At 70.8% G+C, this 47,047-nt stretch carries 43 protein-coding genes and 1 riboswitch; of the genes, 26 read left to right on the top strand and 17 right to left on the bottom strand.

Annotated elements, in window-relative coordinates:
* Positions 1-161: 161 nt before the first annotated feature.
* A riboswitch (cobalamin riboswitch) is annotated at positions 162-304 on the top strand.
* A 99-nt stretch (positions 305-403) separates the two neighbouring features.
* From ACIBJH_RS45520 to cobI, 7 genes are read left to right on the top strand one after another with little or no spacing between them, the layout of a single operon-like run.
* Positions 404-1,345 carry a cobalamin biosynthesis protein gene (locus ACIBJH_RS45520; RefSeq protein WP_399122897.1) on the top strand — a complete coding sequence of 314 codons (942 nt, stop codon included), beginning with the start codon at positions 404-406 and terminating at the stop codon, positions 1,343-1,345.
* On the top strand, positions 1,342-2,853 hold the full coding sequence (locus ACIBJH_RS45515; RefSeq protein WP_399122896.1) for a cobyric acid synthase: 1,512 nt from the start codon (positions 1,342-1,344) through the stop codon (positions 2,851-2,853). The genes ACIBJH_RS45520 and ACIBJH_RS45515 overlap by 4 nt, the downstream gene beginning before the upstream one ends.
* The gene (cobN, locus tag ACIBJH_RS45510; RefSeq protein ID WP_399122895.1) at positions 2,850-6,503 is read left to right on the top strand and encodes a cobaltochelatase subunit CobN; all 3,654 of its coding nucleotides are present in this window, start codon (positions 2,850-2,852) and stop codon (positions 6,501-6,503) included. Before ACIBJH_RS45515 ends, cobN begins: the two co-directional genes overlap by 4 nt.
* The gene (locus ACIBJH_RS45505) at positions 6,500-8,506 is read left to right on the top strand and encodes a putative cobaltochelatase (RefSeq protein WP_399122894.1); all 2,007 of its coding nucleotides are present in this window, start codon (positions 6,500-6,502) and stop codon (positions 8,504-8,506) included. Before cobN ends, ACIBJH_RS45505 begins: the two co-directional genes overlap by 4 nt.
* A complete protein-coding gene (gene cobO / locus ACIBJH_RS45500; protein WP_399122893.1) occupies positions 8,506-9,105 on the top strand; it encodes a cob(I)yrinic acid a,c-diamide adenosyltransferase in 600 nt (199 codons plus the stop codon). The genes ACIBJH_RS45505 and cobO overlap by 1 nt, the downstream gene beginning before the upstream one ends.
* A complete protein-coding gene (locus ACIBJH_RS45495) occupies positions 9,105-10,562 on the top strand; it encodes a cobyrinate a,c-diamide synthase (RefSeq protein ID WP_399122892.1) in 1,458 nt (485 codons plus the stop codon). The genes cobO and ACIBJH_RS45495 overlap by 1 nt, the downstream gene beginning before the upstream one ends.
* On the top strand, positions 10,547-11,293 hold the full coding sequence (gene cobI / locus ACIBJH_RS45490) for a precorrin-2 C(20)-methyltransferase (protein ID WP_399122890.1): 747 nt from the start codon (positions 10,547-10,549) through the stop codon (positions 11,291-11,293). Before ACIBJH_RS45495 ends, cobI begins: the two co-directional genes overlap by 16 nt.
* An 11-nt stretch (positions 11,294-11,304) precedes the next feature.
* On the opposite strand, the gene ACIBJH_RS45485 is transcribed toward cobI, so the two are convergent.
* Entirely contained in the window at positions 11,305-12,033 is a 729-nt protein-coding gene (locus ACIBJH_RS45485; RefSeq protein WP_399122888.1) for a ZIP family metal transporter, read from the bottom strand.
* 128 nt (positions 12,034-12,161) lie between these two features.
* Here ACIBJH_RS45485 and cobM point away from each other — a divergent pair, with 128 nt between their 5' ends.
* The 6 genes from cobM to cobC are packed head-to-tail and all read left to right on the top strand — an operon-like array spanning position 12,162 to position 18,515.
* Entirely contained in the window at positions 12,162-12,986 is an 825-nt protein-coding gene (cobM, locus tag ACIBJH_RS45480; RefSeq protein WP_399122887.1) for a precorrin-4 C(11)-methyltransferase, read from the top strand.
* Positions 12,983-14,221: a precorrin-6y C5,15-methyltransferase (decarboxylating) subunit CbiE gene (cbiE, locus tag ACIBJH_RS45475; protein WP_399122886.1), complete on the top strand. Its 1,239-nt coding sequence runs from the start codon at positions 12,983-12,985 to the stop codon at positions 14,219-14,221. Before cobM ends, cbiE begins: the two co-directional genes overlap by 4 nt.
* Positions 14,218-15,909, top strand: coding sequence for a precorrin-3B C(17)-methyltransferase (gene cobJ / locus ACIBJH_RS45470; protein WP_399122885.1), 1,692 nt, complete (start codon positions 14,218-14,220; stop codon positions 15,907-15,909). The genes cbiE and cobJ overlap by 4 nt, the downstream gene beginning before the upstream one ends.
* Positions 15,910-15,914: 5 nt before the next feature.
* A complete protein-coding gene (locus ACIBJH_RS45465; RefSeq protein ID WP_399122966.1) occupies positions 15,915-16,505 on the top strand; it encodes a precorrin-8X methylmutase in 591 nt (196 codons plus the stop codon).
* Complete coding sequence (locus tag ACIBJH_RS45460; RefSeq protein WP_399122884.1) at positions 16,502-17,440, top strand: sirohydrochlorin chelatase; 939 nt, start codon at positions 16,502-16,504, stop codon at positions 17,438-17,440. The genes ACIBJH_RS45465 and ACIBJH_RS45460 overlap by 4 nt, the downstream gene beginning before the upstream one ends.
* A complete protein-coding gene (gene cobC, locus ACIBJH_RS45455) occupies positions 17,430-18,515 on the top strand; it encodes an Rv2231c family pyridoxal phosphate-dependent protein CobC (RefSeq protein WP_399122883.1) in 1,086 nt (361 codons plus the stop codon). Before ACIBJH_RS45460 ends, cobC begins: the two co-directional genes overlap by 11 nt.
* 231 nt (positions 18,516-18,746) lie before the next feature.
* Here the strand turns inward: cobC and ACIBJH_RS45450 are convergent, their stop codons facing one another.
* The 5 genes from ACIBJH_RS45450 to ACIBJH_RS45430 all read right to left on the bottom strand — a co-directional run bounded on the left by ACIBJH_RS45450 (position 18,747) and on the right by ACIBJH_RS45430 (position 23,380).
* Complete coding sequence (locus ACIBJH_RS45450) at positions 18,747-19,628, bottom strand: SCO1860 family LAETG-anchored protein (RefSeq protein ID WP_399122881.1); 882 nt, start codon at positions 19,626-19,628, stop codon at positions 18,747-18,749.
* 131 nt (positions 19,629-19,759) lie between these two features.
* Positions 19,760-20,851, bottom strand: a complete 1,092-nt coding sequence (locus tag ACIBJH_RS45445) for an amidohydrolase family protein (protein ID WP_399122880.1) — start codon at positions 20,849-20,851, stop codon at positions 19,760-19,762.
* Positions 20,852-20,916: 65 nt separating this feature from the next.
* Positions 20,917-21,708, bottom strand: a complete 792-nt coding sequence (locus tag ACIBJH_RS45440) for an amino acid ABC transporter ATP-binding protein (RefSeq protein WP_399122878.1) — start codon at positions 21,706-21,708, stop codon at positions 20,917-20,919.
* Complete coding sequence (locus ACIBJH_RS45435) at positions 21,705-22,532, bottom strand: amino acid ABC transporter permease (protein ID WP_399122965.1); 828 nt, start codon at positions 22,530-22,532, stop codon at positions 21,705-21,707. The genes ACIBJH_RS45440 and ACIBJH_RS45435 overlap by 4 nt, the downstream gene beginning before the upstream one ends.
* On the bottom strand, positions 22,529-23,380 hold the full coding sequence (locus ACIBJH_RS45430; protein ID WP_399122877.1) for a transporter substrate-binding domain-containing protein: 852 nt from the start codon (positions 23,378-23,380) through the stop codon (positions 22,529-22,531). The genes ACIBJH_RS45435 and ACIBJH_RS45430 overlap by 4 nt, the downstream gene beginning before the upstream one ends.
* Before the next feature lie 176 nt (positions 23,381-23,556).
* On the opposite strand from ACIBJH_RS45430, the gene ACIBJH_RS45425 reads away from it, so the two are divergent.
* The 6 genes from ACIBJH_RS45425 to thpD all read left to right on the top strand — a co-directional run bounded on the left by ACIBJH_RS45425 (position 23,557) and on the right by thpD (position 28,635).
* The gene (locus tag ACIBJH_RS45425) at positions 23,557-24,657 is read left to right on the top strand and encodes a pyridoxal-phosphate-dependent aminotransferase family protein (RefSeq protein ID WP_399122876.1); all 1,101 of its coding nucleotides are present in this window, start codon (positions 23,557-23,559) and stop codon (positions 24,655-24,657) included.
* 39 nt (positions 24,658-24,696) lie between these two features.
* Positions 24,697-25,209 (top strand): DinB family protein, encoded by a 513-nt coding sequence (locus ACIBJH_RS45420; protein ID WP_399122875.1) that lies wholly within the window; start codon positions 24,697-24,699, stop codon positions 25,207-25,209.
* Between the two features lie 266 nt (positions 25,210-25,475).
* Positions 25,476-25,982: a diaminobutyrate acetyltransferase gene (ectA, locus tag ACIBJH_RS45415; protein ID WP_399122874.1), complete on the top strand. Its 507-nt coding sequence runs from the start codon at positions 25,476-25,478 to the stop codon at positions 25,980-25,982.
* 46 nt (positions 25,983-26,028) lie between these two features.
* Positions 26,029-27,300, top strand: coding sequence for a diaminobutyrate--2-oxoglutarate transaminase (ectB, locus tag ACIBJH_RS45410; RefSeq protein ID WP_399122873.1), 1,272 nt, complete (start codon positions 26,029-26,031; stop codon positions 27,298-27,300).
* A gap of 28 nt (positions 27,301-27,328) precedes the next feature.
* Positions 27,329-27,733 (top strand): ectoine synthase, encoded by a 405-nt coding sequence (locus tag ACIBJH_RS45405; RefSeq protein ID WP_399122872.1) that lies wholly within the window; start codon positions 27,329-27,331, stop codon positions 27,731-27,733.
* A gap of 5 nt (positions 27,734-27,738) precedes the next feature.
* Complete coding sequence (gene thpD / locus ACIBJH_RS45400; RefSeq protein WP_399122871.1) at positions 27,739-28,635, top strand: ectoine hydroxylase; 897 nt, start codon at positions 27,739-27,741, stop codon at positions 28,633-28,635.
* Positions 28,636-28,644: 9 nt separating this feature from the next.
* Here the strand turns inward: thpD and ACIBJH_RS45395 are convergent, their stop codons facing one another.
* From ACIBJH_RS45395 to ACIBJH_RS45370, 6 genes are all read right to left on the bottom strand, one after another.
* Complete coding sequence (locus ACIBJH_RS45395; protein WP_399122870.1) at positions 28,645-29,643, bottom strand: maleylpyruvate isomerase family mycothiol-dependent enzyme; 999 nt, start codon at positions 29,641-29,643, stop codon at positions 28,645-28,647.
* A 25-nt stretch (positions 29,644-29,668) separates the two neighbouring features.
* Positions 29,669-30,286: an RNA polymerase sigma factor gene (locus ACIBJH_RS45390; protein WP_399122869.1), complete on the bottom strand. Its 618-nt coding sequence runs from the start codon at positions 30,284-30,286 to the stop codon at positions 29,669-29,671.
* Positions 30,287-30,307: 21 nt separating this feature from the next.
* Positions 30,308-31,357, bottom strand: coding sequence for an aminotransferase class V-fold PLP-dependent enzyme (locus ACIBJH_RS45385; protein WP_399122868.1), 1,050 nt, complete (start codon positions 31,355-31,357; stop codon positions 30,308-30,310).
* A 96-nt stretch (positions 31,358-31,453) separates the two neighbouring features.
* Positions 31,454-32,167 (bottom strand): DsbA family oxidoreductase, encoded by a 714-nt coding sequence (locus tag ACIBJH_RS45380; RefSeq protein WP_399122867.1) that lies wholly within the window; start codon positions 32,165-32,167, stop codon positions 31,454-31,456.
* Positions 32,168-32,244: 77 nt separating this feature from the next.
* The gene (locus tag ACIBJH_RS45375) at positions 32,245-32,736 is read right to left on the bottom strand and encodes a GNAT family N-acetyltransferase (RefSeq protein ID WP_399122866.1); all 492 of its coding nucleotides are present in this window, start codon (positions 32,734-32,736) and stop codon (positions 32,245-32,247) included.
* On the bottom strand, positions 32,733-33,728 hold the full coding sequence (locus tag ACIBJH_RS45370; RefSeq protein ID WP_399122964.1) for a GlxA family transcriptional regulator: 996 nt from the start codon (positions 33,726-33,728) through the stop codon (positions 32,733-32,735). Before ACIBJH_RS45370 ends, ACIBJH_RS45375 begins: the two co-directional genes overlap by 4 nt.
* 82 nt (positions 33,729-33,810) lie before the next feature.
* Here ACIBJH_RS45370 and ACIBJH_RS45365 point away from each other — a divergent pair, with 82 nt between their 5' ends.
* Positions 33,811-35,181, top strand: a complete 1,371-nt coding sequence (locus ACIBJH_RS45365) for an MFS transporter (RefSeq protein ID WP_399122865.1) — start codon at positions 33,811-33,813, stop codon at positions 35,179-35,181.
* Here the strand turns inward: ACIBJH_RS45365 and ACIBJH_RS45360 are convergent.
* Together ACIBJH_RS45360 and ACIBJH_RS45355 are read right to left on the bottom strand one after the other, a co-directional pair.
* A complete protein-coding gene (locus ACIBJH_RS45360) occupies positions 35,141-35,749 on the bottom strand; it encodes a DUF1349 domain-containing protein (RefSeq protein ID WP_399122864.1) in 609 nt (202 codons plus the stop codon). The two genes, ACIBJH_RS45365 and ACIBJH_RS45360, sit on opposite strands and share 41 nt — an antisense overlap.
* A 129-nt stretch (positions 35,750-35,878) precedes the next feature.
* Positions 35,879-37,408 (bottom strand): aldehyde dehydrogenase (NADP(+)), encoded by a 1,530-nt coding sequence (locus tag ACIBJH_RS45355; protein WP_399122863.1) that lies wholly within the window; start codon positions 37,406-37,408, stop codon positions 35,879-35,881.
* A gap of 140 nt (positions 37,409-37,548) precedes the next feature.
* Here ACIBJH_RS45355 and ACIBJH_RS45350 point away from each other — a divergent pair, with 140 nt between their 5' ends.
* From ACIBJH_RS45350 to ACIBJH_RS45340, 3 genes are all read left to right on the top strand, one after another.
* A complete protein-coding gene (locus tag ACIBJH_RS45350; RefSeq protein WP_033283195.1) occupies positions 37,549-38,322 on the top strand; it encodes an IclR family transcriptional regulator in 774 nt (257 codons plus the stop codon).
* Positions 38,323-38,325: 3 nt separating this feature from the next.
* Complete coding sequence (locus ACIBJH_RS45345) at positions 38,326-38,799, top strand: GNAT family N-acetyltransferase (RefSeq protein WP_399122862.1); 474 nt, start codon at positions 38,326-38,328, stop codon at positions 38,797-38,799.
* A gap of 64 nt (positions 38,800-38,863) precedes the next feature.
* A complete protein-coding gene (locus tag ACIBJH_RS45340; protein WP_399122861.1) occupies positions 38,864-40,324 on the top strand; it encodes a peptidoglycan D,D-transpeptidase FtsI family protein in 1,461 nt (486 codons plus the stop codon).
* 34 nt (positions 40,325-40,358) lie between these two features.
* On the opposite strand, the gene ACIBJH_RS45335 is transcribed toward ACIBJH_RS45340, so the two are convergent.
* Positions 40,359-41,810 carry an NCS2 family permease gene (locus ACIBJH_RS45335; RefSeq protein WP_399122860.1) on the bottom strand — a complete coding sequence of 484 codons (1,452 nt, stop codon included), beginning with the start codon at positions 41,808-41,810 and terminating at the stop codon, positions 40,359-40,361.
* 244 nt (positions 41,811-42,054) lie between these two features.
* Here ACIBJH_RS45335 and ACIBJH_RS45330 point away from each other — a divergent pair, with 244 nt between their 5' ends.
* From ACIBJH_RS45330 to ACIBJH_RS45320, 3 genes are all read left to right on the top strand, one after another.
* Entirely contained in the window at positions 42,055-42,621 is a 567-nt protein-coding gene (locus tag ACIBJH_RS45330; protein WP_399122858.1) for a SigE family RNA polymerase sigma factor, read from the top strand.
* The gene (locus ACIBJH_RS45325; RefSeq protein WP_399122857.1) at positions 42,618-43,478 is read left to right on the top strand and encodes a hypothetical protein; all 861 of its coding nucleotides are present in this window, start codon (positions 42,618-42,620) and stop codon (positions 43,476-43,478) included. The genes ACIBJH_RS45330 and ACIBJH_RS45325 overlap by 4 nt, the downstream gene beginning before the upstream one ends.
* A gap of 108 nt (positions 43,479-43,586) precedes the next feature.
* Positions 43,587-45,272, top strand: coding sequence for a rhamnogalacturonan lyase B N-terminal domain-containing protein (locus ACIBJH_RS45320; protein WP_399122856.1), 1,686 nt, complete (start codon positions 43,587-43,589; stop codon positions 45,270-45,272).
* A gap of 74 nt (positions 45,273-45,346) precedes the next feature.
* Here ACIBJH_RS45320 and ACIBJH_RS45315 read toward each other — a convergent pair whose 3' ends face one another.
* Complete coding sequence (locus tag ACIBJH_RS45315; RefSeq protein WP_399122855.1) at positions 45,347-45,916, bottom strand: GNAT family N-acetyltransferase; 570 nt, start codon at positions 45,914-45,916, stop codon at positions 45,347-45,349.
* Between the two features lie 54 nt (positions 45,917-45,970).
* Positions 45,971-46,915 (bottom strand): MerR family transcriptional regulator, encoded by a 945-nt coding sequence (locus ACIBJH_RS45310; protein WP_399122854.1) that lies wholly within the window; start codon positions 46,913-46,915, stop codon positions 45,971-45,973.
* Positions 46,916-47,047 lie beyond the last annotated feature (132 nt).

Genomic DNA, 47,047 nt, shown 5'->3' with positions numbered 1-47,047 from the left:
TTTCATCCCCCGCCCGCCCGCCCGTCCGCGCCCGCGCGCGCCCCGGCGGGGGCCCCCCCCCCCCCCCCCCCCCCCCCCCCCCCACGTCTTCGTGCCCCCTCCGGCCACCCGCGTGTGGGCATCAGCACACTCCTCCCCCGCAGGTCAACAGCAAGTTGACGCCCCTTCCAACACCGTGGTGGACTGCCGGAGCCATGTACGGCGGCAGGAGAGGAAGCCGGTGCGAATCCGGCGCGGTCCCGCCACTGTCACCGGGGTAGAGAACCCCGGGAGCCAGGAACTCTCACCGCCGGTCTCGTCGAACCAGGGCGTGGACACCCTGAGTGAGGACATATCGCCATGCTCGGCTGTCGTTCGAGGTCCCGTACCAGCGCAGTGTCCGACTCAGCGACCGGCTGAGCCGATGCGTGCCGATCGCGTCTTCGCGTACGGCGCCGCCGCCGGCCTTCTCGGTGACCACCTGCTCGGCGATCCCCGTCGCGGGCATCCGGTCGCCGCGTTCGGCCGCGCCGCCGGTGCCGTGGAACAGCTGTTGTGGCGCGACCACCGAGGCTGGGGCGCCCTGCACACCGCCGTGTGCGTGGGCGGCACCGTCTCCCTGGCCGCCGTGGCGACTTCGGCCCTACGACCGTCCCGTACGGCCTCTGCCGCCCTCACCGCCGCCGCCACCTGGGCGGTCGTCGGCGGGACCTCTCTCGCGCGCGAGGCCGGGGTCGTCGCGCGTGCGCTGGAGGCCGGTGACATCGAGGCCGCGCGGGCACGGCTCCCGCACCTCTGCGGGCGGGACCCACAAACTCTCGACGCCGACGGCATCGCGCGGGCCGTCGTCGAGTCCGTCGCCGAGAACACCTCCGACGCGGTGGTGGGCGCCCTGGTGTGGGGCGGCATCGCCGGTGTCCCGGGCCTGCTGGGCTTCCGGGCGGTGAACACCCTGGACGCCATGGTCGGCCACAAGTCGGCCAAGTACCGCCGCTACGGCTGGGCTTCGGCCCGTCTCGACGACGTGGCAGGCTGGCCGGGCGCCCGCCTCACCGCCGTCCTCGCGACCGTCGCGGGCGGCGACCCGCGCGGAGCGGTGCGCGCCTGGCGCACCGACGCCCCCAAGCACCCGAGCCCCAACGCCGGTCCCGTGGAGGCCTCCTTCGCGGGCGCCCTCGGCGTGCGACTCGGCGGCACCCTCTCCTACGGCGGCCGGGTCGAGCACCGGCCCGTGCTCAACGGCGCCGGACGCGCCGTCGCCGTACCGGACATCGACCGTGCCGTACGGCTGTCCCGGCGGGTCGGCTGGCTCGCGCTCGGGGTCAGTGTGGCCGGGCGGCTGCTGCTGAAGGGACGGAAGTCATGAGCGGCGGCGGGCTGTTGGTCGCGGGCACCACCTCGGACGCCGGGAAGAGTGTCGTGACCGCCGGGATCTGCCGGTGGCTGGTGCGGCAGGGCGTGAAGGTCGCGCCGTTCAAGGCCCAGAACATGTCCCTGAATTCCTTCGTGACGCGCGAGGGCGCCGAGATCGGCCGGGCGCAGGCCATGCAGGCGCAGGCCTGCCGGATCGAGCCGACCGCGCTGATGAATCCCGTTCTGCTGAAACCCGGCGGCGACCGGACCAGTCAGGTCGTCCTCATGGGCAAGCCCGTCGGCGAGATGAGCGCGCGCGGCTATCACGGGGGACGGCAGGAGGCGCTGCTCGGCACGGTATTGGACTGTCTCGCCGAGTTGCGGGGCACGTATGACGCGGTGATCTGCGAGGGGGCCGGTTCGCCCGCCGAGATCAATCTGCGGCGGACCGACATCGTGAACATGGGCATCGCGCGCAATGCCGGGCTGCCCGTGCTCGTGGTCGGCGACATCGACCGCGGGGGCGTCTTCGCCTCCTTCTTCGGGACGGTGGCGCTGCTCAGTCCTGAGGATCAGGCCCTCGTCGCCGGGTTCCTCGTGAACAAGTTCCGGGGCGATGTGTCGCTCCTGGAGCCGGGGTTGGAGATGCTGCACGGCCTCACCGGGCGGCGGACGTACGGCGTGCTGCCGTTCCAACACGGGCTCGGGATCGACGAGGAGGACGGGCTGCGCATCTCGCTGCGCGGGACCGTCCGTGAGTCGAACACCGCGCCGCCGGTCGGAGAGGACGTGTTGCGGGTCGCCGTCTGCGCGATCCCGCTCATGTCCAACTTCACCGACGTGGACGCGCTGGCCGCCGAACCGGGTGTCGTGGTGCGGTTCGTGGACCGGCCGGAGGAGCTGGCCGACGCCGATCTCGTCGTGATCCCCGGGACCCGGGGGACGGTCCAGGCGCTGGAGTGGCTGCGGGAGCGCGGCCTCGCCGACGCCCTCGTCCGCAGGGCCGCCGAACAGCGGCCGGTCCTCGGTGTCTGCGGCGGCTTCCAGATCCTCGGCGAGCACATCGACGACGAGGTCGAGAGCCGGCGGGGCTCGGTCGACGGACTCGGAGTACTCCCCCTGCGCGTGCGGTTCGCGCGCGAGAAGACCCTCACCCGGCCGGTGGGCGAAGCCCTCGGCGAGCGGGTGGAGGGGTACGAGATCCATCACGGGGTCGCCCAACTCACGGGCGGAGAAGCCTTCTTGGACGGCTGCCGGGTCGGCCAGACCTGGGGCACGCACTGGCACGGCTCGCTGGAGTCGGACGGGTTCCGGCGAGCGTTCCTGCGCGAGGTGGCCGCCGCCACCGGGCGCCGGTTCGTGCCGGCCGCCGACACCTCGTTCGCCGCGCTGCGCGAGGAGCAGCTCGACCGGCTCGGCGACCTCATCGAACAGCACGCGGACACGGACGCGCTGTGGCGGCTCATCGAGTCCGGCGCGCCACAAGGACTGCCTTTCATTCCACCGGGAGCGCCCGCATGAGCACAGTGTTGTTGTTGTCGACCGCCGACACGGATCTGCTGGCGGCGCGTGCCTCCGGCGCCGGGTACCGGATCGGCAACCCGTCCCGCGTGGACGCCGGCGAGGAACTGCCCGCGCTCATCGCGGCGTCGGACATCGCCGTCGTACGACTGCTCGGCGGCAAGCGCGCCTGGGAGGACGGCCTCGCCGTGCTCAAGGCCTCGGGCATCCCGACCGTGCTGCTGAGCGGAGAGACGGTCCCGGACCCGGAGTTGATGGCCGAGTCGTCGGTACCGGCGGGAGTCGTGGCCGAGGCGCTCAGGTACCTCGTCGAGGGTGGGCCCGACAACCTCACCGAACTCGCCCGCTTCCTCTCCGACACGGTGCTGCTCACCGGCGAGGGCTTCGAAGAGCCCCAGAAGATGCCCGAGTTCGGCGTCCACTGCGAGCGGGCCTTCGTCGAGGGCCGCCCGACCGTCGGCGTGCTCTTCTACCGGGCGCATCACCTCTCCGGCAACACCGCCTTCGTGGACACCCTGTGCGAGCAGATCGAGGCGAAGGGCGCCAACGCCCTTGCCGTGTACTGCGGTTCGCTGCGCGGCGCCGACTCCGGGCTGTACGACATCCTCGGCAGGGCGGACGCGCTGATCGCCACCGTCCTCGCCGCGGGCGGCACGCACGCCTCGCAGGCCTCGGCCGGCGGCGACGAGGAGGCCTGGGACATCGGCGCGCTCGCCGACCTCAACGTGCCCGTGCTGCAAGGACTTTGCCTTACGTCGTCCAGGGCGGCCTGGGACGAGTCGGACGCCGCCCTCTCCCCCATGGACGCGGCGATGCAGGTCGCGATCCCCGAGTTCGACGGCCGGCTGATCACCGTTCCCTTCTCCTTCAAGGAGCAGGGCCCCGACGAGGTCCCGGTCTACGTCGCCGACCCCGAGCGGGCCGCGCGGGTCGCCGGAATCGCCGTCAGGCACGCGCAGTTGAAGCACAAGCCGAACGCCGAGAAGAAGCTCGCGCTGGTCTTCACCGCCTATCCGACCAAGCACTCGCGGGTCGGCAACGCGGTCGGCCTGGACACGCCCGCCTCGGCGATCCGGGTGCTGGACGCGCTGCGGGACGCCGGGTACGGGGTCGACGAACACCCCGACAACGGGGACGAGTTGATCCACCGGCTCATCAACGCCGGTGGCCACGACGTGGAGTGGCTGACGGAGGAGCAGTTGGCCGCCGCGCCCGCGCGGGTGCCGCTCGCCGACTACCAGGCATGGTTCGACAAGCTCGAACCGACCCTCGGGCAGGGCATGTCGGACGCGTGGGGCGAGCCGCCGGGCAGCCTCTACGTCGACGGCGACGACATCGTGCTGGCGTCCCTCCAGTTCGGGAACGTCGTCGTCATGATCCAGCCGCCGCGCGGTTTCGGCGAGAACCCGATCGCCATCTACCACGACCCCGACATGCCGCCCTCGCACCACTACATGGCGGCGTACAGGTGGTTGGACAACTCGTTCGGCGCGGACGCGATCGTGCACATGGGCAAGCACGGCACCATGGAATGGCTGCCCGGCAAGGGACTCGGTCTCAGCAGCGGCTGTGCGCCCGACGCCGTACTCGGTGAACTCCCCCTGATCTACCCGTTCATCGTCAACGACCCGGGCGAGGGCACCCAGGCCAAGCGGCGCGGGCACGCCACGGTCGTCGACCACCTGGTGCCGCCGATGGCGCGTGCCGATACGTACGGAGACCTGGCGAAGCTGGAGCAACTCCTCGACGAGTACGCCCTGGTGTCCGACCTGGACCCGACGAAGGCCCCGGCCGTGCGCGCGCAGATCTGGACGCTGGTGAAGGCGGCCGAGCTGCACCACGACCTGCATGTGGACGACCAGCCGGACGACGCGGCGTTCGACGAGTTCGTGATGCACATCGACGGCTATCTGTGCGAGATCAAGGACGTGCAGATCCGCGACGGGCTGCACATCCTCGGCGGCGGCCCGGTCGGCGAGGCTCGGGTGAACCTCGTGCTGGCCGTGCTGCGCGCCTCGCAGGTGTGGGGCGGGCAGGCGAACGCGCTGCCGGGGCTGCGGGCAGCGCTGGCGCAGCATTTCGGGCTCAACGAGAAGGAGTTGCTCGGTGAGCCGGGCGCTCCCGTGAAGGTGCCGGTGGAGCTGACGGATCTCGTCGAGGGGCCGGCCCGTTCGGCGGCCGACGCGATCGATCTGCTGGAGCAGCTGTGCCGCCGGTTCGCGGAGGGCATGGAGGCCCAGGAGTGGGACGTCACGACCGTCCCGGCGCTCGTGCGTGCCGTCATCGGCGCCGAACTCCCGGACGCTGTCGCGGTGTTGGAGTTCGCGTGTGACGAGGTGGTCCCACGGCTCGCCCGGACCACCGACGAGATCGACCACATCCTGCTCGCGCTCGACGGGGGTTACGTCCCGGCGGGACCGTCCGGTTCCCCGACCCGCGGTCTGGTCAACGTCCTGCCGACCGGCCGGAACTTCTACTCGGTCGACCCCAAGGCCATTCCGTCCAGGCTGAGTTGGGAGGTCGGGCAGTCACTGGCGGACTCGCTCGTACAGCGGTACGTCCAGGACAACGGCGAGTTCCCGAAGTCGGTCGGCCTCACGGTGTGGGGCACGTCGGCGATGCGCACCCAGGGCGACGACATCGCCGAGATCCTCGCGCTGCTGGGCTGCCGTCCGGTCTGGGACGACGCCTCGCGCCGCGTGACCGGCTTCGAGATCGTGCCCGTCACGGAGTTGGGCCGGCCGCGCATCGATGTCACGGTGCGGATCTCCGGCTTCTTCCGGGACGCGTTCCCGCACGTCGTCGGGCTGATCGACGACGCGGTGCGGGCGGTGGCCGAGTTGGAGGAGCCGCCCGAGTCCAACTACGTCCGCAAGCACGCCGACGAGGACACCGCCGAGCACGGCGACCGCCGCCGGGCCACGGCCCGTGTCTTCGGCTCCAAGCCGGGCGCGTACGGCGCCGGTCTGCTGCCGCTGATCGACGCGCGCAACTGGCGCAGCGACGCGGACCTCGCCGAGGTGTACGCGGTCTGGGGCGGCTACGCCTACGGGCGCGGCCTCGACGGGCGGGCGGCACGCGGGGACATGGAGACGGCGTTCCGGCGAATTGCCGTAGCGGCCAAGAACGTCGACACCCGCGAGCACGATCTCGTCGACGCCGACGACTACTTCCAGTACCACGGCGGCATGGTCGCCATGGTCCGCCACCTCACCGGCACCTCCCCCGAGGCGTACGTCGGCGACTCCGCCACCCCCGACCAGGTCAAGACCCGCACGCTCGGCGAGGAGACCCACCGCGTCTTCCGCGCCCGGGTGGTCAACCCCCGCTGGATGGCGGCGATGCGCCGGCACGGCTACAAGGGCGCCTTCGAGATGGCGGCGACCGTCGACTACCTCTTCGGCTACGACGCGACGGCCGGGGTCGTCGACGACTGGATGTACGAGAAGCTCAGCGCCGAGTACGTCTTCGACCCGGAGAACCGGGACTTCATGAAGAAGTCCAACCCGTGGGCGCTGCGCGGCATCACGGAACGGCTCCTCGAAGCCGCCGAGCGCGGTCTGTGGGCCGAGCCGGACGCGGACACGCTGGAACGACTGCGGGCCACCTACCTGGAGCTCGAAGGCGACCTGGAGGGCGACGACCAGTGACAACTCCCTTTCCGTTCACGGCCGTTGTCGGTCAGGACGATCTGCGGCTCGCGCTGCTGCTGAACGCCGTGTCGCCGGCGGTCGGCGGTGTGCTGGTGCGCGGCGAGAAGGGCACCGCCAAGTCGACGGCCGTGCGCGCGCTTTCGGCGCTGCTGCCGGAGGTCGCCGTCGTCCCCGGGTGCCGTTTCTCCTGCGACCCCGAGGCACCCGACCCGGCCTGCCCGGACGGCCCGCACGAGACCGGACCCGGCACCCAACGCCCGGCCCGCATGGTCGAGTTGCCGGTCGGCGCCTCCGAGGACCGGCTCGTCGGAGCGCTCGACATCGAGCGGGCACTCGCCGAGGGCGTCAAGGCCTTCGAGCCCGGCCTGCTCGCCGACGCGCACCGGGGGATCTTGTACGTCGACGAGGTCAACCTCCTTCACGACCACCTCGTGGACCTCTTGCTGGACGCCGCCGCGATGGGCGCGTCGTACGTCGAACGCGAAGGCGTCTCCGTCCGGCACGCCGCGCGTTTCCTGCTCGTCGGCACCATGAACCCCGAAGAGGGCGAGCTGCGGCCCCAGTTGCTCGACCGGTTCGGGCTGACCGTCGAGGTGGCCGCCTCCCGGGAGCCCGACCAGCGGGTCGAGGTCGTGCGGCGCAGGCTCGCCTACGACGACGATCCGGCCGGTTTCACCGAGCGCTGGGCGGACGAGGAGTCCTCCGTACGGGCTCGGATCATCGCCGCGCGTGCCCTGTTGCCGTCCGTGCGGCTGGGCGACGGGGCGCTGCGGCAGATCGCGGCGACCTGTGCCGCCTTCGAGGTGGACGGTATGCGCGCCGACATCGTGATGGCGCGTACGGCGACCGCGCTGGCCGCCTGGGCCGGCCGGACCGACGTGCTCGCCGAGGACGTACGGCAGGCCGCGCTGCTCGCCCTGCCGCACCGCAGGCGGCGAAACCCCTTCGACGCGCCGGGACTTGACGAGAACAAGCTCGACGACACGTTGGAGGAGTTCGCCGAGCAGGAGCAGGAACAGTCGCCCGAGGATGATGATCCGGGCCCGGATGACTCCGGTGGGGGTGGCGGGCAGCCGCCGGCCTCGGACTCGGACGGTCCGCAGGGCGGTGACACCGGTGCCCAGCCGGAAGCCGGCGAGGGCGGGCAGCCGCAGCCTTCCGGTTCCGGTGAGCAGCAGCCCGTACGCGCCTCCGAGCCCTTCCGTACCAAGGCGTTGAGCGTGCCGGGGATCGGTGAGGGTGCCGCCGGGCGGCGTTCGCGGGCGCGGACCGAGCACGGGCGGACGACCGGGGCCCGGCGGCCCCGAGGGGCGCTCACCAAGCTGCACTTGGCGGCGACCGTGCAGGCGGCGGCCCCGCATCAGCTGGCGCGCGGTCGGGCCGGGCGCGGCCTCGTCGTGCGGCGTGACGATCTGCGGCAGGCGACGCGGGAGGGGCGTGAGGGCAACCTCGTGCTGTTCGTCGTGGACGCGTCCGGGTCGATGGCGGCCAGGCGGCGGATGAGCGCGGTGAAGGGGGCCGTGCTGTCGCTGCTCCTCGACGCGTATCAGCGGCGGGACAAGGTGGGTCTGGTGACCTTCCGGGGCTCGTCCGCGGATGTCGCCCTGCCGCCGACCTCCTCCGTGGACGCTGCCGCCGTACGGCTGGAGTCGTTGCCGACCGGGGGGCGGACGCCGCTCGCGGCCGGGCTGCTCAAGGCGCGTGACGTGCTGCGGGTGGAGCGGCTGCGGGATCCGGCCCGGCGGGCGCTGGTGGTCGTGGTGACCGACGGGCGGGCCACCGGTGGGCCCGAGCCGGTCGCGCTGGCCGGGCGGGCGGCGCGGTTGTTCGCCGCCGACGGGGTCGCCTCCGTGGTCGTGGACTGCGAGTCGGGGCCCGTACGGCTGGGCCTGGCCCGGCAGTTGGCCGGTGAGCTGGAGGGTACGGCGGTGACGCTCGACGAGTTGCGGGCCGACTCGATCGCCGGGCTGGTCAAGGACGTACAGAGGAGGGCCGCGTAATGCCGCAGGGGCAGCCGAGTGTCGTACCGGACGACGGACTGACGACCCGTCAGCGGCGGAATCGGCCGCTTGTCGTCGTGCACACGGGAGTTGGCAAGGGCAAGTCCACCGCCGCTTTCGGGCTGGCGTTGCGTGCCTGGAACCAGGGGTGGCCGATCGGGGTGTTCCAGTTCGTCAAGTCGGCGAAGTGGAAGGTCGGCGAGGAGAACGCCCTCCGGGTGCTGGGGGCTTCCGGCGAGGGGGGGTCCGTCGACTGGCACAAGATGGGCGAGGGCTGGTCCTGGGTGCAGCGCGACTCCCAGATGGACAACGAGGAGAAGGCGCGCGAGGGCTGGGAGCAGGTCAAGCGGGACCTCGCCGCCGAGACGTACCGGCTGTATGTGCTCGACGAGTTCGCGTACCCGATGCACTGGGGCTGGGTCGACACGGACGAGGTCGTCGACGTGCTGCGGAACCGGCCCGGAACCCAGCATGTCGTGATCACCGGGCGGAACGCGCCCGAGAAGCTCGTCGACCTCGCCGATCTCGTGACCGACATGTCGAAGGTCAAGCACCCGATGGACGCCGGTCAGAAGGGCCAGCGGGGTATCGAGTGGTGATGTCTTCTGTGCCTCGGCTGGTCATTGCCGCGCCCTCCTCGGGCAGCGGCAAGACCACCGTCGCCACGGGGCTGATGGCCGCGTTCGCCGCGCGGGGGCTCGCCGTGTCCCCGCACAAGGTCGGGCCGGACTACATCGACCCCGGGTACCACGCGCTCGCCACCGGGCGGGTGGGGCGGAACCTCGACGCGTACCTGTGTGGGCCGGAGTTGATCGGTCCGCTGTTCGCGCATGCGGCGCGCGGGTGTGAACTCGCCGTCGTCGAGGGTGTGATGGGGATGTACGACGGGGCCGCGGGCGAAGGGGAGTTGGCGTCCACGGCCCATGTGGCGAAGTTGCTGCGGGCGCCGGTCGTGCTGGTCGTCGACGCGTCCTCGCAGTCCCGGTCCGTCGCCGCGCTGGTGCACGGGTTCGCGTCCTGGGATCCGGAGGTGCGGGTCGGGGGCGTGATCCTCAACAAGGTGGCGTCGGACCGGCACGAGGCGCTGCTGCGGGAGGCGTTGGACGCTGCCGGGGTGCCGGTGCTGGGTGTGCTGCGGCGGGCTCCGCAGGTGGATACGCCGTCGCGGCATCTGGGGTTGGTTCCGGTCGCCGAGCGGCGGGCTGCGGCGGTGGATGCGGTCGCGGCGATGGGGGCGCAGGTGTCCGCGGGGTGTGATCTTGAGGGGTTGATGGCGCTGGCGCGTAGTGCCGGTGCGTTGTCGTGTGCGGCCTGGGATGCGGCCGAGGTCCTGGCTTCTTCGCCCCCGCCGCCCCTGCCCGTCCCGTCCCTGGGGGCTGCGCTCCCAGACCCCCGCTTCGGTCCTGGAGGGGCCTCGTCCTCAAACGCCGGACGGGCTGAAGGTGCCCAATCGCGTTCACAAGTCGCCGTCGCCGGTGGTCCCGCCTTCACCTTCTCCTACGCCGAGCACACCGAACTGCTCACCGCGGCCGGTGCCGAAGTCGTCGTGTTCGATCCGCTCCGGGATGAACAACTCCCGGACGGGACACGCGGGTTGGTCATCGGGGGCGGGTTCCCCGAGGTGTACGCCGCCGAGCTGTCCGCCAACGAGCCGTTGCGGAAGGCCGTCTCGGCGCTCGCCGAGAGCGGGGCCCCCGTGGCCGCCGAGTGTGCCGGACTGCTGTATCTGTGCCGGGAGTTGGACGGTCGGCCGATGTGCGGGGTGTTGGACGCCTCCGCGCGGATGAGTGAGCGGCTGACGCTCGGCTACCGGAACGCCGTCGCGCTGAGCGACAGTGTGCTGGCCGTGGCCGGGACGCGGATGCGCGGGCACGAGTTTCACCGGACCGTCGTCGAGCCCGGCTCGGGGGCGGCTCCCGCCTGGGGGGTGCGCGCCCCTGACCGGCGGGTCGAAGGTTTCGTACAACAGGGTGTGCACGCGAGTTATCTGCACACGCACTGGGCGGCCGAGCCCGGTGTGGCCCGTCGGTTCGTGGAGAGGTGCCGGACGTCATGAGCAGCAGCAGGTTGATCGGAGTCGGGGTGGGTCCCGGCGATCCGGAGCTGGTGACCGTCAAGGGCGTCAACGCGCTGCGCGCCGCCGATGTCGTCGTCGTGCCGGTCATGGACAGCGGTGAGCGCGGGCGCGCCGAGGCGACCGTGCTGCACTACGTGCCCCAGGAGAAGGTGCTGCGGGTCGTGTTCGCGCTCAACGAGCGGACCGACCGGGCCCGGCGCGAGGCCGCCTGGGATGCCGCCGGGGCGAAGGTGGCCGAGCTGCTCGCCGCGCACGACGTCGTCGCGTTCGCGACCATCGGGGACCCGAACGTCTACTCCACCTTCACCTATCTCGCCCTGACCATCGGGGAGTTGGTGCCGGGGGTCGTGGTCGAGACCGTGCCGGGGATCACCGCCATGCAGGATCTCGCCGCGCGTTCCGGGGCCGTACTCACGGAAGGGACCGAACCCCTCACCCTCGTGCCGGTGACCGCCGGGTCCGCCGTGCTCAAGGACGCGCTGGCCGGGCCGGGGACGGTCGTGGCGTACAAGTTCGGGCGGCAGGCGGCGGAGGTCGCGGAGGCGCTGCGGGAGACCGGGCGGATCGAGGACGCGGTGTGGGGGTCGGCGCTCGGGCTGCCCGAGGAGTCGATCCGGCCGGCCGCCGAACTGGACGGGGAACCGCTGCCGTATCTGTCGACGCTCATCGCCCCCGCGCGGCGCGAGGGCGGGCGGGGCGGGAAACTGTGATGCCCCGAAGATCAGGCCGCCAGGCCGACCACCAGCCAGATGAACGCCGCCCCCGCGACCGTGCACAACAGGGTCGCGGGCGCGGGGTGTTCGTGGTGGGCCTCGGGGAGGATCTCGGCCGCGGCGAGGTAGAGGAGCACGCCTCCGAAGAAGCCGAGATAGCCGCCGAGCAGCGGGGCCGGGATGGTCAGGAACGCCGTCGAGGCGGCGCCGGCCACCGGGGCCGCCGCGTCCGCGAACAGCATCGCGATGGCCTTGCGGCGGGCGTTCCCGTAGAGGCTCGTGATCGTGTACGTGTTGAAGCCGTCCGCGAAGTCATGGGCGATGACCGCGAGCGCGACCGCCGTGCCCATGCCGCCGCCCACCTGGAAGGCGGCGCCGATCGCGACGCCGTCCATGAAGCTGTGGCCGACCATCGCGGCGGCGGCCGTCAGGCCCACCTCGGGCGCGCGGCCGTTGCTCTCCTCCGCGCCGTGCGCGGCCTGGCGGGCGGCGAGCGTGCGTTCGACCAGATGGGCCACGAGGAAGCCGGCCACGAAGAGCAGCAGCGCGGCCGGTACGCCGAAGACCTCGCGACCGGCCGCGCGCAGCGCTTCCGGCAGCAGATCGAGACCCACGACGCCCAGCATCAGGCCGCCGGCCAGGCCCAGGACGAGATGGCGGCGGTCGGTCACGCGCTGTGCCGTCCAGCCGCCGGCCAGCGTCATCAGGAACGCGCCGAGCGCGACGAAGACCGCCATAGTCCCCTTGCTATCCGATCAACCCCTGTTCGCGCACATCCTGGGCCACTCCACCCCCACGTGCACTGACGTTCCCCGTTCCGTTTGTCCCGCTTGTCTGTTTGTCCCGCTTGAGAGGATCCGACCCCATGGCCGATACCGATGCCACCGTCGGCAAGGTGACCTTCGTCGGTGCCGGCCCCGGTGCCGCCGATCTGCTGACGTTCCGTGCCGCGCGCGCCATCGCGGAGGCCGATGTCGTGATCTGGGCGGCCAGCCTGGTCCAGGCGGAGGTCCTCGACCACGCGCGCGAGGGCGCCGAGATCCTGGACTCGGCGACCATGTCCCTGGAGGACGTCGTCGCCGTGTACGAGCGGGCCGGGAGCGAAGGGCTGCGTGTCGCGCGCATTCACTCCGGCGACCCGGCCCTCTGGGGCGGGACGCAGGAACAGCTCGACCGGTGCCGTGCGATCGGCATCGAGACCGAGATCGTCCCCGGTGTCTCGGCGTTCTCCGCCGTGGCCGCCCTCGCGCAGCGCGAGCTGACGATCCCCGAGGTCGCGCAGTCCGTCGTGCTCACCCGGCTCGGCGGCGGCAAGACGCCGATGCCGCCGGGGGAAGAGGTGCGGGAGTTCGCGCGCCACGGCACGACCATGGCGATCTTCCTGTCGGCCGCCCGCAGCGGGCAGTTGGTGCGGGAGCTGCTGGAGGGCGGCTATCCGACCGACACCCCGGTCGTCGTCGCCTACCAGGCGACCTGGCCCGAGGAACTGATCGTGAAGTGCACGATCGCCACGCTGGAGGAGACGGTCAAGGAGCACAAGCTCTGGAAGCACACCCTCTTCCTGGTCGGCCCGGCCCTCGACGCGCACGGCACCCGCTCGCACCTCTACCACCCGGGTCATTTCCACGGCTACCGCAAGGCCGACCCGGAGGCCCGCCGGGCCCTGCGCTCGCGGGGTGCGAGCACATGATCACGGTCGTCGGTACGGGGACGGGCGCGCCGCTCGCGGCCGACGTGCTCGCCGCTGCCCGGCTCGTCGTCGGCGGCCGGCGCCATCTGGCCGCCGCCACGCTCCCGGACGGCGCCGAGCGGATCGTCCTCGGCCCGCTCGCGCCCGCCCTCGACACCATCGAGGCGTACGTCGAGAAGGGCGAGCCGGTCGTGGTGCTGGCCTCGGGGGACCCCGGGTTCTTCGGGATCGTCCGGGCGCTGGCGGAACGCTTCGGCGCCGACGCCCTCGACGTCCGCCCCGGCGTCTCCTCCGTCGCCACCGCCTTCGCCCGGCTCGGCCTGACCTGGGACGACGCGGTCGTGGTCAGCGCGCACGGACGCGATCTCCGTACGGCGGTCAACGCGTGCCGCGCGCATCCCAAGGTCGCCGTCCTCACCGGACCGGGTTCCGGCCCCGCCGAACTGGGCGCCGCCCTCACCCATCGCACCGCCGGGCGCGTCCTCGTCGTCGCGTCCGCGCTCGGCTCCGGTGAGGAGCGGGTGGAGCGGGTCACGCCCGCCGAGGCCGCCGCCCGCGACTGGGGTACGGCGGTGAGTGTCGTCCTGTGTCTCGACGAGTCGCGGAGCCTCGGTGCCACGCGGACGGTCGCCGGGGCCGCCGTCGGACCCGCTCAATGGGCCCTGGACGAGCGGGAGTTCGAGCACCGGGACTCGATGATCACCAAGTTCGAGGTACGGGCGCTGGCGCTGGCCAGGATCGGGCCGCGGCTCGGCGAACTGGTCTGGGACATCGGCTCCGGCTCCGGCTCCGTGGCCGTGGAGTGCGCGCGGCTCGGCGCCGCGGTCACCGCCGTCGAGAAGACCCGGGACGGTGTGGAACGGATCCGTGCCAACGCCGAGGCGCACGGCGTCGACGTCCACACCGTGCACGGGGCGGCGCCGACCGTGCTGTCCGATCTCGACGACCCCGACGCCGTGTTCATCGGCGGCGGCGGGCGCGAACTGCCCGCCATCGTCACCGCGTGCGCGCGCCGGGCCCGGCGGACCGTGGTCGTCGCGATGGCCGCGCTGGACCGGGTACCGGCGGTGCGCGAGGCGCTCGGCGGTGCCGGGTTCGCGGTCGACGGGGTGCTGTTGCAGTCGTCCCGGCTCGCGCCGCTGCCGGGGGACGTGACCCGGCTGGCGGCGACCAATCCCGTTTTTCTGCTGTGGGGCGTCCGGCCTCCGGCATCTGTCGAAGGAGTTGCTCAGTGATCGGCCTCATCTCCGCCACCGCGGCGGGAGCGACGGCGCGCGACCGGCTGGCCGCCGCGTGGCCGGACCGTACGCGCGTGTACGAGGGTCCCGTCGGGGATGCCGTCCGGGCCGCGTTCGCGGAGTGCGAGCAGCTCGTCTGTTTCCTCGCCACCGGGGCCGTGGTGCGGCTGATCGCCCCGCTGTTGGGCGACAAGCGGACCGACCCCGGTGTCGTGTGCGTCGACGAGGGCGGCCGGTACGCCGTGTCGCTGGTCGGCGGGCACGGTGGCGGGGCCAATGAACTCGCCGTGGAGGTGGGTGAGTTGCTGGCCGCGCAGCCCGTCGTGACGACGGCCACGGACGCGGTGGGTGTGCCCGGCCTGGACACCCTCGGGTTCCCCGTGGAGGGCGATGTCGCGGGCGTCTCACGAGCACTGCTCGACGGCGAACCGGTCGTCCTGGAGGCCGAGTTGGCGTGGCCGCTGCCGCCGCTGAAGGTGTCCGCCGACGGCTCCTACGTCATCAGGGTCACCGATCGCGCGACCGAACCCGGCGAGCGTGAGGTCGTACTCCGGCCGCCGTCGCTGGTAGTCGGGGTCGGCGCGTCCAAGGGTGCCCCGGTGGACGAGGTGCTGGGGCTCATCGAGGGCGCGGTGCGCGACGCGGGGCTGTCCGTCGCGTCCCTCGCCGAACTCGCCACCGTCGACGCCAAATCGGACGAGCCCGGCATCGTCGAGGCGGCACAGCGACTCGGTGTTCCTCTGGTGACCTACTCCGCCGAGGAGTTGGCGGCCGTGGAGGTGCCCAACCCCTCCGAGGCACCGCTCGCGGCCGTCGGCACACCGTCGGTGGCGGAGGCCGCGGCGCTCGCACTGGGCGGCGAACTCCTCGTTCCCAAGCGGAAGTCGGAGCGCGCCGACGGGCGGCCCGCGATGGCGACCTGTGCCGTCGTACGGCGGCTCGCGCGCGGTCGGCTCGCGGTGGTCGGGCTCGGACCCGGCGCCCGGGATCTGCTCACCCCGCGCGCCAAGGCCGAACTCCGGCGCGCGGCCGTGCTGGTGGGGCTCGACCAGTACGTCGACCAGATCCGCGATCTGCTGCGGCCCGGGACGCTGGTCCTGGAGTCGGGGCTCGGCGCCGAGGAGGAGCGGGCCCGTACCGCCGTCGCCGAGGCACGGAAGGGGCAGGCGGTGGCGCTGATCGGCAGCGGGGACGCCGGGGTGTACGCGATGGCCTCGCCCGCGCTGGCGGAGGCCTCGGACGACATCGACGTGGTCGGAGTCCCGGGCGTGACGGCCGCGTTGGCCGCCGCCGCGATCCTCGGGGCGCCGCTCGGCCACGACCACGTGTCCATCAGCCTCTCCGATCTGCACACGCCGTGGGAGATCATCGAGCGCCGGGTACGGGCCGCGGCCGAGGCGGACATCGTGGTGACCTTCTACAACCCCCGCAGCCGGGGCCGCGATTGGCAGCTCCCGAAGGCGCTCGCGATCCTCGCCGAGCACCGGGAACCGGCGACGCCGGTCGGTGTCGTACGGAACGCCTCGCGGCCGGACGAATCCAGCCGACTGACGACACTGGCGGCGCTGGATCCGGCGACGGTCGACATGATGACTGTGGTGACCGTGGGCAACACGGCCACCCGGGACATCGCCGGACGCATGGTGACGCCGCGCGGGTACCGCTGGCAGGAGGTGGCCGAATGATCCCCGTGGACCGGGTGGTTCATCCCATCGAGGTGGAGTCCTACCGGCGGATGCGTGCCCGCCTGGACACCTCGCACCTCCCGCCGCTGACCCGCGCGGTCGTGGAGCGGGTCGTCCACTCCGCCGCCGATCTGGAGTACGCGTCCGATCTCGTCCTGGACGAGGGCGAGTTGGCGAAGGCGCACAGCGCGCTGCACGCGGGGGCGCCGGTGGTCGTGGACGTGGCGATGGTCGCGGCCGGCATCACCCAGCGCCCGACCGTGTGCCGACTGAAGGATGCCAAGTCCGGTCCCGGGCTGACGCGTTCGGCGCACGCGATCCGGCTCGCCTACGAGGAGGTCGGGCCCGGCGCCCTGTGGGTGATCGGCAACGCGCCCACCGCACTGGAGGAGTTGCTGACGCTGGACGCCTCCCCCGCGCTCGTCATCGGGCTGCCCGTCGGTTTCGTCGGCGCGGTCGAGTCCAAGGCCGCGTTGCGCGAGAGCGGGCTGCCCGCCGTGAGCAACGTGTCCGAGAAGGGCGGTTCGGCGGTCGCCGCGGCCGCCCTCAACGCCCTGCTGTACCACCCCACATCACCGTCCGAGGAGAAATCGTGACCACCCCGCCGCCCGCCCTGCTCATCGCCGGACACGGCACCCGGGACGAGGCCGGAGCCGAGGCGTTCCGGTCCTTCGTACGGGAGTTGGGCCGCCGTCACCCCGAACTGCCCGTCGCGGGCGGGTTCATCGAGCTGTCGCCGCCGCCGCTGGGCGACGCGGTGACCGAGCTGGTGGAGCGCGGGGTGCGCCGGTTCGCCGCCGTGCCGCTGATGCTGGTGTCCGCCGGGCACGCCAAGGGGGACATCCCGGCGGCGCTGGCCCGGGAGAAGGAGCGGCACGCGGGGATCTCCTACACGTACGGCCGTCCGCTGGGCCCGCACCCCTCGCTGCTGAAGGTGCTGGAGCGGCGGCTCGACGAGGCGCTGGGCGAGTCGGTGCGCACGCCCGAGGACCGGGCCGATGTGACGGTGCTGTTGGTGGGGCGTGGGTCGACGGACCCGGACGCCAACGCCGAGGTGCACAAGGCGGCGCGGCTGCTGTGGGAGGGGCGCGGCTACGCGGGTGTGGAACCGGCGTTCGTGTCGCTGGCGGCACCGGACGTACCGAGCGGTCTTGACCGGTGTGTGAAGCTGGGTGCGCGACGGATCGTCGTGCTGCCGTACTTCCTGTTCACGGGCATCCTGCCGGAGCGGGTACGGCAGCAGACGGAGGGCTGGGCGGCGGCGCACCCGGAGACCGAGGTACGGTCGGCCGAAGTCATCGGCCCGGAGCCGGAGTTGCTCGACCTGGTGATGGAGCGGTACCGGGAGGCGGTCAAGGGTGATCTGCGGATGAACTGCGACTCGTGCGTGTACCGCATCGCGCTGCCCGGTTTCGAGGACAAGGTGGGGCAGCCGCAGCAGCCGCACTTCCACCCGGACGACGAGGGTCACGACCACGACGGTCACCACCACGGGCATCACCATCACGGTGGGCACGCCCATGCACACTGACAGAGCCCACGACCCCGCGCGCGACACCCATGACCTCCGTCACCACGGTGACGCCGAAGTCCGGGACGACGGCGCCCGGTTGACCGACCTCGCGGTGAACGTCCGCGCGGACACGCCCCCCGCGTGGCTGCGCGAGCGAATATCCGGCTCACTGACCGGTCTCGCCGCCTACCCCGACGGGCGGGCGGCGCGGGCGGCGGTCGCGGCGCGGCACGGGCTGCCGGTGGACCGTGTGCTGCTGACGGCGGGGGCGGCCGAGGCGTTCATTCTGCTCGCCCGTGCGCTGAAGGTCCGTCAGCCGGTGGTCGTGCACCCGCAGTTCACGGAGCCGGAGGCGGCGCTGCGGGACGCGGGGCACGCGGTGGAGCGGGTGCTGCTGCGGGAGGCGGACGGTTTCCGGCTGACCCCGGGGGCCGTTCCCGAGGGCGCGGACCTGGTGCTGATCGGCAACCCGACGAACCCCACGTCCGTCCTCCACCCTGCGGCTTCGATCGCCCGACTGGCCCGCCCGGGGCGGACGTTGGTGGTGGACGAGGCGTTCATGGACGCGGTGCCGGGTGAGCGCGAGGCCCTCGCGGGCCGCACCGACATCCCCGGCCTGGTGGTCCTGCGCAGCCTCACCAAGACCTGGGGTCTGGCGGGACTGCGGATCGGCTACGTCCTGGCCGCCCCCGAGACGATCGCCGAACTCGAACGGGCCCAGCCCCTGTGGCCGGTGTCCACGCCCGCGCTCGCCGCGGCGGAGGCGTGCATGGAGTCACCGGCCCTCGCGGAGGCGGCCCACGCGGCCCACCGCATCGCCGCGGACCGGGCCCATCTCGTCGCCGGCCTCGCCGAGTTCGCCCCCGACGGCCTCCAGGTCATGGAACCGGCCGAGGGCCCCTTCGTCCTCGTCCGCGTCCCCAACGCGGTCGCCGTCCGGCGGCATCTGCGCGACCTGGGCTTCGCGGTTCGCCGCGGGGACACGTTCCCGGGCTTGAACGCGGAGTGGCTCCGCATGGCGGTACGGGACCGGACGACGGTGAACCGCTTCCTGCAGGCGCTGGACCAGGCGGTGACGCTGTCGGGCAAGTGACCTCCCGCACCAAGGGGCTCCGCCCCCTGGACCCCGGCCTATGCCCACCCACCACCCGACTCGCTCGGCCAAAAGATCACCGCCCAAACCTTGCCCACCCGCCGCCCGACTCGCTCGGCCAAGTGGTCACCGCCCAAGCCACTCCCCCCCACCCGCCCGACGCGGTCGGCTGAGGGGTCACCTTTCAAGCATCCGAGACGGGTGGGTGGGTGGGTGGGAAAGGTAGTTGGCTCAGCCACGACGGCGGCGCGCCGTGACCACCGCTCCCCCACCCAGCGCCAGCAGCAACACCGCCCCGCCCGCGACATACGGCGTCATGGAGCTACCCCCCGTCTCGGCCAACCCCTCCTCCACCGGAGCCCCCTGCGGCTTCACATCCGGCGCCGGCGACGGCGAAGGCGCCTCACACGTCGCCCGCGCCAACGTCACCGTCCCCTCCACATCCGCCACATTCAGCTTCAACGGATTGACGGACACCTTGAGTTCAAGCGCGGTCGCAGCCGCCGTACGGGACGTGGTCGAGGTCTTGGACAAGTCGAGCCGCACCGACCCGACCCCCGGCACCTGAACCTCCGTAGGACCACCGGCGGTCACCGTGACCCGCTTGCCGAGCACCGTCACCGCCCCCGGCAGATGCGACACGGCGACCGGCGTCTTCCCCGCCTCGCACGTCGCTCTGGACGTGACCGCGTCGACCTCGATGAGCGAGAGCAACGGCAACCCGGGGACATGGAGCCGGACATGGGCGAGGTCGGTGTACCCCTCGGCCTTGGTCGCGGACACCGTCGCCTTCGCCGTGGCGACGTCGGCACTGAGCACACTGAAGGGCTGCCCGCCGTTCACCCCGTCCAACTGGGCGGAGAGCGCGGTCTTTTCGGCATTCCCCGGCGCCTGGACCTCGTTGAGGGAGACCGCGAGCGGGACGTCCACGGTCTTGTTGAGCAGGGACACGTCGAGCCCGGTACGCAGGACGACGGCGCTCGCGCGCCCCTGGTCGGTGGTCGCGTGGGCGGACCCCGCACCGGCCAGCGCCACGGGACCGGTGGCGAGGACGGTGGCCGTGGCCACGGTGGCCCAACGGCGTGCGGGCATGCGGAAGTTGGTGCCGTTCAAGGTGTGGGACCCCCAGAAGAGACATGCTTGGGACCCGGTAAGAATTACCCACGAAGGGTGAACCGTCAGCGATCCCACGTCACTTCACCCCATCGTGGGTTTTCCGTGAACGTATTCGAATCGACTGGCGACTATTCGACCACCAGCCCGTTCAGCACCACTCGTCGCGGCGACGCCAGGACGCGAACATCGGCGCGCGGGTCCGCCTCGTACACGACGAAGTCCGCCGGCGCGCCCTCTTCGAGCCCGGGCCGCCCGAGCCACCGCCGCGCGCCCCACGCGGTCGCCGACAGCGCCTCCACCGCCGGGATGCCGGCGGTGACGAGTTCGGCGACCTCGGCGGCGACCAGGCCGTGGGCCAACGACCCCCCGGCGTCCGTGCCGACGTACACCGGGATGCCCGCGTCGTAGGCGGCGCGCACGGTGTCGTAGCGCCGCTCGTACAGTCGTCGCAGATGGGCGGACCAGCGTGGGTACTTGGCGTCGCCGCCCTCGGCGAGCTTCGGGAAGGTGGCGATGTTCACGAGGGTCGGGACGATCGCCACGCCTCGCGAGGCGAACAGCGGGATGAGTTCCTCGGTGAGGCCGGTCGCGTGCTCGATGCAGTCGATGCCGGCCTCGACCAGGTCCCGCAACGAGTCCTCGGCGAAGCAGTGCGCGGTGACACGCGCACCGAGCCGGTGGGCCTCGGCGATCGCCCCCTCGACCGCCTCGCGCGGCCAGCAGGCCGACAGGTCGCCGAGGTCGCGGTCGATCCAGTCGCCGACCAACTTGACCCAGCCGTCGCCGCGTTGGGCCTCCCGGCCGACGTAGGCGACGAGTTCGTCCGGTTCGATCTCGTGGGCGAAGTTGCGGATGTAGCGGCGGGTACGGGCGATGTGCCGTCCGGCGCGGATGATCTTCGGGAGGTCCTCGCGGTCGTCGATCCAGCGGGTGTCGGACGGCGAGCCGGCGTCGCGCAGCAGCAGGGTGCCGGCGTCACGGTCGGTGAGGGCCTGCGTTTCGGCGGTGGCCGCGTCGACGGGGCCGTGGGCGCCCAGGCCCACATGGCAGTGGGCGTCGACCAGGCCGGGGAGGGTCCAGCCGTCGACGGTCCGGATGTCACCGGCGTCGACGGGGCGGTCGTAGGAGATGCGGCCGTCGATGACCCAGAGTTCGTCGCGGATGTCCTCCGGTCCTACAAGGACCCGGCCCTTCACGTGCAGCACGGCTTGATCGCTCATGCCACGCACGATAGTTCGTCGGGTGCGGGTTTCGTCGTGGCTGGTCGCGCAGTTCCCCGCGCCCCTTAGGGGGCGCTTTCCTGGTCGTCTTCTACATCAGCCATGGCCGGATCCAGTAGCCGGGACAAGAAGTGGCGCGTTCGATCGTGCTGCGGGTTGGTGATGACCCTGCCCGGAGTGCCGTCCTCGACGATCACCCCGCCGTCCATGAAGACCACCCGGTCCGCCACCTCCCTCGCGAACGTCATCTCATGGGTGACCACCATCATGGTCATGCCCTCGTTCGCGAGCATCCGCATGACCGCGAGTACGTCGCCCACCAGTTCCGGGTCGAGTGCGGAGGTCGGTTCGTCGAAGAGCATCACCTCGGGGTCCATCGCCAACGCCCGTGCGATCGCGACGCGTTGCTGCTGTCCGCCGGAGAGGGACGCGGGGTAGGCGGCGGCCTTCTCGGACAGGCCGACGCGTCGCAGGTTCTCGGCGGCCACCCGTTCCGCCGCCGCCTTGTCCCGGCGCAGGACCCGGCGTTGGGGCAGGGTGAGGTTCTCGGTGACGGTCAGGTGCGGGAAGAGGTTGAACTGCTGGAAGACCATGCCGATACGGCGGCGCACGGCGTCGATGTCGACATCGGGGTCGGTGACTTCGGTACCGCCGACGAACACCCGCCCCTTCGTGGGTTCTTCGAGCAGGTTCACGCAGCGCAGCAGCGTCGACTTGCCCGAGCCGGAGGGACCGATGACGCACACCACCTCGCCCTGTCCGATCTCCAGATCGATGCCCCGCAGTACCTCGTTCGTGCCGAACGACTTGTGCAGGCCCCGGACTTCGATCTCGGGGTTCCCGGTCGGGGCGGTCATCGCACGGCCTCCCCGGTCTTCGTCTCCATGCGGCGCACCACGAAGCTCAGCGGGATCGTGACGAGGAGATAGCACAGGCCGGCCACCAGAATGGGCGTGGAGTTGGCGGTCGTACTCGCCAAGTCCCGTCCGTATTTGGACAGTTCGCGCTCCTCCAGGGTGACGCCGAGGAACAGGACCAGGGAGGAGTCCTTGAAGAGGAGGACGAGTTCGTTGGTCAGGGGCGGCAGGATGATCCGGAACGCCTGCGGGACGACGATCGACACCATGGCCCGCGCCTGCGAGAAGCCGAGTGAACGGGCCGCCTCCAACTGCCCCTTGGGCACCGCCTGGATGCCCGCCCGGATCGTCTCCGCCATGTACGCGGCCGACACCAGGCCGAGCGCGAGGGCGACCTTGCCGTACGTACCGCCGACGATCTCCGTGCCGGGGAAGGCGAGGGGCACGGCGACGCCGACGAAGATGAAGATCAGCAGGGCGGGCAGTCCCCGGAAGATCTCGATGTAGATCCCGGCGAGCCAGCGGTACGGTCCGACGGACGACAGCCGCATCAGCGCCACGACCATTCCCAGCACGAGTCCGAAGACGAAGCCGGAGAGGGTGTAGAGCACGGTGTTCTTCAACGCCAGCGTGATGACGTCGGGGAACATCTGCCTGGCGATGCTCCACTGCGCGAACTGGTTCTTCAGGCGCCCCCAGTCGGCGGTGACCGCGAAGGCGATCACCGCGCCGAGGAACACGACGTACTGAACTCCCCTGGACAGCCTGCGCCGTTGACGACGCGTCAGGCCTCTTGCCTTCGGCTGGAGTTGCAGGTCGGTCATGAGGCCGAGGGCGAGGCGGCCGAGGCGTCGTACGGACCGATCCACTTCTCGTACAGCTTCTTGTACGTCCCGTCGGCCTTCGCGTCCTTGATCGCCTTGTTGATGGCCGCGAGGAGTTTCGTGTTGCCCTTCTTGACCGTGAAGCCGTACTGCTCACCGGTGTTGAGGTTGTCGACGACCTGGAAGGCGTCGGCGTTCGCCTTGGTCTTGAGCCAGCCCTGGACGACCGGGTAGTCGATGATGACCGCCTGGACCTGGCCGGTGCGCAGGCCGTTGAGGACGGCGTCGGAGGACTCGAAGGAGACGGGGTCGAAGCCCTTGCTCTTCGCGTAGTCCTCGCCGGTGGTCTGCGCCTGGGCGCCGAGCTTCTTGCCCTTGGTCTTCACGTCGGCGAGGGAGGTGATCCCGCTCTTCCTGTCGACGAGGACGGCCTGGGTGGCGTCGAAGTAGGGGTCGGAGAAGTCGACGTTCTTCTTGCGTTCGGCGGTGATGGTCATGCCGGCGGCGGCGAGGTCGCACTCGTCGGCGTTGAGGAAGGCGCCGGTCTTGAAGTTCTCGAAGGGGGTGTCGAGGATCTGCTGCTTCACGCCGAGGTTCTTGGCGACCAGGTCGATGAGGGAGACGTCGAAGCCCTGCACCTTGCCGTCGATCTCGGACTGGAAGGGCGGGTAGGGCAGGTGGGTGCAGGTCGTGAGCTGACCGGCCTTGACTAGTTCGACGCCACCGGCGGCGGTCTTCGAACCGCTGCCGCCGCTGTCGCTCGACGTGCACCCGGCCACGAGGACGAGTGCGGCCGTCGCGGTGGTGGCGGCCAGGGTGCGGGCCCGGCGGCCGAGGAGCGTGTTCACGGAGGCCTCCTGTGACGGAACTGTGGCTTCCGATTATTCGGAGGAGCGGGGCGCCCCGCTCGTGGTGAGGTACCGCCCAGGGGGCCGTACGGGCTAAGAAGTCGCCGGTCAGAGGGGCCTCAGGGGCGCCGGTTACCCTCGTTCCCATCGATCCCCGCGAGTGAAAGAGCACCGCCGTGACGCACCCCTTGCTCGACCTGGCCCCGCTGAGCGCCGCGCACTTCGCCTCGATCGAGGACCGAGTGGCCCGGCTGCTCGGCACCGAGCAGGATGTCGTGATCATGCAGGGCGAGGCGTTGCTGCCGCTGGAGGGGGCGATCCGTTCGACGGCCGGTCCGGGCACGGTCGCGCTGAACGTCATCACCGGCCCCTACGGGCAGACCTTCGGGAACTGGCTGCGGGACTGCGGCGCCGAGGTGATCGATCTCGCCGTCCCCTTCCACACGGCGGTGACGGCGGAGCAGATCCGGGAGGCCTTCACGGAGCGCCCCGACATCGACTTCGTGTCCCTCGTCCACGCGGAGGCGGCGACCGGCAACACCAACCCGGTCGCGGAGATCGGCGAGGTCGTACGCACCCACGGCGCCCTCTTCCACCTCGACGCGGTGGCCTCCATCGGCGCGGAGCCGGTACTGCCGGACGCGTGGGGTGTCGACCTGTGCGTAATCGGCGCGCAGAAGGCGATGGGCGGCCCGGCGGGGGTGTCGGCGGTGTCGGTGAGCGCGCGGGCATGGGCCCGTATGACGTCCAACCCCGGAGCCCCACGCCACTCCTACCTCTCCCTCCTCGACTGGAAGGCCCGCTGGGTGGACGCGGGCCGCAAGACCCTCCTCCACGCCCCGGCCCAGTTGGAGATGCTGGCGCTGGAGGCATGCGTGGAACGGATCGAGTCGGAAGGCCTGGACACGGTGATGCGCCGCCACGCGGCAGCGGCTGCGGCGACCCGGGCGGGCGCGCCGGCCCTGGGCGGCGGCTTGGAGCCGTACGTCCACAACCCGTCCGAGGCCGCCCCGGTCGCTACGACCCTCAGGACACCGCCGGGCGTCATCGCCTCGGAGCTGGTGGCCAGGGCCCTGGCAGCGAACCCGACCCTGCCCCTGGCGGCAGGCGGCGGCGCCCTGTCGAAGGAGATGATCCGGGTCAACCACTACGGGGTCGACGCGACGGCGGACGCGGTACAGGGCTCTCTGGCAGCACTGGGCGCGGTGCTGACCGAGCAGGGGGTGCAGGTGGACCTGGAGGGGGCTCGGGCGGCCGTGGACGGAGCGTGGCTGTAACTCGCGGCCGGACGGCGGCGGCTCCCTAGGCTGGCCGGCATGACTGCGACTCTCCCGGACGGCCGCCCCATCCCCCTCATGACCGGCGCCGAGCGCCCCATGCTCGAAAGCTGGCTCGCCTTCCATCGCGCGACGCTGGAGGCGAAGTGCGCCGGCCTGGACGACGCCCAGGTGCGGCGCGCGGCGGCCGAGCCCTCCGCGCTGACGTTACTGGGCCTGGTCCAGCATCTCGCCGAGGTCGAACGGAACTGGTTCCAGCGGGTGTTCGGGCTCGACGTGCCGACCGTCTACGACAGCGAAGACGGGTACGCCATTGTCCCCGAGCGCGGGATGGAGGAGGCACTCGCCGTGTGGCGCGGGGAGATCGAGCGCGGGCAGGCGCACTGCGCGGGGCTGGAGCCGGACGATCTCGGGCGGATCCCGGACGGACCGATGGCCGGGGCCGAGGTCAGTCTGCGGTGGGTGCTTATTCACATGGTCGAGGAGTACGCGCGGCACAACGGCCACGCCGATATCTTGCGGGAAAGCATCGACGGCACAACAGGCGCCTAATTCCGATTCCCACCCAATGCGGTTCCGGATGCAATTCCAGAATTCTTCTGCCCGATTTCCGCGCACCTAAACGCAAATAATTCGCGTAGATCTCGTGAGGGTTACACCCTTGTGACCCGTTACACAGGCAGCCCGTTTCGCCCTTTATCTACGGGTCAAACCTCCGCATACCTCCCGCACTCGCACGCGTGATAACACAGCGCAGCCCCACACGTAACCCCATCCCTCCATGCAATTTCGAATTTCCCTCGGTAAATTCAATTTGCATGACCGCCACCCGAGCAGACCTGCACATAGACCGCCCCACGGTGGCCGACGGCGCCGCGCTCTGGCGTATTGCCAAGGACTCGAACGCCCTCGACCTGAACTCGTCGTACAGCTATCTGCTGTGGTGCCGGGACTTCGCCGGCACCTCCGCCGTCGTGCGGGACGAGCGCGGGGAGCCGGTCGGTTTCGTCACCGGGTACGTGCCGCCGGACCGGCCCGGCACTCTGCTCGTGTGGCAGGTCGCCGTCGACGCCGCGCAGCGTGGCCGCGGGCTGGCCGCCGGGCTGCTCGACGGGCTCACCGAGCGGGTCTCCGCCGAGTACGGCCTGACCGCCGTCGAGACCACCATCACGCCCGGCAACACCGCCTCCGAGCGCCTCTTCACGTCGTACGCCGAACGCCACGGCGCCACCGTCGAGCGCACGGTCCTGTTCGAGGCCGGTGACTTCCCGGACGGGCCGCACGACCCCGAAGTGCTGTACCGGATCGGCCCGTTGAGTCTCTGAGGCCACGGCCTCGGCAACCCCCCACACCCCTTTAGGAGCGATTCGCGTGACCATCACCCAGCCCGATCTCAGCGTCTTCGAGACCCTGGAGTCCGAGGTCCGCAGCTACTGCCGCGGCTGGCCCACCGTCTTCGACCGGGCCCGGGGCAGCCGTATGTACGACGAGGACGGCCACGCCTACCTCGACTTCTTCGCGGGCGCCGGCTCGCTCAACTACGGGCACAACAACCCTGTCCTGAAACGGGCGTTGATCGACTACCTGGAGCGCGACGGCGTCACCCACGGGCTGGACATGTCGACCAGCGCCAAGCGCGCGTTCCTCCAGACCTTCCAGGACCTCGTGCTGCGACCCCGCGACCTGCCGTACAAGGTGATGTTCCCGGGCCCGACCGGCACCAACGCCGTTGAATCCGCGCTGAAGTTGGCGCGGAAGGTGAAGGGCCGCGAGTCGATCGTGTCGTTCACCAACGCCTTCCACGGGATGTCCCTGGGCTCGCTGGCCGTGACCGGCAACGCCTTCAAGCGGGCCGGTGCCGGTATCCCGCTGGTGCACGGCACCCCGATGCCCTTCGACAACTACTTCGACGGGCAGGTCCCCGACTTCCTGTGGTTCGAGCGGCTGTTGGAGGACCAGGGCTCCGGCCTCAACAAGCCCGCCGCCGTGATCGTCGAGACCGTGCAGGGCGAGGGCGGCATCAATGCCGCCCGCCCCGAATGGCTGCGCGCGCTCGCCGAGTTGTGCGAACGCCAGGACATGCTGCTGATCGTCGACGACATCCAGATGGGCTGCGGCCGCACCGGCGCGTTCTTCTCCTTCGAGGAGTCGGGGATCGTGCCCGACATCGTCACCGTCTCCAAGTCCATCAGCGGCTACGGCCTTCCGATGTCCCTGTGCCTGTTCAGGCCCGAGCTGGACATCTGGGAGCCGGGCGAGCACAACGGCACGTTCCGCGGCAACAACCCGGCGTTCGTCACCGCGACCGCCGCCCTGGAGACCTATTGGGCGGACGGCTCCGCGATGGAGAAGCAGACCCGGGCCCGCGGTGAGCAGGTCGAGCAGGGGCTGATCTCCATCACCGAGGAGAACCTCGCCGACGTCAAGGAGTACCGGGGCCGCGGACTGGTCTGGGGCATCGAGTTCAAGGACCCCGAGCGCGCCGGACGGATCTGTGCCCGGGCCTTCGAACTCGGCCTGCTCGTCGAGACGTCGGGCCCGCAGGGCGAGGTCGTGAAACTGCTCCCCGCGCTGACCATCACCCCCGAGGAACTGGACGAGGGGCTGAGCATTCTCGCCCGCGCCGTTCGCGAAACCGTCTGATACCTCGTCAAGGAGGCTGTGCACCACCGTGATTGTCCGTTCGTTCAAGGAACTCGAAGGCACCGACCGGCACATCAGGGCCGCTTCCGGCACCTGGGAGAGCAAGCGCATCGTCCTCGCCAAGGAGCGGGTCGGCTTCTCGCTCCACGAGACCGTCCTCTACGCGGGCACCGAGACGTCGATGTGGTACGCGAACCACGTCGAGGCTGTCGTCTGCGTCGAGGGCGAGGCCGAACTCACCGACGACGAGACCGGGCAGACGTACCCGATCACGCCCGGAACCATGTACCTCCTCGACGGACACGAGCGGCACACGATGCGGATCAAGGAGGACTTCCGCTGCATCTGCGTCTTCAACCCGCCCGTCACCGGACGGGAGGACCACGACGAGAACGGCGTCTACCCGCTCCTGACCGAGCCCGAGGAGGTCTGACGAACATGAACACTGCCCCCACCGTCACCGACCTGTACCCCAGCCGCGGCACCACCGAGGTGTCCGTCCCGCGCAAGGACCCCGTCGTCTGGGGCTCCCCCGACGCACCGGGACCGATCCCGCCGGCGGATCTCCACTCCTTCGAGCGCGACGGCTTCCTCGCCCTGCCGGAACTCCTCCGCGACGACGAAGTCGACGTCTACCGGCGGGAGTTGGAGCGCCTCATCGCCGACCCGGCGATCCGGGCCGACGAGCGGTCGATCGTCGAGCCGAAGTCGAAGGAGATCCGGTCCGTCTTCGAGGTGCACCGGATCAGCGAGGTGTTCGCCCGGCTCGTGCGGGACGAGCGGGTCGTCGGGCGGGCCCGGCAGATCCTCGGCTCGGACGTGTACGTCCACCAGTCCCGGATCAACGTGAAGCCGGGCTTCGGCGCGAGCGGCTTCTACTGGCACTCGGACTTCGAGACCTGGCACGCCGAGGACGGTCTGCCGAACATGCGGACCGTGTCCGTGTCGATCGCGCTCACCGAGAACCACGACACCAACGGCGGCCTCATGATCATGCCGGGCTCGCACCGCACGTTCCTGGGCTGCGCGGGCGCGACCCCCGAGGACAACTACCGCCAGTCGCTCCAGATGCAGGACGCGGGCACCCCCTCCGACGAGGCGCTGACCGACATGGCCTCCCAGTACGGCATCAAGTTGTTCACGGGCAGGGCCGGTTCGGCGACCTGGTTCGACTGCAACTGCATGCACGGCTCCGGCGACAACATCACCCCGTTCCCGCGCAGCAACGTCTTCATCGTCTTCAACAGCGTGGAGAACAAGGCGGTCGAGCCGTTCGCGGCGCCGGTGCGCCGGCCGGAGTTCATCGGGGCGAGGGACTTCACGCCGGTGAGCTGAAGGACGGGATCAGAGCCAGGCCAGGGCCGCGGCCCGCTCCAGTACGTTCCGTACGGCGTCCTCGTCGCCCGTAGCCCCGCGCGGCACCGCGTCGGGGGTGTACCGCCCGCCCACCAGCAGGCAGAAGTCGACGGGATCCAGGACGAGTTCGGCCCGTACGGGCTCGTCCTCGGAACCCAGCACCCACTCGCCCCCGCCCGTGATCGCGAAGAGCACCGGCGGCGCGGTGGGACCGAGCGCCAGGCCGAGGACACGGACGGCCAGCCGGACCAGCCGCCCGAGGTGTTCCTCGGGCGGCGGCGGTACGCGCAGGCCGAGGGCGCGGCCCAGGTCGTCGGTGTGGATCCACGTCTCGAAGGCCCGCACCACGAAGTGCTCGGCCACGGGCAGCCTGATCCCCATCAACAGCGTCGCGCAGGACGCGAGTTCGGAGTCGCGCGCCTCCGGGGTCGCGAGGAGGTCCGCCGCCTGCGCGGACCAGTCGGCGACCGTCGCCCCGGGGTCACGGCCGTGTTCATGGGCGATGACGTCCGTCGTACGGCGGTCCCAGGCATCCTCCCAGGCCGCGTCCTCCTCGATCCGCGAGGCCGGGACGCGCGCGCCGATGCCCAGACGTACGGCCAAGTGCTCGTCGGCGGCGAGGAGATGGGCGAGTGTCGCGTGGGCGTCCCAGTCGTGGACCACCGGAGTACCCCAGTTGCCCTCCAACTCGGGGAGCAGGGCGCGGAGTCCGGCCACCGCGGCGGCGTACGGGGCGGCGTGCGGCGCTACTTGGACTGCGGCGGGGCGGGCGCGGAGTGCGCGGGTGAGGACAGTGGCCACCTCGGCCGGGGTGCTGTTCGTGGGCGGACCGTCCAACAGGCGTACCGTCTCGCGCAGTCGGGCGGCTTCGGCGGAGCAGCTCTCGCACTCGGCCAGATGCGGCTGGACGCTCCTGCGCTCGGCGGGCGGGAGCGCGCCGAAGGCCCAGGCGGCCAACAGGTCCCGTACACCGTCGTGGTCGGTCATCGGACGTCCCCCTTCCCTGTCGTCATCATGCGCCTCTTTCCAGCGCCGGGTCCGGTGGGTCCGCCAAAGACTCGGCCAAGGTGCGTAACGCCGTGCGCAGGCGGGTCTTGGCGGTGCCCTCGGGGATGCCGAGTTCGGCGGCGGCCTGGCGGTAGGTGCGGCCCGCGAAGTAGGCGAGGTGCACCACTTCCCGCTGGGGTTGCGGGAGTTCGGCGAGCGCGGTGTGCAGGAGCAGGGCGCGTTCGCGGTCCACGACCGTCTCGTCCGGGCCCGGTCCGGCGTCCGGGATGGCGTGCAGCGCCGAGTCGTCGGCATGACGGTGCTTGCGGTGTCTGGCCTCGCCGCGCACCCAGTCCACGGCCCGCCGGTGGGCCAGCAGCGACAGCCAGGTGCGCAGCGAACCGCGGCGCGCGTCGAAGGCGTAGGGCCTGCTCCACAGGTGGGCGAAGACCTCCTGTGCCACGTCCTCGGCGGCGACCGGGCTGCGGGTGACCCGTGCGGCGACCCCTCGCACCAGGCCGCCGTAGATCCGGTACGCCTCGGTCAGCGCGGACTCGTCGCCGTACACGAGCCGTCGGTGCAGCTCCGTGTCGGCGGCGGATGGTACGGACGTGCTGCTGCCCGTCGGCTGCACCGGCACCACCCCCTGGTGCCCTTCCTGGCGTCAGCGGGACAGGACGTCCAGCAGGCGGTCGACGTCCTCGGGGGTGTTGTAGAGGTGGAAGGCGGCGCGCAAGTTCCCCGCCCTGTTCGAGACTTCGACTCCGGCCGCGCTCAACTCGCCCTGGCGGTGGCCCAGTCCGGGGACGGAGACGATCGGTGCGCCGGGGGACGGGACCGGCTCGTGGCCGAGCGTGGCCAGGCCCGCGCGGAAGCGGTCGGCCAGGTCGAGGTCGTGGGTGCGTACGGCGGCCACGCCCAACTCCTCCAGCAGGGCGAGGGAGTGGCGGGCACCGGCGTAGGAGAAGAGGGCGGGGCTCTCGTCGAACCGGCGGGCGGAGTGGGCGAGTTCGGCGACCGGGCCGTAGCAGCTGTCCCACGGGGCCTCGCCCGCGACCCATCCCGCGAAGACCGGGTTGAGGCCGCCGAGGTCCTGCGGGGTGACCAGGAAGGCAACTCCGCGCGGGCAGAACAGCCACTTGAAGCCGACGGCGGCGACATAGTCGTAGGCGTCCGCGTCGAGGTCCAGCCAGCCGACGGCCTGCGACGCGTCGACGTACGTACGCGCCCCGTGTTCGCGTGCCGCCGCCCGGAGTGCGGGCAGGTCGGCGATGCGGCCGTCGGCGGACTGGGCGGCGCTGACCGCGACGAGGGCGGTGCCGGGGCGTACCGACTCCGCGATCCGCTCCAGCGGGACGGTGCGCACCTTGAGGTCGGCGCGCATGTGGAAGGGGTTCACGACGGAGCTGAAGTCGGCCTCGGCGGTGAGGACTTCGGCGCCGGGCGGGAGCGACGCGGCGATCAGTCCGCTGTAGACCGCGACCGAGGCCCCGGCCGCCACCCGGTCGACCGGTACCCGGGTCAGACGGGCGAAGGCGGCGCGGGACGCCTCGACGTCGTCGAACATGTCGGTCGGTGTGCCGACCGAGGCCGCCTCGACGGCGGTGTGCATGGCGGTGACGGTGCGCCTCGGGAGGAGGCCGGTGCTCGCCGTGTTGAGGTAGGTGTTCTTCGGGGCGAACTCGGCGCGGACGAGGCTCTCGAAGGTCTCCATGGCACCACTCTGCGGTGCCGTTCGGGCCTCGTCCATTGCGTATTTTTGCGTGAATCCTCTAAGCAACGCTTATGTGTCGGCCCTGACCTGCGGCGTTCAGGCCTGCGGGACCGCGCAGCCGTCCGGGCCGCAGGCCTCCGCGTCGCCGTTGTCGATCAGCTTCAGGGGCGAGTGCTCGCCCCATGCCTGGCTCAGGGCCTGGGCGAAGACCTCGGCGGGCTGGGCGCCGGAGACGCCGTACTTGCGGTCGAGGACGAAGAAGGGGACGCCGTTCGCGCCCAGTTCGGCGGCCTCGCGCTCGTCGGCGCGGACGTCGTCGGCGTAGGCGGTGGAGTCCGCGAGCACCTTGCGGGCCTCCTCGGCATCCAGTCCGGCACCGGCGGCCAGTTCTACGAGGCGCTCGTCGTCGCCGAAGACGGACCGCTCCTCGGCGAAGTTCGCCTTGTACAGCGCCTGGATCAGCTCGTCCTGGCGGCCCTGCTCCCTGGCGAAGTGGAGGAGGCGGTGCATGTCGAAGGTGTTGCCGTGGTCGCGGTCGTGGGTGCGGTAGTCGAGGCCCTCGGCCGCGGCCTGCGCGCCGAGGTTGTCCTCGCCCGCCTGCGCCTGTGCCTCGCTCATGCCGTACTTCTTGGTGAGCATCTTCAGCACGGGCTGGATGTCGCCCTTGGCGCGGCCCGGGTCGAGTTCGAAGGACCGGTGGACGACCTCGACGCCGTCGCGGTGCGGGAAGGCGTCGAGGGCCTTCTCGAAGCGGGCCTTGCCCACGTAGCACCAGGGACAGGCGATGTCCGACCAGATCTCGACGCGCATTCTTCGGCTCTTTCCAGGACGTGTGCGGTTGACGGAGAGTGCCTCCGCTTCCCCCGTGAACGTTCCTTCGGTCCGCTTCATTCCCCGCCGAGGTCCAGGCGCATCCCCAGATGGTGATCGCCGTCGGCCGGGTCGGCGACCCAGCCCTGACGGACGTAGAAGGCCTGCGCCCGTTCGTTGTCGACATGCACATCGAGTACGGCGGTCCGCCGGGCGTCGGCCCGCCACTGCTCGACGCAGGCCGTGTGCAGGGCCGTACCGAGGCCGGAGCGCCAGCGGTCGGGGTCGACGTGGAACTGGAACAGCGTGACCGTGTCCGCCGGGTCGCCCTCCGCGGTGCGGAAGGAGGCGATGGCGACGATACGGCCGTCCTCGACCGCGCACAGCACATGGCCGTCCGGGCGCTCGACGGAGGCCAGCCAGGCGGCGCGCCAGTCGAAGTCGGACGGTGGGAGACCGTCGGGGTAGTAGGTCGACCGGGCGCGCAGGTGCAGGTCGGCGATGGCGTCGACCTCGGCCGGCAGGGCCGTGCGGATCATCAGGGTGTCGGTGTCGCGATCACTCGTCATGCGACCGATGACGTGATGTCCGCCGCTCCGGTTCCCAGGTGGCTGAACTGCGTCCGGTAGGCGCTCGGGGTCAGCCCGGTGCGGCGGACCAGGTGGCCGCGCAGGGAGTCCGCCGTGCCCAGGCCGCAGGCGCGGGCCACCTGGTCCATGGGGAGGGTGGTGGTCTCCAGGAGTTCCTTGGCGCGTTCGACGCGCTGGTGGAGCAGCCACTGCAGGGGGCTGACCCCGCTCTCGGCGTGGAAGCGGCGGGTGAGGGTGCGGACGCTCACGCCCGCGTGCCGGGCCAGGTCGGTGAGGGTGAGCGGCTTGTCGAGGTTGCGCATGGCCCAGCCCCGGGTGTCGGCGCAGGCGGTGCCGCGTTCGGGCGGCAGCGGGGTCTGGGTGAACTGCGTCTGGCCGCCCGGCCGTACGGGTGCGACGAGGGCGAGGCGGGCGACCTCGTTGGCGACGGCGGCGCCGTAGTCGGTGCGGATGATGTGCAGACAGAGGTCGATGCCGGCGGCGTAACCGGAGGCGGTCAGGACCTGGCCGTCCTGGACGTAGAGGACGTCGCCCCTGAGGTCGAGGGCCGGATAGCGGTCGCGCAGTTCGTCCGCCATTCCCCAGTACGTGGTGGCGCTGCGGCCGTCGAGCAGCCCGGCCTCGGCGAGCACGAAGGCGCCGCTGCAGATGGAGGCGATCCGTTTGCCCGCGGCGGCGGCCTCGCGGACGGCGGTGACCGCGGCCGGGTCGGGTTCGTAGCGCCGGCCGGTGCCCGCGAGCACCACGGTGTCGGCGGTACGCAGCACGTCGAGGCCCCGGCCCACCTGGAGGTGCAGCCCGCCGGTCGTCACCACCGGACCACCGCCGGAGCTACAGATGGTCACCTCATAACCAGGGGCGCCGTCGACCTCGACCTTGGCGAAGAGCATCTCCGGGACGGCCAGGTTGAACATGGAGACGGGGGACGGCGCGACGATCGCGACGCGGTGCGGGGGCCGTTTCCTCGGCATGTTACTCGGCATGGCCAGAACCTCCGGCTGTATGGCGTTCCGGCCACTACTCTATGCCGTCGCGGTTCCGCAGCATGGGTACATGCCAACGCCCACCACCCAACTCACGCCCCGCACCCGCGACTTGACCCCGCCCTCCCCCGCCCTCACCCTCACCGCCGCCCTCCTCGGCTTCGCGCTGATCACCCTCGACGCGTCCGTGGTGAACGTGGCGCTGCCGTCGATCGGAGACGCGCTCGGCGGCGGGATGTCGGGCCTGCAGTGGGTGGTGGACGCCTACACCCTCTCCTTCGCCGCCCTGATGCTGTCCACCGGCGCCTTCGCGGACCGGGCCGGGGCGAGCCGGGCGTACGCGATCGGCATCGCGGTGTTCACCCTCGCCTCGGCGGCCTGCGGCCTGGCCCCGAACCTGCCCACGCTGATCGCCGCCCGCGTGCTCCAGGGCGTGGCCGCCGCAGTGGTCCTCCCGGCCTCGCTGTCCCTCGTCCGGCAGGCCTACCCCGAACCGGCCAAGCGGGCCCGGGCGGTGGCCACTTGGGCGGCGGGCGGCTCGATCGCGGTGGCCCTCGGCCCGGTGGCCGGGGGCGCGCTGACCACAGCCTGGGACTGGCGCGGCATCTTCTTCATCAACCTGCCCCTGGGCGCGGTGGCACTGGCCCTGCTGATCCGCTCACCACGCTCGGAACGCCGCCCCGCGCCGCTCGACCTGCCGGGCCAGGTGCTGGCGGTGGTGGCACTCACCGCCGTGACCTTCGCGGTGATCGAGGGCGGAACAACGGGAGTTGTGGCGGTGCTGATCGCCCTCGCAGCAGGCGCGCTCTTCGTCCGGGTCGAACTCCGCCAGGCACATCCCGTGGTGCCGCTCGGCCTGTTCCGCAGCCGCACGGTGTCCGTGGCGGTCGCGGCGGGTGCGGCGTGCAGCGTCGCCTTCTACGGCGTGGTCTTCCTCTTCTCGCTCTTCTTCCAGCAGATACAGGGCCGTTCGGCGCTGTACGCCGGGCTGATGTTCCTGCCGATGGCCGCCCTGATCTCGGTGACGAACATCGTGTCGGGCAAACTGGCCGGCCGCTACGGAGCCCGACTGCCCATGCTGATAGGCCAGTTGCTCGCCGGAGCGGGCGCGCTGGGCCTGCTCTACGTCGACGAGCACACGCCCCCGCTCCTCGTCGCCGCACTGCTCGTACCGATGGCCCTCGGCTGCGCCCTGACGGTCCCGCCGCTGACCGCCGTGATGATGGACGCGGTGCCGGCCGAGCGGGCGGGCCTGGCGGCCGGGGTCCTCAACTCGGCGCGTCAGGTGGCCGGCGGGCTGGGCATCGCCGTGTTCGGGGCACTGGTCTCCGACGGATTCACGACGGGCCTGCGGGAAAGCCTCGCGATCAGCGCGGCCCTCTTCGCGGTGACGGCCTCACTCAGCTTCCGTCTCTCAGGTCGTCCGGCCAACTCGCCCTGAACTCAAGGTGGTCGTACGTCACGACACACCCCTCCCCCATCGGCGACTGCGTCATGAACCCGACCAGGGCGGCGTCCGTCTCCTTCTCGTCCCCGAGCGTGAACAGCCGGACAAAGGTCCAGCGCTTGCCGTCGCGGGAGGCGTGGAAGGCGAAGGCCCGCCCGGTACGACTGACCCGCAGCCACACCGAACTCCCGTCCACGGTGAAGGAGTTGGCGTCGTCGGAGTGCCCCCGGGTGACCACCGTGCAGACGGTGGGCACGTCCGGCGAGTACTCCAGACACAACTTCGCCCAGGCCCGCTCCCCCACATGGACGTAAAGCACCCCGGCATCGAACGACCCCGCGAACCCGACGGTGACCCGAGCGATCAGCTGAAAGTCCCCGTGCGGCGCCCCGAGCAACCGCGGCGCGTCGGAGGCGGGGTCCAGCCCCTCCCCGGTGGGCGGCACAAACCGGTCCTGCCGGGGCCCGGCCCACCCGGTGAGCACCCCGTCCTCGTAGGACCAATGCCCGTCGGGCCCATAAGTACGGAGGGGGAAAGGCAGTTCGGGAAGTTCCAAGTCCATCCACTAACTATCTCAGGCCCAGGCAGTGGTTTTAAGGGGCGCGGGGCTGTATCGATTTGCGGCTCCGCCGCGTGGGCGCGACCAGCCACAACGGACCGGCACTCCGCAACTCACCGCACCCCAACGGCGCTACCGCTCCAAACGCCCGTCATACCTCCGAGGCAGCCCCAGCGGATTCCCGTCCCGCAACTCCAACGGCAGCAACGCTTCAGGCGTGTTCTGGTAAGCAACAGGCCGCAGCCACCGCTCAATAGCCGTACCGCCAACGGAAGTCGACGTAGAGGTGGTCGCCGGGTACGGCCCTCCGTGGTGCTGGGCCGGCGCGACGGCAACCCCCGTAGGCCACGCGTTCACCAACACCCGCCCGGCGAGCGGCGTGAGTTCGGCCAGGATCTCCGCCCCACGCCCCTCCCCCGCCGCTTCCTCCGCCGAGAGGTGAACAGTCGCCGTAAGATTCCCCGGCAGTCGCGACAGCACCGCATTCGCCTGCGCGTCATCGTCATAGCGGGCCACCACAGTGACCGGCCCGAAGCACTCTTCGAGCAGCAGGTCGTACGCCCCTTCGGCCGCGAGCTTCTCCGCCGGCACCGTCAGGAACCCCGGGCTCACGGTGTGCTCGCTGCCCGCGCCGGGCGTCACCGGCGAGTCCACATCGGGGAGTTGAGCCCGCTCGGCGACACCCGCGAGGAAGTTGTCCCGCATCCGGTGGTCCAGCAGAACCCCGGCGTCCGTGTCGCTGACGGCGTCGGTGAGCGACTTGACCAGCCCGTCCCCGGCGGAGCCGGCCGGCACGAGCACAAGGCCCGGCTTCACGCAGAACTGGCCGACACCCAGGGTCATCGACCCCGCGAGCCCCGTACCGATCGCCTCGGCCCGCTCGGCCGCGGCCGCCTCGGTGATCACGACGGGGTTCAGGGAACCCAGTTCGCCGTGGAAGGGGATCGGGACGGGCCGGGACGCGGCCGCGTCGAAGAGGGCACGGCCACCCCGTACCGACCCGGTGAAACCGGCCGCCGAGACCAGCGGGTGCTTGACCAGCTCCACGCCCGCCTCGAAGCCGTGCACCAGACCGAGGACCCCGTCCGGGATCCCCTGCTCGGCGGCGGCCCGGCGCAGCACCTTCGCGACCAGCTCGGACAGGCCGGGGTGGTCGGGGTGGGCCTTGACGACGACCGGGCAGCCGGCGGCCAGCGCGCTCGCGGTGTCGCCGCCGGGGACGGAGAAGGCGAAGGGGAAGTTGGAGGCCGAGTAGACGGCGACGACGCCCAGCGGCACCTTGTAGCGGCGCAGGTCCGGGATCGGCGGGGTGGCCGTGTCGTCGGGGTGGTTGATGACGACGTCGAGGAAGGCGCCCTCGTCGACGATGTCCGCGAAGGCGCGCAACTGGTAGCAGGTGCGGGCGAGTTCGCCGTTGAGCCGGACCGGGCCGAGCGCGGTCTCCGCGTCGGCGACCTCGACCAGCTGGTTCTTGGCCGCTTCGAGCTGGTCGGCGGCGGCGCGCAGGAAGGCCGCGCGGACCGTGCGGTCGGCGAGGGAACCACGGGCGGCGTACGCGGCGCGGACGGCGGCGTCCACCTCCTGGGCTGTGGCCTCCACCGCAACCTGTTCCCGCTGCTTCCCGGTTCGGGGGTCGACACTCCAGACTGGTGCTGCTGCCACCGCGGGTCCCTCCACATGTAATGCCGCAGTTCTGGGTCATTCACCAGGCTCGTTCGATATGCTGAACGCTGTCTCTGATGATGAATATGCTCGTGGAGACGATAACTCAAGGTTCTCGTCGAACGAAGGGGTCAAGGGCGATGTCGGCAGGCGAGACAGGCGGCGGGGCACAGGTCAAGTCCGCGGTGCGGACGGTGGAGCTGCTCGAATACTTCGCGGGCCGGCCCGGTATGCACTCCCTCGCGTCGGTCCAGGAGGCCGTCGGTTACCCCAAGTCCAGCCTCTACATGCTGCTGCGCACGCTGGTGGAGCTGGGCTGGGTGGAGACGGACGCGACGGGCACGCGGTACGGCATCGGCGTACGGGCGCTGCTGGTCGGCACGTCGTACATCGACGGCGACGAGGTGGTCGCGGCGGCCCGCCCCACCCTGGACCGGCTCTCGGACGACACCACGGAGACCATCCACCTCGCCCGCCTGGACGGCACGAACGTGGTCTACCTGGCCACCCGCCAGTCCCAGCACTATCTACGGCCCTTCACCCGCGTCGGCCGCCGGCTCCCGGCGCACTCGACCTCGCTGGGCAAGGCGCTGCTGAGCACCTACTCGGACGAGCAGGTCCGCAAGATGCTCCCGGAGACGCTGCCCGCGCTCACCGAGCACACGATCACCGACCGCGAGAAGCTCATCGAGGAACTCCACCAGGTCCGTGAGCAGGGCTTCGCCGTGGACCGCGAGGAGAACACGCTCGGGTTGCGCTGCTTCGGCGTCGCGATTCCGTACCGCACCCCCGCGCGGGACGCGATCAGCTGCTCGGTGCCGGTGGCCCGGCTGACCCCGGCGCACGAACAGATGGTGAAGGACGCCCTGTTCGACGCCCGCGACCGGCTCACCCTCGCCACCCGGAGGCTCTGACTCATGGACGTCGCGCTCCGCCCGGTCCACGACAGTGATCTGCCGGTCTTCTTCCGGCAGACCAACGATCCCGAGTCCCTTCGGATGGCCGCCTTCACACACGAGGACCCGGCCGACCGGGACGCCTTCGACGCCCACTGGAAGCGCATCCGCGCCTTGCCCGGCGTGGTGAACCGCACGGTCCTCGTCGACGGTGACGTCGTGGGCAGCGCCGCGGTGTACGGCGGGCCCGGCGAGCGCGAGGTGACGTACTGGATCGACCGCGCCTACTGGGGCAAGGGCATCGCGACGGCCGCGCTGCGCGACCTGCTGGCCGAGGTGCCCGAGCGCCCGCTGCACGCGCGCGTGGCCGCCGACAACGCGGGCTCCCGGCGTGTGCTGGAGAAGTGCGGGTTCGTGGTCAGCGGCCACGACCGGGGGTTCGCGAACGCGCGCGGCGAGGAGATCGACGAGCTCCTCCTGACGCTGAGTTCATGAGCACTCGATGAGAAAAGCGGCGTAAGGGAACGATTCCCTCCCGTCCGCTCGTCCTCCATGCGGGATGAACAAGACGATCAGGCGCGCCTCCGTCTTCGCACTGCTCCTGGTGCTCACCCTCCTGGTGAGGGCGACCTGGGTGCAGTTCTACGACGGCCAGGCGCTGGCGGACGACAAGGACAACCGGCGCAACGCGATCGCGACGTACGCGGACCCGCTCGGGAACATCATCGTGGCCGGGAACGCGATCACCGGCTCGACGCGGACGGAGAGCAGCAGCGACCTCGCGTACAAACGCACCTACACGGACGGCAAGCTCTACGCGGCGGTGACGGGTTACGCCTCGCAGAGTTACGCGCCGACGCAGCTGGAGGGGATCTACGCGAACCTCCTCGACGGCACGGACAGCGGCCTGAAGACCGTCATGGACACGATCACCGGCGAGCGGGCCGCCCCGGGCAACGTGGTCACGACGATCGACCCGGATGTGCAGAAGGCCGCGTACGACGCGCTCGGCGACAAGAAGGGTGCCGCGGTCGCGATCGATCCGACGACCGGAAAGATCCTCGCCGTGGTCTCGACCCCGTCCTACGACCCCTCGTCGCTGACCGACGCGAACACCGCCGCCGCTGCCTGGAAGCAGCTCAACGCGGACGCCGACAAGCCGCTGACCAACCGCGCGCTGCGCCAGCCGCTGCCCCCGGGTTCCACGTTCAAGCTGGTCGTGGCGGCGGCGGCCCTGGAGGACGGGCTGTACTCCTCGGTGGACGAGAAGACGACCAGCCCCTCGCCGTACACGCTGCCGGGCACGGTCACCCCGCTGAAGAACGAGAGTTCGTCCGCGCCCTGCACCAACGCCTCGATCCGGGTCGCGCTCCAGTACTCGTGCAACACCGTGTTCGCGAAGATGGCCGTCGACCTCGGGCAGGACAAGGTCAAGGCGATGGCCGAGAAGTTCGGCTTCAACGACGACAAGCTGGACATCCCGGTGCGCGCGTACCCGAGCGTCTACCCGTCGGACATGGACAAGTCGTCCACGGCCCTGACGGGCATCGGCCAGTACGACGTGACCGCCACCCCGCTCCAGATGGCCATGGTGTCGGCCGCCATAGCCAACGACGGCAAGCTGGTCTCCCCGCACATGGTGTCGGAGACCACCGACAGCGGCGGCGACGTGGTCCACAACTACGACGACAGCACGACCACGAAGGAGATCGTCAGCTCGCGCACCGCCCAGCAACTCCAGTCGGCGATGCAGACGGTCATCACCGACGGCACCGGAACGAACGCCCAGATCGCGGGCGTGACAGTCGGCGGCAAGACGGGCACGGCCCAGCACGGCGAGAACAACGACCAGTCCCCGTACGCCTGGTTCACGTCCTACGGCAAGTCCGACGACACCGGGAAAGAGGTCGCCGTGGCTGTCGTGGTCGAGCAGTCGGACGCGGCAAGGTCCGAGATCAGCGGCAACGGCCTGGCGGCCCCGGTGGCCAAGGCGATGATGAAGGCGGCGCTGAAGAGTTAGCGAGCGGCCCCGGCCGGGTGGCCGGGGCCGTCGTTCACTTGACGCCCAGGATCTGCTCCACAGGGTCGATCGCGAAGTACACGAGGAACAGCGCGGACACCGCCCACAGCAGCCAGTTGACCTCCTTCGCCTTGCCGAGCACCGCCTTGATCACGACGTAGGAGATGAACCCCGCGCCGATCCCGTCGGTGATCGAGTACGTGAACGGCATCGTGGCGATGGTCAGAAACGCCGGAATCGCGATCTCGTACTTGTCCCAGTCGATGTGCTTGACGTGGGTCATCATCAGGAACCCGACCGCGATCAGCGCGGGCGCGGCGGCCTGCAACGGCACGATCGTCAGCAGCGGGGTCAGGAACAGCGCGAGCCCGAACAACCCACCGGTGATCAGGTTCGAGAACCCGGTGCGCGACCCCTCACCGACCCCCGAAGCCGACTCGATGTAGGCGGTGTTGGAGGACGCGGAACCAATACCGCCGGCAACGGCCGCCGCACCGTCGATGAACAGGACGCGGCCGATGTTCGGCACCTGTCCCTCCTCGTCCAGCAGTCCGGCCTCCGCGCTGATCCCCACGATCGTGCCCATGGCGTCGAAGAAGTCCGACAGGATCAGCGTGAAGATCAGCAGGATCACGGTGATCGCGCTGGTCTCACCGAAGGCTCCGAACAGGCTGAAGTGGCCGATGAGTCCGAAGTCGGGCGTGTCCACGATCTTGTCCGGCACCTTGGGGGTCATCAGGCCCCAACTCTTGATGTCGGCGGCGGAGTTGATGATGATCGCGAGGACGGTCATCGTGACGATGCTGATCAGGATCGCGCCCTTCACCCTGCGGGCGACCAGCGCGATGGTCAGCAGTACGCCGAGACAGAAGACCAGGACGGGCCAGCCGGTCAGTCTGCCGACGGCGCCGAGCTGCACGGGGACCGTGGTCTGCGCGACGTCCGGTATACGACTGACGAAGCCGGCGTCGACGAAGCCGATGAACGCGATGAACAGCCCGATGCCGACGCCGATGGCCTGCTTGAGCTGTTGCGGGATCGCGTTCATGATCGCCTCGCGCAGCCCGGTGAGGACCAGGACGCAGATCAGGACGCCCTCGATGACGACGAGGCCCATCGCGTCGGGCCAGCTCATCAGCGGCGCCAGCTGGAAGGCGACGACGGCGTTGAGGCCGAGGCCCGCCGCGATGGCGAGCGGCAGGTTGCCGCCGACACCCATGATGACCGTCATCACACAGGCCACCAGGGCGGTGGCGGTGACCAGTTGGCCGGTGTCGAGCGAGTGCCCGAACTTGTCCTTGGCGCTGCCCAGGATGATCGGGTTCAGGACGAGGATGTAGGCCATCGTGAAGAACGTGGCGAAGCCGCCGCGTATCTCACGACCGAAGGTGGATCCCCGTTCGGAGATCTTGAAGAACCGGTCGACACCGTTCGCCGCCGGTGGTTCGGCACTTGGCCGGTCGGCCACCTTCTGTGACTCGGACATGCGGGTACTCCTCGTTGCCTCAGTGATCGGTGCGCGGATGCTGGCTGGATTGTTCCCGCGTTGAACCTGTTTCAGGTTTTCCCCGTGTTACGGAATCAGGGTCGGCCCACCAGACGATGTTCGAAGGCCTGTACCAATCCACCCAGTTGATCACTGCTACGCTCCCGATCTGGTCGGGGTCCTCCCCGAATGATCACGTGTCATCTACATGACACGCACACACCACAGCGAGGAGAGGTCCGCCGTGGGCACAGTCGTCGACGACGCCGCCTCCGTGGAGTTCCACGCCTTCTTCGAACGCCACTACGCCGAACTGTCCCGTCTCGCCCACCTGTTGACGGGCGAGGCGGACGCCGCCGACGATCTCGCGGCCGACGCGCTGCTCGCGCTCTGGCACCGCTGGGACCGCGTGCGCGCCGCCGATCACCCCGCGGCCTACGCCCGTGGCGTCGTCGCCAACCTGGCCCGCACCCGGATCCGCAGCGCGGTGCGCGAGCGGCGACGGGTCGCCCTGTTCTGGTCGCAGCGCGAGGAGAAGACCGAGAACCCGGACGTGGCCGGCGTGGTCGACGTCCAAGAGGCCCTGCGCAGGCTGCCGTTCCGCAAGCGGGCCTGCGTGGTGCTGCGGCACGCGTTCGATCTGTCGGAGAAGGACACCGCGCTCGCCCTCGGTGTCTCCGTCGGTACGGTTAAGAGCCAGACGTCGAAGGGCATGGCCGAGTTGCAGCGCCTGCTCGGCCCGCAGAGCCCTCCGCTGCAGATGCACGCGGCGATGGTGCGCGGCGGCGAGACCGGAGGGAGGAACCGATGAGGCACCAGGACGTCCACGACGACGAGTTGAGCGCCCGGCTGCACGAGGCGGCCGAGGCCCACGAGCCCGACCGGGCGCGCATCCTGGCGCGGCTCGAACGCGGCATGGCCGCGCAGTCGCGTCCCGACCACCGGGCCACCCGGCCGCCCGTGTTCGGCTGGGTGCGGGTCGTCAGCGCGACGGCGGCGGTGGCGAGCGTCCTCGCGATCGGCGGCTACGCGGTGGCGTCCGCGGTGAAGGGCAACTCCCCCGCCGAGCAGACGGTGTCCGTCTCACCGACCCCGACGCCCACGCCGTCGCCGGACGCGACGAGCCGTACCCCGGTCAAACCGGTTGCCCCGACGCACAGTTCGGGCTCCGGCGACACCACGCAGAAGTCTCCGAAGTCCAGCACCTCGCCGACGGCGAAGTCCCCGACCGCGTCCGCCTCCACTCCCGTACTCCCGCCCGCCTCCGGTACGCAGGACGGCCCGCTGTGGTCGGACGGTTCGATCGATCCCGGCAGTGGCGACTTCTGGGCACAGAGCGACGTCACCCTCAAGACGACCAAGCAACTCACCTCGCTCACCGTCCAGTTGAAGGTCAAGCTGACCGGCGGGGTCAGCTCCGCGGGCGCCTGGCGCTCGCTGCCCGAGCAGGACTTCACGCAGACGGTGACGGAGCAGGGCGGGTTCCTGGTCTACACGTGGGTGCTCAAGGAGGGCCGTACGGTCGCGGTCGGCGAGTGGGTCTTCGCCGGGCAGTACAACCACGACCGCGGCGGCCGGGACGCCAAGGACGACAGCTACTCGGCGGCGGGCACGGCGGCCGGCCAACAGCTGTCCGTCAAGGGCGACTTCGCGGCGACGAAGTCGTAGCCGCGGGGTCCCGGAAAATCACCTCCGGCCGGGCGGCAACCCTTTCCGCTCCGGCGGCGACAAGGAAGCGCAAGGTTCCTCTCGCACGGAGCACACGGAGCAAGTCGCTTGAGCACGCACAAGAAGCACCTCACCCGCAGGCGGGTGCTCGGGGCCTCCGCGATCGGTGTCGCCGCCACCGGCGCGGCCGTCGCGGGCGGCACCGGCCTCCTCTCGTCCGCCTCCGCCGCAGCCTTCGGCTACACCGACGACGGCTCCCACTACGTGATCACCACGGGCGCTTCGCTCGTGTTCAAGGTCTCGAAATCGACGGGCGACCTCACGTCCCTCGCCTACAAGGGCAAGGAGTACGAGGGCTACGGCGGCAAGCACTCGCACGTCGAGTCCGGGCTGGGCGCCTCGACGGTCACCATCGGGCAGTCGGGTTCGACGATCCTGGTGAAGGTGGTCCACGGCCCGATCACCCAGTGGTACGCGGCCCGCAGCGGCGAGAACAACGTCTACCTGTGGACGAACAAGGCGGACGCCTCCTTCACCGCGACCCGCTACATCGTGCGGGTTAAGCCGGGCGCGTTCCCCAACTCCGGCTCAGACGCGTGGGATTCGACCACGGACACGATCATCGAGGCGGGTGACGTCTGGAAGCACCCCGACGGCACGACCCGCTCCAAGCACTACTCGGGCAAGCGGACCATCGACTACGACCACGTCGGCTTCACGACGGGCTCGGTCGGTCTGTGGGTTGTCCGCTCCAACCACGAGAAGGCGTCCGGCGGCCCCTTCTACCGCTCCCTGCTGCGCCACTCGAACGAGGGCGGCGCGGGGCTGTACGAGATCCTGCACTACAACGAGGCCCAGACGGAGCCCGAACGCTTCGGTCTACAGGGCCCGTTCGTGGTGGCATTCACGGACGGCGGCACACCTTCGTCCTCCCTCTTCGCGGCGAACCTCGACACGTCGTGGGTGGACTCGCTGGGCATCACGGGCTGGGTGGGCAAGGCGGGTCGCGGAAGGGTGGCGGGGGTCGGCCTGAAGGGCATGGACCCCAAGTACCCGTACACGGTGGGCTTTTCCAACCCGGACGCCCAGTACTGGACGAAGGCGGCGCCCGGCACCGGCGCGTTCTCCTGCAAGGGGATGCTGCCGGGGACGTACACACTGACGGTCTTCAAGGGCGAACTCGCGGTGCACACGGCGCAGTCGGTGACGGTGACGGCGGGAGGTACGACGTCGCTGCACACCCTGACGATCACGGGTGACCCGTCCGTCGCGGGGGCGGTGTGGCGCCTGGGCAACTGGGACGGCACACCAGGGGAGTTCAAGAACGCGGAGCTGATGACGTACGCGCATCCGTCCGACGCGCGGGCGGCGAAGTGGACGGGGAACGTCACGATCGGAAGCGGAAGCGAGGCCGAGTCCTTCCCGGCGTACATCTGGAAGGACGTGAACGACGGCGTCCTGGTCTACTTCAAACTGACGGCGGCACAGGCAGCGGCAGCACACACATTGCGGGTCGGGGTTACAACGGCGTACATCAACGCCCGCCCCCAAGTCACCGTGAACGACTGGGTTTCCCCTATCCCCACCCCACCCACACAACCCTCGACGCGCGATCTCACCACGGGTTCCTACCGTGGAAACAACCACACGTTCGTTTTCAACGTCCCTTCCAGTGCGTGGAGTTCGGACACGACGAAGTACAACGTGATGAAGATCAACGTAGTCAGTGGTTCGACGGGTTCGGCGTTCCTCAGCCCGGGCACGTCGTTCGACTGCATCGACCTGCTGACCTGAGCCCCCCTCAGTCAGCAGAGCGACGCCCCCGCCGGTGACGACCGGCGGGGGCGTTGTCCATCGGGTTCGGGATCTCAGCGGTCCGCGCGCCGCCGTATGTGGAGGTGGCCGTCACGGGGAAAGGCGGGCGGCGCGGCGGGCAGCACACTGTCGAACTCGTACCGACCCTTCTCCGCGACCCGGCACGAGGCCAAGTTGTCCACCTGGTGCAAGAGTTCGAGCCGCTCCAGCCCGTCGGCGGCCAAGGTGTCGAAGGCCCAGTCGCTGACCGCGTCGAGGGCACGGGGCGCCACTCCACGCCCGCGAGCGTGCGCGGCGGTCCAATAGCCCACCTCGACAGCCGGCTTGCCGGGGGTGACCTCCTTGAGAACCATATTGCCGACCAACTGCTCCTGACCCGAACCGAGTTGGGCCTCAAGAACGGCGAACGCGAACCGCTCCCCCGCTGCCCAGCCCCGTTCCTGCTCCCGCACCCACCGCGCCCCGTCGACCTCGCTGTCGACGAGGGAAGTTATCCACTGGCGCAAGAGGGGATCCCGGCCCGCCTCGACCAGAGCGGGAACGTCCGCGAGGCGCCAGGGGCGGAGAACGAGGGTGGGGGCGGTCGGCGTCGCGGCTACGTGAAGTACGACGGGAGCGGTCATGAACTGATCATATGCGGCGCCGATTTCACTCTGCCATGTCTCATGTCTGCCCTGTCACAGCGGTGTCCGGACGCGCAGAGCCTGCACGGACCAGTCGAGCGCCGGGGCCAGACTCTCCGGGGCGGGCCAGCCGTTCACCACGGCGAGCAGTTGGAGATAACGCTCCCTGCGGGGGTCGTTGACGCGCTCCAGCCGAGCGGCCAGCCGGCGGCGAAGGTCGATGTCGTCGGGGCGGCCGAAGAGGTGCGCGTAGTCCGCCGTGAAGGCCGCAACGAACGGATCGGCCTGAGGCGAGGCCGGTTCGACACCGGCGGCGAGGGCCGGCCCGACATGGTCACGCACGACTGCGGCGATATCGCGGCGCGGGCCCGTCGACGCATCGCCTCGAACCTGTTCGGCGGCCTGCTCCTCGGCCAACTGCCGCACGGAGGCGCGGAATTCCGGGTCCAGGGACAGTTCGGCCAACTCCACCCACGCCTGGACCTGTTCCGCATCCGGGTTGTCGGGCAGCTCGGGGGTCATCGAGCGCATGACCCCGGCGAACGCGGGGACGGCGGCGACAAGGACACCGAAGACTGCATCGAGGAACTCCCCGACCAGACGTCGGCGTTCGTCCTCGGAGAGCTGGGCCAACCGATGCATGAGTTCCGTCTCCTCAGGTGTGGACCCGCGCGCGGCCACCGCCGCCAACACCGCATGCCGCAGACGCAGGACACGAATCTGCACGGCCAACGCTTCGGCGTGCGCCGCGGCGACCTCGGGGAGCGAGAGTTCCCGGTCCACGACCCTCCGGATCGTGGAGAGGTCAAGTCCCAGTTCGCGCAAGGTCCTTACGAGGTCCAGGCGTGCGACGGCTTCGATGTCGTAGAGGCGGTAGCCTGCGGGGCTGCGGCCGGTCGGCGCCACGATTCCGCCATCGGAGTAGAACCGGATGGTCTTGACCGTGAGACCGGTCAGCCGAGCGAGTTCGCCGATCGAGTAGAGGGGGTCGCCGTCCATGTCCCCACCTTTGCGTCTCCCCTTACTGGAGACTCAAGTGAGCTGTCCCGAGTTTCGTAGAGTCCGATGATGTTGGTTCAGGCGGACTGCGGGACTTGTTCCAGGCTCTGCCAGAAGTCCCGTTCGTACTCG

Origin of the sequence: Streptomyces sp. NPDC050548 (genome assembly GCF_044457385.1) — a bacterium.
In the GTDB taxonomy this organism is placed as follows: domain Bacteria; phylum Actinomycetota; class Actinomycetes; order Streptomycetales; family Streptomycetaceae; genus Streptomyces.
The sequence above is the reverse complement of the archived record's forward strand: the minus strand, read 5'-3'. Positions and strand labels throughout refer to the sequence as shown.

Excerpts from the sequence above, each read along its gene's own strand:
- ACIBJH_RS45520 (WP_399122897.1), top strand. The coding sequence starts at position 404 with ATGCGTGCCGATCGCGTCTTCGCGTACGGCGCCGCCGCCGGCCTTCTC.
- ACIBJH_RS45515 (WP_399122896.1), top strand. The coding sequence starts at position 1,342 with ATGAGCGGCGGCGGGCTGTTGGTCGCGGGCACCACCTCGGACGCCGGG.
- cobN (WP_399122895.1), top strand. The coding sequence starts at position 2,850 with ATGAGCACAGTGTTGTTGTTGTCGACCGCCGACACGGATCTGCTGGCG.
- cobO (WP_399122893.1), top strand. The coding sequence starts at position 8,506 with ATGCCGCAGGGGCAGCCGAGTGTCGTACCGGACGACGGACTGACGACC.
- ACIBJH_RS45495 (WP_399122892.1), top strand. The coding sequence starts at position 9,105 with ATGTCTTCTGTGCCTCGGCTGGTCATTGCCGCGCCCTCCTCGGGCAGC.
- ACIBJH_RS45485 (WP_399122888.1), bottom strand. The coding sequence starts at position 12,033 with ATGGCGGTCTTCGTCGCGCTCGGCGCGTTCCTGATGACGCTGGCCGGC.
- cobM (WP_399122887.1), top strand. The coding sequence starts at position 12,162 with ATGGCCGATACCGATGCCACCGTCGGCAAGGTGACCTTCGTCGGTGCC.
- cbiE (WP_399122886.1), top strand. The coding sequence starts at position 12,983 with ATGATCACGGTCGTCGGTACGGGGACGGGCGCGCCGCTCGCGGCCGAC.
- cobC (WP_399122883.1), top strand. The coding sequence starts at position 17,430 with ATGCACACTGACAGAGCCCACGACCCCGCGCGCGACACCCATGACCTC.
- ACIBJH_RS45445 (WP_399122880.1), bottom strand. The coding sequence starts at position 20,851 with ATGAGCGATCAAGCCGTGCTGCACGTGAAGGGCCGGGTCCTTGTAGGA.
- ACIBJH_RS45440 (WP_399122878.1), bottom strand. The coding sequence starts at position 21,708 with ATGACCGCCCCGACCGGGAACCCCGAGATCGAAGTCCGGGGCCTGCAC.
- ACIBJH_RS45435 (WP_399122965.1), bottom strand. The coding sequence starts at position 22,532 with ATGACCGACCTGCAACTCCAGCCGAAGGCAAGAGGCCTGACGCGTCGT.
- ACIBJH_RS45420 (WP_399122875.1), top strand. The coding sequence starts at position 24,697 with ATGACTGCGACTCTCCCGGACGGCCGCCCCATCCCCCTCATGACCGGC.
- ectA (WP_399122874.1), top strand. The coding sequence starts at position 25,476 with ATGACCGCCACCCGAGCAGACCTGCACATAGACCGCCCCACGGTGGCC.
- thpD (WP_399122871.1), top strand. The coding sequence starts at position 27,739 with ATGAACACTGCCCCCACCGTCACCGACCTGTACCCCAGCCGCGGCACC.
- ACIBJH_RS45395 (WP_399122870.1), bottom strand. The coding sequence starts at position 29,643 with ATGACCGACCACGACGGTGTACGGGACCTGTTGGCCGCCTGGGCCTTC.
- ACIBJH_RS45385 (WP_399122868.1), bottom strand. The coding sequence starts at position 31,357 with ATGGAGACCTTCGAGAGCCTCGTCCGCGCCGAGTTCGCCCCGAAGAAC.
- ACIBJH_RS45380 (WP_399122867.1), bottom strand. The coding sequence starts at position 32,167 with ATGCGCGTCGAGATCTGGTCGGACATCGCCTGTCCCTGGTGCTACGTG.
- ACIBJH_RS45375 (WP_399122866.1), bottom strand. The coding sequence starts at position 32,736 with ATGACGAGTGATCGCGACACCGACACCCTGATGATCCGCACGGCCCTG.
- ACIBJH_RS45370 (WP_399122964.1), bottom strand. The coding sequence starts at position 33,728 with ATGCCGAGGAAACGGCCCCCGCACCGCGTCGCGATCGTCGCGCCGTCC.
- ACIBJH_RS45365 (WP_399122865.1), top strand. The coding sequence starts at position 33,811 with ATGCCAACGCCCACCACCCAACTCACGCCCCGCACCCGCGACTTGACC.
- ACIBJH_RS45360 (WP_399122864.1), bottom strand. The coding sequence starts at position 35,749 with ATGGACTTGGAACTTCCCGAACTGCCTTTCCCCCTCCGTACTTATGGG.
- ACIBJH_RS45350 (WP_033283195.1), top strand. The coding sequence starts at position 37,549 with ATGTCGGCAGGCGAGACAGGCGGCGGGGCACAGGTCAAGTCCGCGGTG.
- ACIBJH_RS45345 (WP_399122862.1), top strand. The coding sequence starts at position 38,326 with ATGGACGTCGCGCTCCGCCCGGTCCACGACAGTGATCTGCCGGTCTTC.
- ACIBJH_RS45340 (WP_399122861.1), top strand. The coding sequence starts at position 38,864 with ATGAACAAGACGATCAGGCGCGCCTCCGTCTTCGCACTGCTCCTGGTG.
- ACIBJH_RS45335 (WP_399122860.1), bottom strand. The coding sequence starts at position 41,810 with ATGTCCGAGTCACAGAAGGTGGCCGACCGGCCAAGTGCCGAACCACCG.
- ACIBJH_RS45325 (WP_399122857.1), top strand. The coding sequence starts at position 42,618 with ATGAGGCACCAGGACGTCCACGACGACGAGTTGAGCGCCCGGCTGCAC.
- ACIBJH_RS45315 (WP_399122855.1), bottom strand. The coding sequence starts at position 45,916 with ATGACCGCTCCCGTCGTACTTCACGTAGCCGCGACGCCGACCGCCCCC.
- ACIBJH_RS45310 (WP_399122854.1), bottom strand. The coding sequence starts at position 46,915 with ATGGACGGCGACCCCCTCTACTCGATCGGCGAACTCGCTCGGCTGACC.